The organism is Paenibacillus sp. 102 (assembly GCF_039549175.1).
In the GTDB taxonomy this organism is placed as follows: domain Bacteria; phylum Bacillota; class Bacilli; order Bacillales; family Bacillaceae_G; genus Bacillus_A.
Window position 1 is genome coordinate 1 of sequence record NZ_JBCGHT010000027.1, and the last position, 47009, is coordinate 47009.

Genomic DNA, 47009 nt, shown 5'->3' on the forward strand with positions numbered 1-47009 from the left:
CTTTAAAGGATTCTACACTGTTAAGATAATCGGCAACGGCAGATAACTTGGTTTCTAAAGAGTATTTCGTCATAAAAAACTACACCTCCAATTGTTAGACTGTGTCTAACAATTGGGGTGCAGTTCACTGGCACAGGATGCTCTTTTTTTTGAATAAAATGGATATTTTAACGGTAGTGGCTTAATCGTTAAGAATGATACCCTGCAGGATGTTGTAAGGTTAATTTATCATTTTCCGACAGAAAACTCCCACCTCAAGGAATGGGTAGGACATGGTCCAATGAGTAGATGGGAGATGAATGGTGGTTAGGCAAAAGTCTAACGGTTCTTCTTGTTGAAGAGTTAGTATGAGGTATCGGAATCAGTTCGTTAGACTGTTAAGTGGGGGTAGTTCAAAGTATAATCAAATGGTGGAGGTCGAACATGAAGAAATTAAATACAAATATAGATTTGAATACAAATTTATTAGAAGCAGTGTTTATCCCGAGAAGATTTATCGTTTTATGGATAACACTGGTGTATATAGCTTCAATGCTTCTAGAATTTCGTGACAATATTTTTACCATTGATAGCTTGTTCTTTACAATTGTAATTGTTATCCATACTATTTTTCATTGGTATGCTAGTTCACTAAAGAATAGTCAGTTGCTGTACTTCTTTTTCATTCAACTTTTTATTATGTTTTTTGCTGCATTTATTGTGCCAAATGGTTCAATAGCGGTTTTTGTTGGTTTAGCTCCTATTTTAATTGCGCAAAGTTTATATGTGTATAACAAGATATTCCAAGTAATTGCAGTCTTTACTTTTATGTATGCAATATTTTGTGTTGCTATTAGTGTCAATTATGGTGTAAATAAAGTATCTATTCTTATTTCTATGTTCCTATTAGTACTAGCAATTATTGTTCCTTTTGCCTATATTAATAAGCAGCAATTTGCTGCACGTAATCGCATACAGAGGTACATTAAAGAGTTAGAATTTGCATATATGAGAGTAGAAGAATTGACATTAGCTAATGAGAGGCAGCGAATGGCAAGAGATTTACATGATACATTAGCCCAAGGTCTAGCAGGTTTAATTATGCAATTGGAAGCAATAGATGCCCATATGCAAAGAGGGAATATAGAGCGATCTCAAGAAATTATTCAACAAACGATGGTAAGAGCGAGGAAAACTTTACATGATGCAAGGTTGGTTATTGATGATTTGCGTTATACCATAAATCCATTTCATAAAGCAGTAGAGGAAGAAATAAAGCGTTTTTCTGAGGCCACATCTATACATGTGAGATTTCATATTCAAAGTCCCCCTCATATTTCAAACTTAGTAAAGGAACACTGTTTATATTTAATAAGTGAATGTTTAACAAACATTGCGAAGCATTCACAGGCAACGGATGTAAATATAAAAGTCGATTATATGGATGATTTTGAAATGTTAATAATCGAAATTGAAGATAATGGAATTGGTTTTGATACTGGGTATATCGGGAAGAATCCTGGACACTATGGTTTAATTGGCTTAAATGAACGTGTTCGCCTAATTGAGGGGAGAATACAGATAGTAAGTGAAAAGATGAAAGGGACGAAAATCTACATTCAAGTACCGATAAATAAAGAAGGAGATGTCTTTTAGTTAATTAAAATGTATAAAAACATAGTCATAAGTGATATAACATAATCACAAGGAGCTGATTATGTGGGAAAACATTATGAACCGAAAGAATTCTCTGAATTATTAAATGTCTCCGTGTTGACTTTACAACGTTAGGATAATCAAGGGAAATGAAAAGCTTTTCGTTCTCCTAGTAACAGAAGATATTATACACATGAACAATATTTGGAATATATAGGAGTTCACAAAACAAACGAACAAAGAAAAATTGTTATTTATGCACGAGTTTCCACTTCCAATCAAAAAGGTGATTTAAAGAATCAAGTTGAATTTCTTAGGGATTTTGTAAATGCAAAAGGAATGATCGAGGATGAAGTCATAGAAGATTACGGTAGCGATCTGAAGTATAACCGTAAAAACTGGAACGATTTAATCAATACATACATGACAAATGAGATAGATACAATTGTGATTGCGCATAAAGATAGATTGATCCCTTTTGGTTATGATTGGTTCGAAAGACTCTTACATTCATTCAACGTAAATATAATTGTTGTAAATAATGAAAGCCTTTCTCCGCAAGAAGAACTTGTTCAAGATATGATTTCTATTCTTCATATTTTTAGTTGTAGAATTTACGGTTTAAGAAAATATAAAAAGAAAATCAAAGAGGATGAGGATGTTGAAAAAAGCATACAAAACAGAAATCAAACTCACTGATATTCAAAAAAATAAAGTTATTCAAACGATTGGAGTAAGTCGATATATTTACAACTTCTATATCGCCTATAATAAAGAAATATACGAAAAAGAAAAGAAATTCATCAGTGGAATGGACTTTTCTAAGTGGTTGAATAACGAATATATTCCGAATCATAGAGATAAAATGTGGATCAAAGAAGTGTCTTCTAAAGCAACGAAACAAGCTATTATGAATGGAGAAAAAGCATTTCAAAATTTTTTCAAAGGAAAAACAAAATTTCCCCGTTTCAAAAAGAAGCGCGACCAAGCTGTGAAATGCTATTTTCCGAAAAATAACAAAACAGATTGGATCGTCGAACGACATCGCATTAAAATCCCTACCATTGGATGGGTACGATTAAAAGAATTTGGTTACATCCCCACGAATGCTAAAGTAAGTAGTGGAACTGTTTCTCAAAAAGCAGGTAAATTCTTTGTATCTGTACTTTGTGAAGTGGATACAAAGAATACGCAAATAAACACACAAGATGGTATAGGTGTAGATATTGGAATTAAAGATTTTGCAATTTGTAGTCATGACGTTACTTTTCAAAATATCAATAAAACACAGAAAATAAAAAGATTAGAAAAGTCTTTAAAACGACAACAAAAATCTTTAAGTCGTAAATATAAACATTTAAAAAAGAGAGGTGAAAAATCTGCCACTAAAAAGAATATCAATAGACAAATCTTATTGATACAAAAACTTCATAATCACCTTGCGAACATCCGCGAGGAATATATTAGATATGTTGTAAATACTTTAGTGAAAGCCAAACCGAAGTATATAACAATTGAAGATTTGCATGTTAAAGGGATGATGAAAAATCGTCATTTGTCTCGTGAAGTATTTGTGCAGAAATTCTATCGCTTTAGAGAATGGTTGACGTATAAATGCAATGAATATGGTATCGAATTAAGAATGGTACATCGTTTTTATCCTAGTTCGAAAACATGTTCTTGTTGTGGATATAAAAAAGTTGACTTACGTTTATCTGATAGAATTTTTAAATGTGACAACTGCGATGTTGAAATGGATAGAGACGTTAACGCAAGTCTAAATTTGAAATATGCAACAGAATATACGATCATCACATCTCGATAACGTATATATGTAGGGTGGGCTACATCCGAATTTACGCTTGTGGAGTGCTATATCAAATTGTGGTAGCGAGTAAGTGGCGAAGCGAGGCACATAGAAGCAAGAATGATCTAACGTAGATGATTATGTTTGTCTATGTTTTTAGTAGCAGGTAGACATGAGGTATAATGTATTAATTGTTGATGATCATTTCGTTGTAAGAGAAGGTCTAAAATTAATAATAGAAACGAGTGATTCATTTCAAATCATAGGTGAGGCTGAAAATGGGGAAGAAGCTCTTTGTTTGATAGAGGAAAAGAAACCAGATGTCATTTTAATGGACTTAAATATGCCTAAAATGAATGGTTTAGATACAATTGAACATTTAAATAAAAAACAGGATAAAACTCCAATTATTATATTAACGACCTATAATGAAGACGAATTAATGATAAAGGGAATTGAATTAGGAGCAAAAGGATACTTATTAAAAGATACTGGTCGTGACAATTTATTTCGGACATTGGAGGCGGCTATTAGGGGCGAGACTTTACTACAACAAGATGTTATGGAAAAAATCGTTAATTATAAAAGGAAACAGGTACATACAAATCCTTTTGAAAAGCCTAATTTGACAGAAAAAGAACTTTTTGTTCTAAAAGCCATCGCACGTGGATATAAGAACAAAGAAATTGCATTTGATATGGGAATAGCAGAACGAACAGTAAAAGCGTATTTAACCAATATTTATAATAAACTAGGTGTGAATTCACGATCAGAAGCGGTAGCTATATCTATTGAAAAGAAATTAATTCATCTTTAAAACATGAAATATTATAAATGCCCAATCGTACATGGAAGGCTTGCCCTTTTGTACGATTTTTTTATTTCTTCTTCATGCTATGCTCAGAAAGTATCGAAAAGTTACATGTTTGATAATGTTAATTTCACAAGTGAGCTTCAAAAAAGATTGAAATAATACAATCTCATTAGAAATACAAAAGCTTCTAATAGAGAAAGGAAATAGAATCATTAAATGATAACTTTGTTTTTGATTTTTACAGTCATTTTCTTCGTTTGGATTCAAATTAAGCCTCGAAAAGTAAAATGGATAGATATTTTCATTTTACTAATAATTGCAGGGATAATCATATACATGAGGCCGCATCCTATGACCTGGGATTTACAAGCTGAGCTGTTGGCTATTTCACTCTTTGCCTTTTGTATTGGCGTTTGGCAAGGGAGTTTAATGGAAGTCTATTATGAGGACGGGATTTTATATATCAAATGTGGAAGACAGTATGTAATCTCTTGGATCTTCTTAATAATTGGTCAGATGATTATTATGAATGTATTTGAGGGTGGGCTTTCATCATTAGCGAATGTAGCATGGTTGCTTTTGGTTAGCATTGTTATTGCATCTGGAATAAAAAGCTGCATTATATATATGTTCTATAAGGTATCTAGTAAACAGTAATATATGAGAAAAATTAATGCCGTTTCCTTTTTGTTTAATAATAAAATTTACGGATGTAAATTCATTTCATTATATCGATTTAAGGCATGTAGGGACACGTTGGAATATGATTGTATACAATGGTTTAAATGAATTAAATATGCTTGAAGAAGTGGAGGGAAAGTTAGCGCAAATGCTTCCATATGGTTTCATTGACATATTGTATAGGTTTAGTTGGCAGAAAAATTTGAGTTTCAGCCCCCAAAAAGCTGATATGAACCGAGAATTTCTGGGAATGGAAGATGTAACAGAAAAGAAGAGTATTCATTCTGTTAATTATATTGATACAAAAGTAATTGTAGATTCTGTGACACATAATGATAAATATGTAACAGGCTATGCGAAACCGTATTCAACAATAGTATTAATGAATGGTGATGTACTTATTGGAAGTGGCCGAGTTGATAGATATGGGAAGTTTCGTATACATACGTATCATCACTTGAAAGAGCATTCTATCATAAAAGCCCAAGTGATATTCGATGGTTTTTATCAAGAGAGTGTAACGATTCATGTTAATTAACGATGATGTAAGTTGTAAAATAGCAAACAGATATCTGAAACGATTAGAACAGAGTCCATAAAAGTGATTCTGTTTTTTTTATTTATCAATCTTACAAAGATGTTATCTTTGTAAGATTGATAGTCATGTAGTGTCCAGAATGTAGTTGGAAATCCAAAATATGGTTGACAATCAGAGATTACATTTGTAATATTTAATTGTAGATTACAAATGTAATACAAGGGGTGGAGTGTTGAATCATGAAAGAATTACCTAAAATATCGGAAGCTGAATTAGAAGTGATGAAAGTTCTTTGGGGAAACTCGCCTCAAACGGCGAATGAAGTGATTGAGGAGTTAGAGAAAACGATGGATTGGAAACCAAAAACGATTCGAACGCTTATTAATCGATTGGTTCAAAAAGAAGCTGTTTCTTACCGTCAAGAAAAAGGACGTATGTATGCGTATTATCCGTTAGTGTCACAAGATAGCTATCTACAAGTAGAAACAAAATCTTTCCTTAAGCGTTTCTATGGGGCAGCGTTTAAACCTTTACTTGTGAATTTCTTAAAAGAAGAGAAATTATCTTCAGAAGACATTGATGAGCTGAAACGTATTCTGGATGAGAAGACAGAAGAAAATCAAAGGAAGAGTAGATCATGAGGGTAGATCTGTTTGTAAACAGCTATCTGCCCCGCATTTTTGATTGGGTGATAGAGACCTCCATTATGGCAAGTATATTAGTTGGCCTTATATTATGCGTCAAAACTTTGCTGAGAAACAAGTTAACCCCAAGGTGGCAGTATTTATTATGGATGGTATTAATGATAAGACTTCTATTGCCATGGTCACCGGATAGTTCCTACAGTATTTACTCTATCCTTTCGTACAACAATGAAACTTTGACTATCTTTCCTCAAAAAGAACCTATGCATAAGAAGGTAGATATAGATGATACAAAGATGGTCACAAATGAAAATACTTATACGCCTAGTTCAACACAAATAGCTGAGGAGAGTGAAAAACAAACGCATCGTAATGAAAATAAAAGTGATGCGACATTTTCACTGTATGCAATCTTTTTATATGTATGGTTAGCTGGGGTTATCATTTTAGGGTTTGCGACGATGATTATGAATCGGCACTTACATCTTTATATAAAAAACCAACCTGTTATTACAGATGAACGGATTGTTGCAATTTTTGAAAACTGTAAAAAAACGATGTCTGTTCAGCAGAGTATTCCACTACTTTTAGCTGGGAAAATTCCAAGTCCAACGGTGTTCGGCTTTTTTCATCCAAGGGTGTTACTGTCGAGTGTTCATATGAAAATATTAGATGAGCGACAACTGCGATATATTTTCCATCATGAATTGGCTCATATAAAACGAAGAGATGTTGGGATAAATTGGCTGATGCATGGTTTGCTCATTCTAAATTGGTTTAACCCTATTCTTTGGTACGCCTACTCGTGCATGAGGGAAGATCAGGAACTGGCATGTGATGCATTCGCTCTGACATTTATAGATGCAGAGGAACAAATTGCATATGGACATACGATTATTACCCTTCTAGAACACTACTCAAATTATTATCAAGTACCAAGTTTAGCAAACTTAAGTCGAAATAAAAGAACATTAAAAAGGAGGATCCGTATGATTAAAAAGTTTCAAAAGAAATCATATCGCCTGTCTGTACTTGGAGTTGTTGTAGTGATTGCTGTATCATCCTTATCTTTATTAAATGCACGTGCAGATATGCCGGCTAATCGGCAGAAGGAACAGACTGTAGTAAAAGATGAAAGAAAAGAAACGAAAAACCAGCCTGATGTTTCCATTGAGAAAAGTGTAGAAACAACGATTGGAACAAAAGAACAGGCATTGGCAGAATTGAAGATTCCAGAAAACCAATACAAAAAAATGATGGATGATATAGCAGCGGCTAAAAAGTATTTAACAAAAGAAGAATTTGATACATATATCAAGTTGCAAGAAGAGTGGTATGCTCTTCAAAAGAAAGCAATTGCTTTAGGAGAGAATCCAGAACTGCTAAGTGCAGAAGAGCAAAAGAAACTAGAAAAAACGGCAGAGGAAATAGGACCACTTTGGGAAAAGGTGAGGAAACATTTTCTATTTACAATAGAAGAAGCGCAAAAAATAGTGGATTTTCCAATTAAAAAACCAACTTATATAGCAGAAGGCTATCAACTAAAAAAAGAAAGAGTTGATACCGAGGCTACAGTGGGAAAACTGAATCCTATTATCAATTCAGAATATAGAGGTGAAGAGTTTGGTTATACAATTTATCAATCAGCCGTTTTAGAAAAAGGAAAGGATCCATTTTACTTTTGGATTAATGATAACGACAAACTCGAAAATTATGAGCTAGAAGGAGCAAAGGTCACTTTTGCGAAAATGACAGGAAGTAATGTAAAGGGAATGAAGATGATTGTTCCTGCTAAAGAAAAACATAGTGCCTATCAAATTGTCATTGTTGATGATGTTTTAAATAAGGCTGAGTTAGAGAAGATTATGCTTTCTATGTTGAAGTAATTAGGAGAATTGTATTCTTTCCTTTTAATATATATAGGTATACAAAAAGAAGCACCGCCAAAAAGCGTTGCTTCTTTCAACTTAAGCAGATTGTCTTTTTACTCTCTCAAGTAAACTTGCCAAGATGTGCGTACGATATGATTCTAGTTTTTTACCTTCGTAAGTACGGATACCTAATTTTTTTAGTTCTTTTACATACCAACCTTTGCTACCGAAATACATATAATCGCTCCCCTTCAAATTTGTTGTAGTTGTTTGTCCTGATTTTTGGAGGTACGGGAAATAGATGAAGGAAATGAATTTCGTGTGAAAATGGTTAACTTTGATGCAAAAGACATATATACTAAAGGTAGTATATAACGAGGTGGGCACGACGTGATTATAGAGAAGCACGAAATTCAAATTGACCAAATTACAAGCGGAAAGGTGAATATATTTACTTTCTACCGAAGTGGAAAGCAAATTGATGATCCGTTTTTAAAATTGCAAGAGCCATCGCTTACGGCGAACTACTATTTCCATTTTCATTTGGATATAGAAAGCCTGAGTCTTCTGCAGGAAGAGTTTCCGAGCGTATATCCGTACGACGGGAATGGAACGATTCACGACTGGACGGAAAAGATGAAAGATGAGCTAACGCGCCAAATTCAAACTGGAAAGTGGAATAGACGCGTGCGCATTGGTAACCGGATTCTAGATGTGGTATTTACGTGGTGTGATGAAGATATAGAATGAAAAAGAAGCGGATGACGCTTCTTTTTTTAGCGCTGGAATAAAACGAGCTTTCCTGCTGAAGATGTGCAGCGATGTGTGTGCTTATGCAATCCCTTTTCTTGTAAAATGGATTCTCCTTTTGATTTCGCTTCTGCTTCTGTTGCCGCCTCAAATGATTCGTCTAGCATTTTTGAACCATCTTTTTCAAAGACTGTTAGAACGTATACTCCCATGAAAATTCCCCTCCAAAGATTAAAATCAGAATCTTATAACTATTTTGTCATAAAACGCTAGAATATGCAAAGAAATATGTGACATTGCGTGGTAAAATAAAGTGAAACTTTGATAGGAAAGAAAGGATCGTTTATTTGTGAAACAAGTGAAGTTTATACATGCGGCAGATTTACATTTGGATAGTCCGTTTAAAGGGATGGAAATGAATGTGCCGTCATCTGTTTGGGAAAGAATGAAGCAAAGTACGTTTCAGTCGTTTGAGCGTATTATCGATAAAGCAATTCAAGAGCGCGTTGATTTCATGCTACTTGCGGGAGATTTATATGATGCAGAAACGAGAAGTTTGCGTGCACAGGTGTTTGTAAGGGAGCAAATGAAGCGTCTTTCGCAGTATGAGATTCCTGTATATATTATTCATGGTAACCATGATCATTTAGGCGGAAGCTGGGCGGCAATTGAGTTTCCTAAGAATGTTCATGTGTTTACAGAGCCATATGTAGAAGCGAAGCCATTTTATAAAGATGGTGAACTGCTAGCATCTATTTATGGGTTTAGTTACCTTCAGCAAGCTGTAACGGATAATATGACGGCGCAGTATGAAAAAATGAGCGATGCGCCGTTTCATATTGGAATGCTTCACGGGAGTGTAGAAGGCGATGCGGAACATAATCGTTATGCGCCGTTTCAAATTCGTGAGCTGAAGGAAAAAGGATTTGATTATTGGGCTCTTGGTCATATACATAAGCGCGAGATTTTGGCAGAGGAGCCGTATATTATTTATCCAGGCAATATACAAGGGCGTCATCGGAAGGAAACAGGAGAGAAAGGGGCATACCTCGTTACGATTACAGAGCGAGGAACGAATTGTTCGTTTTTTGGTACGGCGGATGTAGTTTGGGGAGAAATAGAAATTCCTATCGATGGACTAGAAACAGTTGATGACCTTATGACAGTTTGTACAGAAGCGTTGAATGAGTGGCGCAAGGAAGAGGAAGGAATTCTTTTGACAGTCGTGTTTACTGGACAAGGACCACTAGCTTCTTATTTACGTGATGAGAAACGTGTGGAAGAGATTTTTCATATTTTAGCAACGGGAGAAGAGCGTAGAGATTTCGTGTATGTGATGAAGTGGAAGAATGAGACGATATCATTTGCGGAAACGGAGCGGTTAAAAGAGGAGAATCATTTTGTCGGTAGTGTACTGCAAGAATTAGAATCCTTTACGAATATGGATGCGGTGCTGAGAACGATTTGGACATCTCCTGTCGCGCGTAATGTCATCGAGTCTTTTTCAGAAGAGGAAAAAGCAGAGATTCAAAAGGAAGCAGAAAATATTATATTAGAGCAATTATTCCAGCAAGAGAGGGATAAAAAATGAGAATTGAAAAACTCCATATTTATGGCTACGGAAAATTAGAAAATGTGGAAATGGATCTTTCATTGCTGACGGTGTTGTACGGTGAAAATGAAGCAGGAAAATCAACAATCCGCTCGTTTATGAAGAGTATTTTATTCGGGTTCCCCACGAGGGGACAGCGGCGTTATGAGCCGAAAGAAGGCGGGAAGTATGGAGGCGCTATGACTGTTATGACGGAGCAGCATGGGATACTCAAAATCGAGCGCCTTCCGAAAACGGCTGCTGGGGAAGTAACGGTTTACTTTGAAGATGGAAAAACAGCTGGCGAAGAAGTACTGCAGATTGTGCTGAGCGGGATGAATGAGAGCCTGTTTGATTCTGTCTTTTCGTTTGATATGCACGGTCTGCAAAATATTCATCATATCGGAGAAGCTGAAATCGGAAATTATTTATTTTCAGCGAGTGCAGTTGGAAGTGATGCGCTGCTGCAGTTAGATAAGAAGTTAGAAAAGGAAATGGAGCAGCGTTTTAAGCCGAATGGTCGTAAGCCGGAGATTAATGCGCTGCTTCAAGAAATAAAAAAGCTGCAGGAAAAGCTCGGGGCGTGGCAAGGGAAGATTAGTACGTATGAAAAGGTAATGGGACAGTTAAAAGAAAGTGAAGGGCGCCTTACTCATATTCGGAATGAAAAAGAGATGGCAGAAAGGCGAAAGCAAGACTATGAAGTATTGGCCACGCTGCAACCTCTTGTCATTGAAAAGCGTGCATATGAAACGGCGCTAGGGGAGCAGAAGAATCCGTTTCCGGTTCGAGGTGTAGAGCGCTATGAAACGATAAAAGCAAAGCTTGAGCCACTTTTGGTGCAACTCGATTCAATCCAGAAAAGGATGGGAATGGTGCAATCGGAAGTGGATTCTATAGAAGTAGAAGAAGAGCTCCTGCAAAAAGATAGCTATGTAGAAGAACTTCTTATGCAGCATATGTCATATGAAAATGCACGCCAAGAAATGCGCGATATTACAGTAAGCATCGGGAATATGAAAGAAGAGATAGAAGAGCTTGAGCAACAAATTGGTACTACTTTTGAAAAGGAAAGTGTACTGTCATTTGATACAAGCCTTGCCGCAAAAGAAATGATAACGCAAACGGTGCAAAAGGCGCGAGAATTAGATAAGCGGAAAGAGCAGCTTGATGAGCGTTTTAAAATGGCGCAAGAGCAATTAGAAGAACAGGAAGAGAATGTAGGGCACATTCGAAAGCAAATGTTAGCGGATGAAGAGCGGGAGAAACTTGTAGAACAGGAAAAGTCGTTTCACGGTGCAGGTTTTATAGGTACTGGTAGTAAATATGAAGAAAAAATGAAATATGCGCAGGAAAAGAAAAAGCGCTGGCAGAAAGTTTGTCTGCTTGTATTACTCATTAATACAGGAATTTTGCTGACAAGTGTATTTCTCGATAACCGTGCGTTGTTATTTACGAGTGTTATCTTTTTTGTACTCATTGTACTTGCGCTTGTTTTATATAAAGATACTTCTTCTAATGGTTTACAAGAGGAACTTCTTTCGCTAAAGCAAAGTGCAGGCGGTAGGAAAAATGAAGAGGCACTATCTATTCGTTATCAATTAGAAAAAGATGAAGAAATGCGCAAATTATTTGAGCGTGAGTCTTATAAGTTACAACAAATAGAACGGGTCTATGATAAAGTGGTTTCTGCATATGAAGAATGGGAGCAGGGTACGTTTCATGTGGGAGAGCAAGTAGATACATATAAAGAGCGTTATTCTTTCCCGAGTTTTTATACATATGCACATGTACTGCCAGCATTTGAACGCATGGAAAAGATGCAACAGTTATATCGCGAAGTAGGAAAGCTGGCGGAGCGAAAAGGAATATTATATGAAATGATTTCACAGTTTGAACATAAACTAAAGAACGTTATGAAAAATACAGAGTTTGATCATCTTCATATGATTCGTGATCGTATTCAAAAGGAAAAGGAAAAAAGACAAAAGAAGGAACAACTTTTAGGAAAGCTTGCTGATTGGAAAGAAGAACGAGAAGTACTGCAGCATCAAGTAAAGCAAATCACACAAGAAAGAGATGCGCTCTTAGAAATGGCAGCGGCTACTGATGAAGAAATGTTTTTAGAAGCGGGCAAAAGGGCAGAAAAGCGTGAAGAGGCAGAAAAGCAAGTAGAGCGGCTATCACCTCAAGTTGATATGTTAGAAAAGCGTTTAACAAGCTTGTCATTAGTGGAACACTATCAAGTGGAAGGGTATGAAGAAAACTTAAATCAAGAAGTGCTTCATATACGAGACTTTCTTTCAGAAGAGAAGAAATTGACCGAGCGCATTGCGGAGTACCGCGTAGAGATTGCGAATTTAGAAGAGGGTAGTACGTACGGTGATTTATTACATGAATGGGAAATGAAAAAATCGCATGTACGTGAGCAAGTGAAGAAGTGGGCGGCGTATGCTACAGCAAAAATGGTGTTAACAAAAACGAAGCAATACTATCATGAAGTACAGCTGCCGCGCATTTTACAAAAGGCTGAAGAGTATTTTGTATACTTAACAGGCGAGAAGTATAGTAAAATATTTTCACCGTCTGAAGCAGAGACGTTTATTGTAGAACGAAGTGATGGTATTCGTTTTTACAGTCATGAACTCAGTCAGGCGACAGCGGAGCAGCTCTATTTATCACTAAGGTTTGCGTTAGCACGGACATTTGAACATGATTACCCATTTATTATTGATGATAGCTTTGTGCATTTTGATGCGATAAGAACAGAACGAACAATCCAGTTAATAAAAGAAATTACGAAGGATAGACAAGTGATTTTCTTTACATGCCATGCCCATCTATTATCATTCTTTACGGAAAAACAGACTATAAAATTATCGCGTGAGCGTAAAGAAAATAAGGTGTAGTGTGCTATACTAAAAGTACTTAAGTTGGTGGAGGAATCAGAATGAAAAAGAAAATTGCAGAGTATGAAGTTGGTGAACAAGTCGATATCTTCTTGTTAATTAAGACAGCGACAAAAGGTATCGCAAGTAATGGGAAGCCATTTTTAACAGTAATCTTACAAGACCAAAGTGGCGATATTGAAGCGAAGCTATGGGATGTATCACCTGAAGTTGAGAAACAATATGTTGCAGAAACGATTGTGAAAGTAGCTGGGGATGTTCAAAATTATAAAGGGCGCATTCAACTACGTGTGAAACAAATTCGCGTTGCAAATGAGAATGAAGTGACAGATATCTCAGACTTTGTAGAAAAAGCACCAGTGAAAAAAGAAGATATGGTAGAAAAGATTACTCAGTACATATTTGAAATGAGAAATCCAAACATTCAGCGTCTCACAAGACACTTATTAAATAAACATCAAAATGAATTTTTAGACTATCCAGCAGCAACGAAAAATCATCACGAGTTCGTATCAGGACTTGCGTATCACGTTGTATCGATGCTTGATTTAGCGAAAGCAATTGCTACGCTATATCCATCTTTAGATAAAGACTTACTGTATGCAGGCGTTATTTTACATGACCTTGGAAAAGTAATTGAATTATCTGGTCCAATTTCAACGACATATACACTAGAAGGAAATCTACTAGGTCACATTTCCATCATGGTAAACGAAATTGGAAAAGCAGCAGATGAGCTGAAAATTGAAGGGGAAGAAGTATTAATTCTTCAGCATATCGTCCTATCTCATCACGGAAAAGCAGAATGGGGTAGTCCAAAACCACCATTAGTAAAAGAAGCAGAAATTCTGCATTACATCGATAATTTAGATGCGAAGATGAACATGATGGATCGTGCGCTTGGACGCACGAAACCAGGTGAATATACAGAGCGTGTCTTTGCACTTGATAATCGTTCGTTTTATAAACCTACTTTTCATAACTAAATAATACTTATCAGGCAAGTGATTTTAGCGTATAGCTGGGGTCACTTGCTTTTTTATTTGTAAAAGTAAGGGGGATATGAAACCGTCTTTTATAGGGTGGTTTTTAATTGTGTGCTAATCAGAAAGTATTCTGATAATTATTTTTCAATTAACGTAAGGTAGGGAGTTGATATACAATTTGTGTAATTGTATTAATATTCAGATTATTTTTAGGCGAAAAATAAGAAGGAGGAATTATTATGAGTGCACATGTAGTAACGAAAGAACAGATTAAGCATTCATTAGACGCTTGGTATCAGTCGATGTTGCAGCAGCAAGTGGGGGAAGCGACACGATTGAAAGAAGAAATTGATGGGAAGATTGCTAATATCGGAGAAGATCAAAATTTATTGTTATATTATGCCTTATTAGATTTTAGATATAAAGTGTTGGCTGATAGTTTAAGTATTACAAAAAATAGTTTTGATGTAATTGAATCGTATAACACATCGTCTGATGGGGTTCTTTCGTATTATTACTATTTTTTTAAGGCAATACATGCTACCTTAACAACGAATTATAATGACGCTAGTGAATATTATGAGAAAGCCGAAAAACTGTTAAAGCATGTGCCTGATGAGTTAGAATGTGCAGAATTCTATTATCGTATTTCTGCATTTTTTTACTATACAACGCAACCAATGAATACTATAAAATATGTAAACAAAGCTAAAGAAATTTTCTTAAAGCACACAGGGTATGAAATGAGTATTGCCTTATCGGAAAACCTTTTAGGATTAACTGCTATCCAAATAGGACAATACGAACAAGCTGAGGAATGTTTGAGTTCCGCAATAGATATTTTACAAAAACAAGATAATGAAACTTTGCTTTTGAGGGTGCGTCATAACTTGGGGTGGTTATATGCAAGTCAAAATCTTTCAGCATTGGCAATTCGTCATCTATCCGAGGTTACAACAAAAATGTCGACACACTTTAAAGCTATTTTTCTACAAGCTAGGGAACATCATAAACTAGGTGAAATAAATATTGCTGAGGAATTACTTATAAAAGGCTTAAATATTTGTGCTGAATTGAATAATGAAGAATATATACATCACTTCACTATTTTAAAAGCACTAAATAATAATGTTTCAACAGAAGAATTAGAAAAGATTATTCTTGAAGGAATTACCTATTTCGACAAAGAATCACTATATAATTACACTCAAGAATATACAGAAAAGCTAGCAGTTAAGTTTTACGGTGAAAACAATCATATAAAAGCAAGTGAGTATTTCCACACAGCATTACAGGCAAAAGAAAAAACGTTTGAGAAAGGGGCATTAAAATAATGTTTAAAAAAATTCGTGTTGTGGTAACAGGAGTAGCGTTAGTTAGTATCATATCTGTTGGTTTAAATAGTTCATTTTCACAACAAGCTAATCACGGGGATGTGCCAGCACCAGCAAGACCTGATTTAGCGCCAGCTTACTACGGTGATTATCCTGTACCAGATTACAATAGAGGAGACGGCGGGGCACCTTCTAATGCAGATGGGAATACAGGTGGAATTGTAAAAGCAGATAGTTAAGCTGATTTACCAGCACCAAAAGAAATGTAAGCAAATTTACAATAAAAACAGAAGAACGTTTACCCTCACTAAAAGGCGTTCTTCTTTTATTTTGCGTCTTTATTCTTCGTCTTCATAAACAAACAGGCCGTTAATTAGTGTTTCAAAATCAGGTGCTAATTCTAAAATGAAAGTATCTTCTCCCCATTCTAAATCGATGTATATGATTGGTGGGTTTTCTTTTGTGTGTCTATAATCCATCGCAATCCACCAATGTCCGTCGCCACATAAAAGCACAATATCTTTTGGTAATTCCCACTCTTCAATGTAATAAGCGCTTGATAGAATTCCTTCTTCTCCAATCCCATTTATCCCGCATTAACGGGCAGTAAGACCCCTACCTCAAGATCCAGAGGGAAACGAGGAAGATAGGTGGGGGGATCAACTGCCCGTAAAAGCCCGATTGGTGAGGGCTAATAATCAGCAGGGGATGAAGAAAACCCCCACTGATTAAAGTTTCACTTTATGTAGTTAACGCTAACATGGTCTTCTGCCCAACCTGTTGGAACAGAAGTAGGATAAGCATCATAAATTAAATAACCTCCATTTTGTATTTTACATAAATCAATATATAATCTCGGTAACTTTACGCCTAGCTTATTTTCAGTGGAAACAACCATTTCATCTGTTAAATCTTCTAGTTTTTTACTAGATGTATCCCAAATATTTCTCACTTGAATTTCCCCTTTTATTATTAATGTTAAAAGTCTAAATCCTTTTCATTACCATCATAATCTACTAGTAATGATCCTTCGTCTAAGGTATTCATTAACCATTCCGCCAAACCACTCCATGATCTAGAGACGCTGTGAGCCTTCTTATCCCATTGTATTACTGTTGCATCGTTGATTCTAAGTCTATACAAATAGTGTCACCATAGTTTAAATCTGCAACTAAAGAAATTTTTTCTGGCAGTTCAATCATAAGGGTATTTAAGGGGCCTTCATAAATTCTATACGTATATTTCATAAGCAAATATTGTCTCCTTTATAAATTAATAGAGTGGAAATGCTGAGATGATTCTGCCGTTTGAACATTACTTTGAAATTGTTCCATCCCTTAAATCCCTTTTATTTACAGTGTTTAACATGGGAATTATATCATATTCTTATATGATTACTGAATTTTGCTAAAATCATTTCGAACTTTTATTACGTATAATTTTTAATAGGATAAAATCCTTCCTTTCTATAAGAATAGAAATTTCCGAAAAGAATTGACTTACTTTTTGTTTGTAACTATAATGATTACAAGTGAGTTAAATAGTATGAAAGTAGTCAAATAAAAGAAATATTCCAAGTGCATTCTCATTTAGAGAGAAAGCGTGTTTTTTTATTATAGTTGTAACTTATATAGTTACAACTATATAGCTATAAAATCCTAACAAAAAGTAAAAGCTTATGTTAAGTGTATTTTTTCATAGTTCAAAGTAGCGGAAAGGAGACGATAAATTTGAAACAATTGAAGTTCTACATAGTTAGTTGTCTTATTCTTGTTGTATTAGTGATTTGTAATATCGTTGAGAAGCCGACAGCGAAAGTAGAAGAAGTAAAAAATACTGTTGCAACCAAATTGAACACAACAGAAAAAATGACGGAAATCGATGGACAAACAATATATTTTAAACAGATTGGTGAAGGAAAACCACCGCTGCTTATGCTTCATGGGTTTGGTGGTTCTTCGGATGGATTTCGTGATATTTATCCGGAACTCGCGAAAGATCATACGATTATTGCGGTTGATATTTTAGGATTTGGGCGTTCTTCTAAGCCGGTGGATTTTCAGTATTCATTTCCAGCACAAGCAAATTTATATTATAAGTTAATGAAAAAACTAGGCTATGATGAGTTTTCGGTGCTCGGTCATTCGATGGGGGGAGAGATTTCTCTTAATTTAACGTACTTATATCCTGAGGCGGTTACGCACCTTATTTTAGCAGATTCGACAGGAATCGAATCTTTTCAGCAAAAAGGAGATACTCAAAAGCCAAAGTTGTCGGTTGATATAAATACGGTATCTACCATTACGGATTATGATAAAAATGCAGTGAAAAATAGAAGAGATGATAAAGAGCATTATCGTGAACTGACAAAAATGAGAGAGCACCGCATTGCGATGGATGCAAATGAGATTAAGGTGCCGACGTTAATCATTTGGGGCAGAAACGATAAAAGTGTTTCATGGAAAAATGGTGAGACCTATCACCAATTATTCAAAAATAGTACATTCCATATCATTGAAAAAGGATACCATGCGCCGTTTCGTCAAGAGCCAGAAGAGTTTATGGGGTATGTCCAAGATTTCTTTGAAAAGTATGCTGTATCATAAAGTGAAACTTTAATCAGTAGGAGTCTTACTGTCCGCGAACAGCGGGATAAATCTGTTCTTATTAATAATTAACTGATGTTCACAATGAAAGGTTCTGCTAAAAATAGCAGAGCCTTTTTTGTATGTGGAATTGTCAGAAAAATATTTCTCAACATTTAATTGAGTTACAATATTTAAAATATATTGAAAATTAAATAATCTAACAATATTATTTATATATCGACAAAAAAGTTGATTGTTCGCAAACATGGGGAGGGAATGGATTGAAAAAGAATAAGAAGTTAAAACCTTTATCAGTACTAGCAACAGCGGCAGTATTAAGTAGTACGTTTGCATTTGGGGGGCAATCTGCATATGCAGAAACGCCATCATCATCCTTGCCGATTGATGAGCATGTAATACCGGAGGAACGTTTGGCGAAAGCGTTGAAAGAGCGCGGAGTTATTGATCAATCAGCATCACAAGCTGAGACGTCAAAGGCTGTTGAAAAGTATGTTGAGAAAAAGAAAGGGGAAAACCCTGGAAAAGAGATTGTTACAGGAGATAGTTTGACGCAAGAAGCTTCTGATTTTATGAAAAAAGTAAAAGATGCGAAGATGCAGGAGAATGAAAAAGCGCAGCAACCAGCAGTAGGACCAGTAGCTGGTCAAGATGCAGGAATGAATACTAAGAAGTTAAACGGAAAAGTTCCGACTACACCAGCGAAACAAGAAGAATATAATGGGGCAGTTCGCACAGATAAAGTGCTTGTTTTACTTGTAGAATTTAGCGATTTCAAACATAACAATATTGATCAAGAACCAGGATATATGTATTCGAAAGACTTTAATCGTGAGCACTATCAAAAAATGTTATTTGGTGATGAACCGTTTACGTTATTTGATGGATCGAAAATTAATACATTTAAGCAATATTATGAAGAACAATCAGGTGGGAGCTATACAGTTGATGGAACTGTAACGGAATGGTTGACTGTTCCAGGAAAAGCTTCGGATTACGGTTCAGATGCTGGTACTGGTCATGATAATAAAGGACCTTTAGGACCACGTGATTTTGTGAAAGAAGCATTAAAAGCAGCGGTAGCAAAAGGGATTAACTTAGCTGACTTTGACCAATTTGATCAGTACGATCAAGATGGTGACGGAAATAAAAACGAGCCAGACGGCATTATTGATCATTTAATGGTTGTTCATGCGGGTGTAGGACAAGAAGCTGGCGGCGGTAAATTGAAAGATGATGCGATTTGGTCTCATCGTTCAAAACTTGGATCAAAACCATATGCCATTGATGGCACAAAATCTTCTGTTTCGAATTGGGGCGGAAAGATGGCGGCATACGATTATACAATCGAGCCTGAAGATGGAGCAGTTGGTGTGTTTGCACATGAATACGGTCATGATTTAGGTTTACCAGATGAGTATGATACAAAGTATACAGGACAAGGTGAACCTGTTGAATCTTGGTCTCTTATGAGCGGCGGCAGTTGGTCTGGAAAAATTGCAGGAACAGAGCCAACAAGTTTCTCACCACAAAATAAAGAGTTTTTCCAAAAGAATATGGGTGGAAACTGGGCGAATATTTTAGAAGTAGATTATGATAAACTTCGCAAAGGTATTGGGGCAGCAACATATATCGACCAAAGTGTTACGAAGTCAAAACGACCAGGAATCGTTCGCGTTAACTTGCCTGACAAAGATATAAAAAATATCGAAGCGGCATTTGGTAAGAAATTTTATTACAGTACAAAAGGGAATGACATGCATACATCACTAGAAACACCAGTATTTGATTTAACAAATGCGGCAAATGCAAAATTTGATTATAAAGCATTCTATGAACTGGAAGCGAATTATGATTTCCTTGAAGTAAATGCAATTACAGAAGATGGAACAAAGACACGCATTGATCGAATTGGTGAAAAAGATGTAAAAGGCGGTATGGATACAACTGATGGTAAGTGGGTTGATAAGTCATACGATTTAAGCCAATTCAAAGGAAAGAAAGTAAAACTCCAGTTTGAATATGTAACAGATATTGCAGTAGCTTACAAAGGATTTGCGCTAGACAATGCAAGCTTAACTGTAGATGGTAAAGTTGCTTTTTCTGATGATGCAGAAGGACAATCAGCAATGACATTAAAAGGATTTACTGTATCGAATGGATTTGAACAGAAAAAACATAACTATTACTTAGAGTGGAGAAATTATGCTGGTTCTGATTCGGCATTAAAACATGCGCGTGGCCCAGTATTTAATACAGGAATGGTTGTATGGTATGCGGATCAAAGCTTTACAGATAACTGGGTAGGCGTTCATCCAGGTGAAGGATTCTTAGGTGTAGTAGATTCTCATCCAGAGGCAATCGTAGGGACATTAAACGGAAAACCGACTGTGAAGAGCAGTACGCGTTATCAAATTGCGGATGCTGCATTCTCATTTGATCAAACACCAGCATGGAAAGTAGATTCACCAACTCGCGGAATCTTTGATTATAAAGGATTACCAGGAGTTGCGAAATTTGATGATTCTAAGCAGTATATCAACAGCATCATTCCAGATGCAGGACGTAAGTTACCAAAACTAGGATTGAAGTTTGAGGTAGTAGGTCAAGCTGAAGACAATTCTGCAGGTGCAGTTTGGATTCATCGCTAAAAAGTGAAATGCGGAGCAGTACTCTTATAGGGTACTGCTTTTATGGCTGAGAAAGAATGTATGGAAAAGAGTCATAATCTTGTCCTTCCTTTCATACAGTGAAACTAACAAGGCTTGTCTTAGGAAAGGAAGGAAATCAAGTGGAAACTTTACCATGGTGGATTTATCTTATTATTATTGGGATTGTCGTAAGTGGCTACATGGTTTTATATACTTCGAAAAAAGAACAAGAGATGGATAATGAGTTTATCGAAAAAGAAGGGGAAGTATATATGAAGCGTTTAGAAGAAGAGCGCGAGCGACGTAATCAAGAAAGTGATAAGGATTCTGTTTTACTTTAATAGAAACCCTTTGAGAAGAGAAATGTATGTATTTCTCTTCTTTTTATTTTACAGGAAATATTCATTATGGAATATTTGTATAAAAGGAAAGTATACGTTGCGTTTCAAAACGACATGATATATGGTACGAAATGACGCTGTTCTTTGTGTAACGTATAAGTTGCACAGGCTATGCAACGACAACTATCTTTACTCTTCATCATTCATTTACTCATACTAGGGCATAGAGAGAGGTGATGAACTCATTATGATTTTTAGCGAACGTTTAAAAGAAGAAAGAGAAAAAAGAAATTGGTCACAAAATGATTTGGCTGAAAAAATTCATGTAAGTCGTCAGTCTGTTTCTAAATGGGAGACGGGAAAGAACTATCCGAGTATTGAAATCATTATTCATTTAAGTGACCTGTTTGATATTACGATTGATGAGTTATTGAGGAGTGATGAGGAATTGAAGCAGAAAGTAATTCAAGATAGTAAACAGTTAGCGCATCCAAAATGGAAGATGGTTTTTGATAGTGTATTTATGCTTGGTTTCCTTTTGTTCCTATTAAAAATTAGTGTATTGTTGTTAAATAAGTTTGCAGGAGCAAGTATAACAATTTTAGCAGGCGCACCGTATGTCATGAATTTTGCACCTTTACTATTAATGGTAATAGGTGGCATAGGATCGGATAAGTTGAAAAAGATATATCAATAAAAACTGTCCCTGAGTTGGGGCAGTTTTTTATATCGGCGATTTGACATAGGATATCGATCATTCGACGTAGCCCGACAGTGAAGGGAGCTAAAAATTTCTCCTACTAGCTTTTCTTTTCGCCTAAATTGTGTACTTTGAACTACCCATCACTTAACGACCTTGCGGTCTGTTTGAAGTGGAGGATTCCTAAGTACAGGATTCTATTGAACCCTAATTGATTAGGCTAGCCCCGTAGTCCCTACGGTTAGAAGTCTTATCGCTTCATTTTTAAGATTGATACTTGCGTTAATATCTCTGTCGTGATGTGTGCCGCAAGAAGGGCAGTCCCATTCACGAAGATTTAGATTCTTAACGTCTTTGTTTTTGTATCCACAACAAGAGCAGAGTTGAGAACTTGCGAATGTCTTTAACATAACAACGACTTGCTTGCCATACCATTTCGCTTTGTATTCAAGCATTGTTCTGAATCGTGACCAAGATACTTCACTAATCGCTTTTGCTAACTTGTGATTCTTTAACATATTTGACACTTGCAAATCTTCGACACCAATTACATCGTGGTTTTTGATGATGTCAGTAGAGATTTTTTGCAAGTAGTCTGTCCTTGTATTGGTGATTTTTTCATGTATTCTTGCAACTTTACGTCTTTGCTTTTGATAGTTCTTCGCTTCATCAAGCTTGTATTTTCGTCTTAATGCTAATTCCTGTCGTCTGGATAGAATTCGCTGTGCATCGACTAACTTCTTTTCCAATGTACGAAACCATTTAAGGTTGCTAAATACTTGACCTGTGGAAAGGATAGCAAATTCTTTCAATCCAACATCTACACCAACAGATGAGCCAGTTTTAGGAAGTTCTTGTACTTCTGTTTCAATCAGAACGGATACAAAGTATGTACCACTTGGATTTCGTCTAATTGTCGCATTCAGAATACGACCTTCTACTTCACGACTTTTTGCGAATCGAACAAGACCCAGTTTAGGTAACTTGATTTTGTTTCCTACAATCGCAATATTTCCGTTGGTATGCTTTGTTTTATACGATTGGACTTTATTCTTTTTCGATTTGAATCTCGGTGCTTTATTCTGTTTGTTGAAGAAACGGTCAAACGAATCAGCAAGATTTTTTACCGAAGATTGAATCGCAATACTATCAACCTCTTTCAACCAAACTAATTTTTTCTTTAGTTGCGGTAGTTGAGAAGAACATGAAGTGTAAGTCAATCCTTTTCCTGTTTCGTTGTATGCATCATTCCATTTTGCTAAAAAGTGATTGAATACAAAACGAGAACAACCGATTGTTTTAGCAATTAATATTTCTTGTTCTTTGTTTGGATAGATGCGAAACTTATACGCTTTTTTAACTAACATTGATTTCACCTCCTTTTTTGTATATACTAAGTATATACAAAATGTAAGCATAAGTATATATTAAGTGTATACCGAAGGGGTAGTAGAATAATATGGAACGCATTTCAAAATTAATTAAGTTTCCTGCTGATTTAGTGGCAGAAATCGAAAAATACCAAAAAGAAAATTACATTACGAGTTTTGCGGGTGCGGTTTATGAACTTATCCGCAAAGGTTTAACTATGCCGGACAATCGAGATGGCAAGTAAGTCATCCCTTGTCCGAAGGCTAGAATACCTACTCATTGGGCTACGCCCTTCACATTCCTTGAAGTGGAGTATTCTAGCCTCTGTTGATAAAAGGTAGAATGACGTAAAAAAGGGGATTTTTTGAATGGAATTTCATGAACAAAAGATTTTTCCAGCAGTTCGGCAAATTAAAGATTTAGAAAAATTAATACATAGCTCGTATGAGTACATTGTTATTTTAGATATTCATATCGGTCAATTGAAGAGTGTTGTAGCACTTGCGAAGCAGCATAATAAAAAGGTGTTTTTACATGTTGATTTAATTCATGGCTTGCAGAGCGATGGTCATGCGACGGAGTTCTTATGCCAGGAATATAAGCCGTACGGGTTATTGTCGACAAAGGCAAGTGTTATTATGAAGGCGAAGCAAAAGGGTGTTGTCGCGATTCAGCGTATTTTTTTAATTGATTCAAGTGCGATGGAGAAAAGTTGTAATCTCTTAGAGAAAACAAAACCGAATTATATTGAGGTGCTTCCGGGCGCTTTAACATGTGTGATTGCTGAAGTGAAAGAACGTACGGGTGTACCGATTTTAGCAGGTGGATTTATTCGCACAGTGGAGGATGTAGAAAGAGCGCTCGAGGCCGGTGCAACAGCGATTACAACGTCGAAGAAAGAACTATGGAAACATTTCCAAAAATAGTGTCGAAAATGTGAAAAAATTCCGTTGACACCGCTTTCATTTAGGGTTAATATTATAGACAAGTTAATAAACGTGACGGAGAAAAGAAGAGATCCACATTTCATTGTTTCTATATTGTTATATAGAAACGTGTTAGCTGTGGGTCTTTTTCTTTCGAAAAAAACGAATGGCCATTCATTTTCTCTCTATCACATTGGAATCATTTAAATTGATTGTGGAGGGATTTTATGTCAGCATTTTTAGGGGAATTAATAGGGACAGCGTTGTTAATCGTTCTTGGTGGCGGCGTTTGTGCTGGTGTAAGTTTAAAGAAGTCGTTTGCTAAGGATTCTGGTTGGATTGTTATTACGATGGGGTGGGGCTTAGCAGTTGCCATCGCAGCATATGCAGTTGGATCAATTAGTGGGGCACATTTAAATCCAGCATTAACAATTGGACTCGCATTTAAGGGAGCGTTCCCATGGAGCGATGTACCAGGCTATATCGTAGCGCAAATGATTGGGGCAATCATCGGTGCAATTATCGTATATTTACATTACTTACCGCATTGGAAAGAAACAGAAGATCCAGGTACAAAATTAGGTGTTTTTGCAACAGGACCAGCAATCCCGAATACATTTGCAAACCTTTTAAGTGAAATGATTGGAACATTCGTTTTAGTATTTGGTATATTAGCAATTGGTGCAAATAAATTTGCGGATGGTTTAAACCCATTCGTTGTAGGTTTCTTAATTGTAAGTATTGGTTTATCATTAGGTGGAACAACAGGGTATGCAATCAACCCAGCTCGTGACTTAGGTCCGCGTATTGCACACTTCTTCCTTCCGATTGCAGGAAAGGGCGGATCAAACTGGAAGTATGCATGGATTCCAGTTGTGGGACCGATTTTAGGTGGATCACTTGCAGGTTTATTCCATCAAGTTGTATTTGACGGGAAACAAAATGCAGCACTGATTTATGTGATAATTGCAACTGTGATTGTACTAGCAATCTCTTATATGACAAGTAAAAAGAGCGAAAACAATACAAATAGTAGAAAAGTAGCATAAGGGGGAACCGATTATGAAAAAATATATTCTTTCATTAGACCAAGGAACTACAAGTTCACGTGCAATCCTTTTTAATAAGGAAGGAAAAATTGTTCATTCAGCTCAAAAAGAGTTTACACAACATTTTCCAAAGCCAGGTTGGGTAGAGCATAATGCACAAGAAATTTGGGGATCTATCCTAGCGGTTATTGCAACTTGTTTAAGTGAAGCGGATGTAAAACCAGAGCAAATCGCTGGTATCGGAATTACAAACCAACGTGAGACAGCGGTTGTTTGGGATAAAGAAACTGGTAAGCCAGTATATAACGCAATCGTATGGCAATCACGCCAAACAGCTGAAATTTGTGATGAGTTAAAAGAAAAAGGCTATAGCGATATGGTTCGCGAAAAAACAGGTCTTTTAATTGATGCATATTTCTCAGGTACGAAAGTGAAATGGATTTTAGATAACGTTGAAGGTGCAAGAGAAAGAGCAGAACGCGGCGAATTATTATTCGGTACAATTGATACATGGCTTGTATGGAAATTGTCTGGTGGTAAAGCGCACGTAACAGATTATTCAAACGCATCACGTACATTAATGTTTAATATTCATAATCTAGAGTGGGATAATGAGCTTTTAGATATGTTAACAGTGCCAAAAAGCATGCTTCCAGAAGTACGTCCATCATCTGAAGTATATGGCAATACAATCGATTATCATTTCTTCGGTCAAAATGTACCGATTGCAGGTGTGGCTGGTGACCAACAAGCAGCGTTATTTGGACAAGCTTGCTTCGGTGAAGGTATGGCGAAAAACACATACGGAACTGGTTGCTTCATGTTAATGAACACAGGTGAAAAAGCAGTTGCGTCTGAGCATGGTCTATTAACAACAATTGCATGGGGTTTAAATGGAAAAGTTGAATATGCATTAGAAGGAAGTATTTTCGTAGCAGGTTCAGCAATCCAGTGGTTACGTGACGGCATGCGCATGTTTAAAGATGCAAGTGAGAGTGAAGAGTATGCGTCTCGCGTTGCATCAACAGATGGTGTTTACGTTGTTCCAGCATTCGTAGGACTTGGAACACCGTACTGGGATAGTGAAGTACGCGGAGCGGTATTTGGTGTAACGCGTGGCACAACGAAAGAACACTTTATCCGTGCAACGCTAGAGTCATTAGCATACCAAACGAAAGATGTATTATGCGCAATGGAAGCTGATTCAGGTATTAAGCTGAAAACATTACGCGTAGATGGGGGCGCAGTTAAGAATAACTTCTTAATGCAGTTCCAAAGTGATATGTTAGATGTTCCAGTAGAGCGTCCAGAAGTAAATGAAACAACGGCTTTAGGGGCAGCATATTTAGCAGGTCTTGCAGTTGGATATTGGGAAAACCAAGAAGAAATTAAGACGCAGTGGAATATGGACAGAAGCTTTGCACCAGCAATGGAAGCGGAAACAAGTGAAGAACTATATGCTGGCTGGAAAAAAGCGATTGAAGCAACAAAAGCTTTTAAATAATCATAAACAGTGTTATAATGATGATAAGTTAATAATTCGGTAGGAGATTTGGAGAGACCACAACACGCTATAGAAGCGAATTCTATAGCGGAGTTTGTGGTCTCTTTTTTCGTTATCAAAGGGAGGAATTACCATGAAATTTTCAAGTAAACAACGTAAAGACGTATTAAACGGAGTAAATAAACAAGAGTTAGATGTGATCGTAATTGGTGGAGGTATTACTGGTTCTGGTATTGCATTAGATGGAGCAACACGCGGTTTATCAACAATTGTGTTTGAAATGCAAGACTTTGCAGCAGGTACATCAAGTCGTTCAACGAAACTTGTACACGGTGGCTTACGTTATTTAAAACAACTTGAAGTGAAAATGGTAGCAGAGGTTGGGAAAGAGCGTGCGATCGTATATGAGAACGGTCCCCATGTAACAACACCAGAGTGGATGTTATTACCGTTCCATAAAGGTGGTACATTTGGTTCATTTAGTACATCAATCGGTCTTCGTGTATATGACTTCCTAGCAGGAGTAAAACGAAGCGAACGTAGAAAAATGTTCAGCCGCGAAGAAACATTGAAGAAAGAACCGCTTGTGAAACAAGAAGGATTACAGGGCGGTGGTTACTACGTAGAGTATCGTACAGATGATGCACGCTTAACAATTGAAGTAATGAAAGAAGCGATTGAACACGGTGCAAAAGCAGTCAACTATGCAAAAGTAGACAGTTTCTTATATAAAGATGGAAAAGTATGTGGTGTACGCGTTATCGACTTATTAGACGGTGAAGTATATGAAGTGTACGGTAAGAAAATTGTAAACGCAGCTGGTCCTTGGGTAGATACATTACGTGAAAAAGATAATTCGAAAAAAGGAAAAGTACTGCAATTGTCTAAAGGAGTTCACTTAGTTATCGATCAAAAACGTTTCCCTCTTGGGCAAGCTATCTACTTTGATACACCAGACAAACGTATGGTCTTCGCGATTCCGCGCGGCGGGAAAACGTATGTAGGTACAACAGATACGTTCTATGATAAAGACGCAGCAGTACCGCAAATGACAACAGAAGATCGCACATACATCATTAATGCGATCAACTATATGTTCCCGAGTGTGAAAATTACTGAAAAAGATATTGAATCAAGCTGGGCTGGTGTACGTCCGTTAATTTATGAAGAAGGTAAGAATGCATCTGAAATTTCTCGTAAAGATGAAATTTGGACTTCTGAATCTGGCTTAATTACAATTGCAGGTGGTAAATTAACAGGATATCGTAAAATGGCAGAAATGGTAGTAGATTATGTAACGTCTCTACTACAAAAAGAAGGACATAGCGCATATCCGAAAAGTGAAACGAAACATATGCCAATTTCAGGCGGTCATGTAGGTGGCTCTAAACAATTACCAACATTTATTGCGAAGAAAGCACAAGAGGGAACAAAATACGGTTTAACGGCAAAGCAAGCAGAAGAGTTTGCGAAATTCTATGGTTCTAACGTTGATATTCTCTTTAACTTAGCAAAAGAGCTAAAAGCAGATGCAAAAGAGTATAATATGCCGCTAGACGTACTTGTACCGCTTGTGTACGCAATGGACTATGAAATGACAGCAAAACCTGTTGACTTCTTCGTACGCCGCAGAGGAGCTGTATTCTTCAACATTCACTGGGTATACGATTGGAAAGAAAACGTAATTGCGTATATGGCAGCAAAATTAGGCTGGAGTAAAGAAGAGCAAATGAAATACACAGCTGAACTAGAGAAAGCATTAAGAGACGCTGTAGTGCCTGTAGATCAGCAAGAACAAGCTGCTGCATTAGCGTAAGAAAAGTAGCAATAAAGAAGCGCTTAGAGGGAGAAAATACCCGTTAGGCGCTTCTTTATGTTGTAAAAGAGGCTTATATCTAATTGCTTAGCCTTTGTTTTTCTCAAACTTGTTAAAGAAGTATAATAGTAAAAACATGCCAAATGCAATTGTTGGATAAACTGTAATTGCATTTGGCATGTTTTTGTATCCCGTGTAATTCAGCATAGGTATCCGCCCCATACAGAGCGAAAATAAGCCAAATGACTACAACTAGTAATTTCATTAAAATCCACCTTTTATGTGTATAGCTGAAAGCAGTATAATCATAGAAAAATTATATTTGGAATGAAACTAATTTTTTATATTGTTTCACAGATTTTTTTGTTATAATAGCATACGGGTTAAGGGAAGACTTTTATCTTCCCTTGTGTTTTTATCTGCATCTAGCTTTTTGCTAGATGCTTTTTTTATATAAAGGCTCTGTTAATGTTTGTTGTTGATAATTTGACTTATAGGAATTTATGTTCTGTAATGGGTTTAACTATATAAAAGTTGGTGATGACCGTGAGAGCAACTGATATTCTTAAAGCCATTCAAAAACTAAATCCAGCAGAGAAACATCGACTACGAGAGTATTTAATAGATGCTCTTACTGCATCGTCCTCGACAGGAACTGTTCTACAAGAAATATCTGAGCGTAAAAACAAGAGTGGCTATCATTGTCCTGATTGCGAGTCGGAGTATATTGTTCGGTTTGGTAAATATTCAACTATTGTTGATGGTGAAGAAATTAAAAAACAACGTTATCGCTGTAAAGCGTGTAAAATGACATTTACTGACCTCACAAATACCGCACTGTAGCGAACTCGTCGTCTTAACCAATGGGGAAAATTTGTAGAATGTATGATAGAAGGATACTCACTACGTAAGTCTGCTGAATTAGTTGGCAATGTATCTCACGTCACATTATTCTACTGGAGACACAAACTTTTATCATCACTAAAAAAAAATGGATATATCGAATTTCGAGGGTATCGTCGAAATGGACGAGACCTATTTCCTATACTCAGAAAAAGGACAAAGAAAGATTAAAGATAGAAGGCCCCGAAAATGTGGTGGTTCCGCAAAGAAACGTGGAATAAGCAACGAACAAGTATGTGTTTTAGTTGCAAGGGACCGTGATAAGTTGACTTTTTCGCAGACACTGGGAATGGGTAGATTAACAAAAGAGCAATTGGACAAAGCTATCGGACATAAACTTTCAAGTGAAAATGTTTTATGCACCGACTCTTGGCGTGCCTTTAAAACATACGCTACTGAAAAAGGTATGAATATTTATCAGTTCAAGTCTGATGGTAAGGTTCGCACAAAGGGGCTTTATCACATCCAGAACGTCAATAATTACCACCGTAGACTTAAAGGGTGGATACAACGATTTAATGGGGTTGCAACAAATATTTGGACAATTATTTTACTTGGTTTCAAGTATTAGAAAGTATTCAGCACCAGAGAAATGAAGTCACTATGAAAGACTTGATTATTAAAGGAAATCTAATACAAAATACAGAAACATATGATACACTTAGGTTATCTCAGTTTACGATATAAATTTTGTTTCTTGTTCAACTAACTCGCAGGTTAATTGAATACATAATTTTAAAAAATGATAAGATTATTATCAGTCGATAATATTTTGTAAAGTGGTGGATTTATGAATATTTTAGAAAAGTTTGCTGATGTACCTAAAATAGAAACGGAACGTCTCATCCTTAGAAAAATCACATTAGATGATGCAGAAGATATGTATTTATATGCTTCGAATGAAGAAGTAACGAGATATGTAACTTGGGATACTCATTCTTCATTATCAGATACAATTGAATTTATAAATACGTTTTTACCTCAATATGATGCTCTATGGGGGATTGAGCTTAAAGAAAATGGTAAATTTATTGGAACAGTTCACTTTGTTTGGTGGCAGCCAGAACACAATAGTGCTGAAATTGGATATGTTCTATCTAAAGAATACTGGGGCAAAGGGTTAATTACCGAAGCAGCAAGGGCAATCACCTCTTTTGGTTTCGACAGTATGAACATAGTTCGTATACAGGCGAGATGCTTTTTAGAAAACAAGGGTTCAGAGCGTGTTATGAAAAAGTTAGGTATGTCTTTCGAAGGTATAAGTAGAAAGGTAATGTATGTTAAAGGGGAACATAAGGACTTAAAGGTGTACTCCATATTAAAGTTTTAGATGTATTTTTTCTGCTTTATTACAGTGATATCGTTATTTAACAACAGTTATATATTGCGATGAGTAAGTTTGTGAAGATTTACACTTAAAGTAACGGGGGCGTTAGTTTAATAAGCAAATAATTCGAAATAGAACTTCCATTAAATTGGAAGTTCTATTTTTACACCTAATATCAACATTGAACTTTAATAGAGTCTATATAAAAAATCCTAAAATACCTAAAAATAAAATAAGCTGTCAGGAAATTCCTGACAGCTTATTTCATAATAATTATTTTTTCTCTTTGTCCTCTTTTGGAGTTTCAAAGATATCTTTTAAGTCTTTATCATTAACTTTCACGTCAGCTTTTTTCAGTTCTTTCTCTTGAAGTTTAGCCATGAATTCGCCATCTTGCATCTTTTTCGCAACAAGTTCTTTTTTAATGTCTGCTTTTGCTTGATCAAATGGTTTTTCTTGCTCTTTAATATCAGTTACTTTAATGATGTGGTAACCGTATTGTGATTTAACAGGTTCGCTTACTTCATCTTTTTTCAATTTATATGCAGCATCTGTGAATTCTTGTACCATTTTACCAGGTCCGAAGAAACCAACGTCGCCGCCTTTTTCAGCAGAGCCTTTATCTTCTGAGTATTGTTTTGCAAGTTCTTCAAAAGATTTACCTTGTGCAAGTTCTTCTTTTACTTTTTTCGCAGTTGCTTCATCTTTTACAAGGATGTGGCTTGCCTTAATTTCAGGTTTATAATTTTCTTTTAGTTCTTTGTCAGTGATACTGCCTTCAATCGCTTTTGTCATCGCTAATTCAGCACGAACGCTTTCTTTAAATGATTTATCCGTAAATCCTTGTTGTTTTAGAGCGGCATCAAATTGATCACCAAGTTGCTTCTTATACTCGTCGTATTTCTTGTCAACTTCTTTATCATCGATTTTATAGTTTGTAACAAGTACTTTTTCTAATACCATACCATTTAAAATTTGTTTACCAGCTCTGTCTTTCATCTTTTCATAAAATTCGTCTTTTGAAATGTCACCAGCTTTAGAGGTAACGATTTTATCAGCTGATCCACATGCTGATAAGGCAATCAAACTTGTTGCTGCTAAGGCAAGCATAGCTTTCTTCATTCAATAAACACTCCTACTATTATGTATTTTTAATTCATCCTGCACAAATGAACAATTGCCTCATATGAGGTGATATTTGCTCATAAGAGCCCGATTAAGTCTCACTGGTTTTGCTTTCTAAAAGCCTGCTTAACAGGGCTTACCGAGGCTAAGGATGAAATCTAGCTGAAGGTAATTTTATTCTATATTATAAGCAATATGTACAAAAATTAATATATCATATTTCGACGTCTTTTCCTATTGATAAAGAAAAATTACCCATTTGTTTATGATGATTGTCAGATTGAGGGGAGAGTACCATATTAGGCGAATGTGCATATAAAGGAAAGAGGAGGGATGGGCGAATGAATTCATCACTTATTATTTTATTGCTTGTACTGTTTATTTTATTGATTATAGTAGGTATAATTTGCTTATAGAGGAAAAAAGTGAGGAAGGGGCTTTCCTTCCTCACTTTCCATGAAATATAATTTCTATATAACTAGAAATTAATAGAATCGTAATACATACATTAATCACTCGAAAAGCGCTCGTTTGGCGTCTCTCGGATAGTTGTTTTCGTACGCAAAGTGTATGCGTTAGGAAATTCGTGTAGAATAGAACAATAAGTGCAAATGTGACAAAAACAATTTCTATAAGAGTCACGAGGAGATACCCCCTTTTGGCCAAAATACATATACTTTCATATATTGTATCATACGATATTTTGTTCGTGTTATAAAATTCAGAAATAGAAGACATTGTGTTAGAAAGTGAGGGAGAGAATGGACGTTGTAAAGAGACTAGAACAAGCTGAATATTATGTAGAACTTCTTTTTAAAATGATCGACGAAGATAAGTGTCCATTTTATTCTTTAATTATAAAGAAAAAAGCTCGTAAAAAGGATATTGAACGTATACTAAATCTTTGTGAACAATTGAACGAACAATACATAGCAGAGAAACGAGAAGGTTTACTTTTATTCGATGCTCTTTTGGAGCAATTTGAAAAAGCGCTTCCACATCAGCTCGAAGTAAACGAGACTGCAGAAGCGCTAGTAAAACAAGGTTTATTTCAACCACTTATGCAAGAATTTTTACGCATGACAGCGAAAAAATAATTGGTATTATTTTTTAACTAATTTTTGATCGTGTTCCGTAAAATTTTCTTCAATATCTTCTAGTGATTTCTCAAAAATATCGATAAAATCTTGTCCATAAATATTTCTTAAAATCGCGATTAATTCGATATTTTCTGGGAACTTACCGTAGAAGTTGCGAAGAGCAAGAGCGCCATTAAAGACCGAATTATTTTCAGGGTCATACTCCTCCATTAATTGCAAGAGCAATTCTTCCCCTTTTGGTGTAATTTCAATATACGTATTTCGCTTATCATCTTCTTTCTTTGAGAATACAAGATAGCCGCGCTCTTCAAGTTTTTTAGAAAAGTTAAATGCCGTCGATACGTGCATCACGCCAAACTTTGCAATCTCAGAAATAGAAGCCCCTTTTAAATGATAAGCAATGGTTAAAATATGGTGCTCATTAATGTTTAAATCGTATGGTTTAATCCACTGTTGCCAATCTTTTTCTACACATTTCCATAATGCTTTTGATAATTGAGCAATGCGTTGGCTAAAAATCATTGCTTCTTTGACCGAATAATCTTTTTCTCCACTTTTCATGTACTCACCCTCACCCACTTTTACATTCTTATTCATTAGTATCTATTATGCCAGTAAAATAAAAATTAATAAAGTCTTTTTGTGAGAATTGTGAAAATTTTTCGGAAAAATTATAATCTTGTACAAATCATGCATAACTGTGGAAGCGTTTTAGATGTCATAACTATAAGTGTTATCTTCACGTAGTAGAGGATAACATATATTGTAAATGCATAAAAACACGACATATCTATGTGATATGTCGCGTTAGGAGAAATATTTATAAAAAATATTTGTTATATGCAAAAACTAAGAATGGAACATCATTTACGCTTTTTCTGGAACTGCTTGTTGCAATTTTTCAATGGATTTTTGAATGTCTAAAATCTCTTGTTCAATATGACGTTTGTTTTGAGAAATATCTTGTTTCCATGTGGAAAGCGTATCTTGCATATCATCTTTCAATTCTTGAAACACTTCTTTACCTTCTGAAGCTGTTTCAACAATTTGACGTTTTAATAATTTTGTATCAGCTGCAATATCTGATAAAGTCTTTTTCACATCATTTCCTTTTTCTTTTAGTTTACTTCGCATATCTTTACCAGAAGAAGGAGTGGAAAAAAGAACAGCTAGTCCAGCGACAGCTCCGCCGCAAATTAAACCTGTTACAAAGGATTTAGCTTTTGACATAAAAGGAAACCTCCTTATTTTTTGTTCGTACTCATGATGTATAAAACGATGCATATGCTTAAGACAAGGGGGGAGAAAAGTGAAACTCGTGACAACTATTTGCTTTATCGTAAGTCTTTTCTTTCTTGTACGTGCTATGCATTTACTGTTATTTGTAAAACAAAAAAGATCGTATCCTCCAGCATTTTGGGTGAAGAAACAAGCCATGCAGTATATGTCTTTTGGAGGAATAGGCTTGTTATGCACAATTTTATTTTATATGCTTCTATAGTCTATTTTACACTATTTGCAATGGTACTTGCGATGTTTTGTAAATTTTCCGTCGTATATTCATTTTGGTGTGATTTCCAAACGGCGCCAAAACCATCGTGTTCACCGTAGCGTGGAATTAAATGAAGGTGGAAGTGGAATACAGTTTGTCCAGCTTTTTCACCGTTGTTATTTAACAAGTTAAAGCCGACTGGATTAAATTCAGATTTTATCGCATTTGCGATTTTTGGAACGACAGAAAAAATGTGTGATGCAATTTCTGGCGTTAAAGCAAAAATATCTTGCTTATGTACTTTTGGAATAACAAGTGTATGTCCTTTTGTTACTTGGCTGATATCTAGAAATGCAAATACATGTTCATCTTCATATACTTTTGAGCAAGGGATTTGTCCTTCAATAATTTTACAAAAAATACAATTATCCGCTGTATGATTCATTGTTCTCATCCTTTCAAGTAGGTCTTAGCCGTATTTTACCATACTTACATAGGAGAACAAACACGAAAAACAGGAAGCTGACTCAGCTTCCTGTTTTCTGAAGAGGGATTGAAAAAGCATTTAATATAATCTACCGTTCGCAGACACCTCATTTATTTAGGAAATATGTGACAATTCGGCTTGTGCTCTGCCTTAGACACCCCATTTACAATGAAATGATAATCCTTTATAAAATGAACTTGTTTATTTTATAAAACAGTATATACTCTCCTCGAGACACCCCGTTTCTAAAATGAAACAAATTATCTGGTTTCGTGTAAATTTTCTTTGTCCATTATGGACACCCCATTTCATGATGATTTCGCTAGGCTATGTTCATCAATTAAGTGGTTGCTTTTTCAATGTGTTCCTTCTTCACTAATTATGATGTCCCGTTTTGCAGAAGGTATGCAAAGAAATTAAATTTTTTTGAAGAAATTAGGTACTATATATCCAACTTGATTTTCAAGCATCTAGGTCGCAGCTATGAAAACAAAAGAAGATCTCCACTCGCTTTCTCCTTTTGTTCTCACTTGGCATGGTGCTAAAAAAGGCACTGACCGCTTCTATGCATGGCCGGATGCTCTCTCCCATCTAAAAAGAATGGTTTGATGTTCGTTTTTAATTTGGGTTTATATATGTAGTATCTTTTATTTTTTGGTAAGATGGATATATAGAAACGACTAGAAGTCCCGCTGTAATAGGCGGATGAATATAACGAAGAAAGTGGTGTCATATGGGACAGTTATTACGTGTGGAAAATGTCACAGGAGGATATACGAAGCGGCCAGTGCTACAAGATGTTTCATTTTCTGTGAACAAAGGTGAACTTGTTGGCTTAATCGGTTTAAATGGTGCTGGTAAAAGTACGACGATTAAACATATTATCGGTTTAATGGAACCGAAAAAAGGAACTGTAACAATTAACGGAAAAAGTATTCGAGAAGATATGACAGCGTATCGTTCTAGTTTTTCATTTATTCCAGAAACACCTGTATTATATGATGAGTTAACGTTAGAAGAACATTTGAAGTTAACAGCAATGGCATATGGTGTTGAGGAACAGCAATATGAAGAACGTGTTCAGCAATTATTAAAAGAATTTCGAATGACGAATCGTTTAAAGTGGTTCCCGGCTCATTTTTCAAAAGGGATGAAGCAGAAAGTAATGATTATGAGTGCTTTTCTTGTTGAACCATCACTTTATATTGTTGATGAACCTTTCGTTGGACTCGATCCGCTAGCGATTCAATCACTGCTGCAAATGATGGACAAAATGAAAAAGAGCGGTGCTGGCATTTTAATGAGCACTCATATTTTAGCGACAGCAGAACGTTACTGTGATTCCTTTATTATTTTACATCAAGGTGAAATCCGTGCGAAAGGAACACTATCTGAGTTGCAATCAGAGTTTAACATGCCGGGTGCGACGCTAGATGATATTTATATTGCGTTAACAAAGGAAGAAGATTATGAATAGCAAAGCATTATGGAAAGAACGGTTCAAATATTTCTTAAAAGAAGTTCGTACATATAGTAAGTATGTTTTTAACGATCATTTAAAATTTATTTTCGTATTTATCATTGGAGCAGGTGCGTATTACTATCAGCAATGGCTGCAAACACTGACTCCATCATTTCCGACTGCGCTTGTTATGTCGGTGCTACTCGGGCTTGTATTAACGGCAGGATCGATTCAAACGTTATTAAAAGAAGCAGATCTTGTGTATTTGCTTCCGGTTGAAGAAAAATTAAAGCCGTATTTTACAAAAGCATTTCTCTTTACATTTATGATTCAGCTATATGTCATTGCAATTGTAGCGGCCGCACTTGCTCCGCTATATTTCCAGCAGATGAAGCAAACGGGAGGGGCTTACATATGGATTGTGGCCGCGCTTGTTATTGTGAAAGCATGGAATTTATTTGTAGCGTGGGAAAAGTCATTTTTAACAGATCAGGGCATGCAGCGCGCGGATTGGTTCATTCGCTTTTTATGTAATGGATTATTTGTGTACTTTCTTGTCGAGCGTACTTCAGTGATTTACATAGGAGTAATCCTCTTTGTAATGGTTATCTATCTTGCCTTCATGTATCAAAAGGTAAAAGGAAAACCGCTAAACTGGGAATACTTAATTGCAGAAGAAGGCAAGAAAATGATGTTTTTATACCGCATTGCTAACATGTTTGTCGATGTACCAGCTTTAAAAGAACGAGTAGCGCGCCGAAAATGGCTTGATTTTGTGCTTTCAATAATTGGTGAAAAACGTACATATTTATATTTGTATACACGTACATTTTTAAGATCTGGGAATTACTTTGGTCTATATATTCGCTTACTTGCGATTGGCGGTGTCATTCTTTATTTCATCCCGTTTTTATACGGACGTTTCATTGTAAGTATCGTGTTTTTATACTTAATTGGATATCAACTATTAAGCCTTTGGAAACACCATCGCTTAAAACTTTGGCTTGATTTATATCCGGTGACCCATGAAGAAAAGAAAAAGGATTTTCTGAAACTGCTCAGTGCAATTTTATGTGTTGGCGGTATTGTATTTACAATCATATTTGCTTTCGCAACAAAAGATATCATCATGACGTGTATTTTATTCGCCGCTAGCATCGTATTTAGTATCGCTTTCGTATATCAATACGGGGCAAAACGTATCGAACGTTTAAATTGAAAGGAATGAACTTATGACTGAATACGAAGAGAAGGTCATAAAAGAATTGCAGCAGTGGAAACATACAATCATGAAAGATTCTTCTATGATGACTCGTTTTTCTAAAAAGGTACAAACGAAAGTGCAACAGCTAATTCCAGAAAAAGTGCAAAACGTGCTAACGGAAACAATAAAAAAGATGGTGCAAGGTATTAGTGCCGGATCTCATTTTATAAAACCAAAGTTAAAAGAAACAGATTGGTCCTTACAAAGAAGAGATGAAGAAGTCCTGAAGAAAATGGACGAGTACAAAAAGATCGCTGCAGCAGAAGGCGCGGGAACAGGAGCTGGTGGTTTTCTATTTGGACTTGCAGATTTTCCGCTCCTGCTCAGTATTAAAATTAAATTTTTATTTGATGCAGCGACTATGTATGGATTTGATACGAGCAAAGAAGAAGAGCGATTCTTTATTCTTCACGTGTTCCAACTCGCTTTCTCAAGTGATGACCATCGCAAGGAAGTATGGAAAGCAATCGAAACGTGGAGCGCAGGGAAAGAAACTCAAATTGACTGGGAGAAGTTCCAGAAAGAGTATCGCGATTATATCGATTTAGCGAAGATGCTGCAACTTGTGCCGGTAATTGGTGCCCCGGTTGGAGCATATGCGAATTATCAATTGTTGCAACGCCTTGGCGAAGTGACGATGAATTGTTATCGTTTGCGGTTGCTTCAGAGACAGGGAAGTATGTAAAAGGTATCAAACCTTTCTTTTAGGCGGGAGCGAGCGTCTGCTCTGCCCTCGTGCCGAGTGAAAACAAAAGAAGAGGAAGACTGTTTTCGGTTTTATAGTAGTTACTTATACACTGAAAATGAAATAGACGTGTATATTTGAAGAGGAGCTTTCACGTTTTGTGGAAGCTTTTTTATAGTGCAGGGAAACGAAAGAAAATAGACTCTTGTTTTTGTGTCGCTATTTGCCGAATGGTCGATATATTTGAAAAATCGCCCATAAAGTAAATTTTCTTCGTCATTGCACAATATATATTTATCGATTATAATTTACTTACCGACCGTTAAGTAAAAAGGAGTAACTATGGCAAAAAATATACAAACATCACAAAATATAGTAGAAGCAGCTTTTAAACTGATGGCAGAGCATGGCATTGAAAAGATGAGCCTGTCTATGATTGCAAAAGAAGTGGGAATATCAAAGCCGGCTATTTATTATCATTTCCCATCTAAAGAAGCGCTTATTGATTTTTTGTTTGAAGCAATTTTTGCAGATTATTATTTTTCAGCGTACTTTGCAAAAGAAGAGTACACAAAGGAGAATTTTGAAGAGCGATTAATAGAAGATGGTCTGTACATGTTATCAGAATATGAAGAAGATCCAGGGACACTCCGCGTGCTAAATGAATTTATTTTAACAGCAGTACGAAATGAAAAGTATCAGAAGAGATTATTTGAAGTGCAGGAAGATTTCTTAACCGGTTTTGCAGATTTATTAAAGAAAGGCGCAGAGTTGGGCGTTGTTTCAAAAGAAAAAACAGAAGAGAAGGCCCATATGTTAGCGCTCGTAATTGATAATATGAGCAATTCGATGTTGATGGGATTCAAATTAAATTATAAAGATATTTGGACTGAGAGTGTGAAAAGTGTGCGAGTAAGTAGTAAGTAGATAAGCACAAATTGAAGAAACGACAAAAGACAAAAGACAAAAGACAAAAGACAAAAGACAAAAGACATTTTTTTAGGTGGGAGAGAGCGTCCGCCCAGGGGTAGAAGCGGTCAGAGCCCTTTTTCGCCCCATGCCGTGCGAGGACAAAAGGAGGAAGTAAGAGGAAGTCAGCTTTTGTTTAGGAGGCCGTGATGAGGAGATGGGAAATCGAAAATAGATAGATGGAAAACCATCCTTTTTAGGTGGAAGAGAGCGTCCGCCCAGGAATAGAAGCGGTCAGAGCCCTTTTTTGCCCCGTGTCGAGTGAAAACAAAAGGAGGTCTCTTTTGTTTTCGGAGCCGTGATGTGGATGCTGGAAATCAATGAATCGGTAGAGAGGAGCGGGAAATATGAAATTTCGAAAAGACTGGTGGCTTGGTTTTCTTGGACTAATTGGCGTTTATAAATTTCCAAATATAATCGATGCGTTTCAAGGTGAAAAGGAATGGACAGCATTGATTAGCCTCATTTGGTTGATTTGGTTCGGTTATTTCATCCCGGAGAAGAAAGATGATGAAAAGAAAGAATTATAATAAAAACATTTCTATTCCTATGTAATTTTCTGTAAAATAGTAGAATGAGAGAATTCATATATTAGATTACTAGATTTGGAGTGATTAGATGCAGCCATTGGAAAATGAAATTCATCCTGATATGGTCAAAGTTTGGAAAACTCGTGTTTTAATTGAGCTGGGCATAAGTGTGTTAGTCATCCTTGCGTATCTCTTTTTCATGATTAAGTTTAATTGGTGGGAATGGATTTTTTATACACTGATTGGAATTACGATTGTGTATACACCGTTTGAGTATTTTCTTTTCCAAAAAATACGTCAGCGTTATCATAGTTATCAATTAAATGAAGAAGAATTAGAGATTCAGCACGGTATGTTTACAGTTAAACGTGTATTAGTTCCAATGATTCGTGTACAGCACGTTACAATTGAGCAAGGCCCAATTATGAGAAAATACGATTTAGCAGAATTACAAATTTCAACAGCGGCTACTTCTCATAGTATTCCAGGATTGAAGATGAGAGAAGCAGAACAATTGAAGCGTCAAATTGGAGAACTTGCGAAGGTGAGTGATGAGGATGTATAAGAGGCAGCATCCAATCACGATATTATTGGAATTAAAAATAAAAGACTTTATACCATTTATTATTTTTCTGTTTAGTTTAAAAGGGAAATTCCCATTTTGGTATTTAGTGCCGTTAGGTTTTTTAGGGATTTCCATTATCTCAGTTATTGTGAATTGGTACTATAAAGTATATTGGATTGAAAATAATGTACTGCACATTAAACAAGGATTATTTGTAAAAAAAGAAAGTTATTTAAATAAAGAACGTGTCCAGACGATTAATACAAGTTCAAGTATGTTATATCAAATATTAGGTTTAACGAAGCTCAAAATTGAAACAGCTGGCGGTGGTGATGAGCCTGAAGTTAGCTTAGCTGGTATTAAGAATGATGAAGCAAAAACATTAATTACGATGTTAAATGAATCTACAGAGGAGCCTGTGGAAATACAAGAGGATGCTGTAAATGCTAGTTTGGAAGAAGAGCATAAAACGGAATATAAGTTGACTTGGAAAGAGATTTTATTAGCTTCTGTGACATCCGGTCAATTTGGTTTGTTGTTCTCTCTATTATTCTTTGTTTACTCCCAAGTAGATGAATATATCCCAAAATGGATTGAAAAAAGGGTGGAAACATATGTAATGGATAATGATGTGTATGGCTGGATTTATATGGTCGCGATCTTGCTTGTTGTTTCGTGGATTGTATCCACGTTTGGCTACGCTTTAAAGCATGCGAACTTTACCGTACATCGTAAAAATGATGAAATTCGCATTTCACAAGGGCTTCTTGAGAGAAAAGAGCTTGTGCTGAAGCTGCATCGCATTCAAGGTATTACGATAAAAGAAGGGATATTCCGTCAACCATTTGGCTACTGCTCTATACATGTAGAGGTGATTCAAAACAATGAAAAAGGTGAGGAGAATGTTACGCTTCACCCGGTTATTCGGAAAGACCGCGTCGCAGAATTACTCGCTCATCTGCAGTTGCCATATGAACTAAACACGAATGTTACAGCACTGCCAAAGACGGCACTACGTCGCTATTTGTTAGAGAGTTTTATTTTCTTTTGTATATTAGCAGTCCCGATTACAGGCGCAAGTATATATTTTGAAAAATACTTTATGATTTGGACACTGTTACCTTTGTTTGGATTACTTATGTCACTTGGTTACGCAACGTTTTGTGCAGGTGCTTACAGAGTAGATGGGGAACAATTGACGATGGTGTATCGTAATATTGCTAAATATACGGGACTCGTGAGAAGAAGGCATGTACAGTCAATCGAGAAAACACAGTCTTACTTTCAGCGCGGAGCTCAGTTATGTTCACAGACTTTTTCTAGTGCATCCACAAATTATAAATTAGAGCATACGCGTTTAGAAGATGCAGAACGTATGCAGAATTGGTATAAGAATAAGTAGAATATATGAAAAAAGTAGCACAGACGATATTTTTCGTTTGTGCTACTTTTCTTTTTCCTGAAAATTTTTTGTTTTTTTAGTAACAACTCAAATACATTATAAATATATTGATTAATTTTTAGGAGATGAAGTTGTAAAAACTTCATAATGAAGGTCGAATAATTATTGTTGTAATTCAGGATATGGATTTACAAACTTTATTTTCTAGAGTAATTGAATAGCTTTTAAAAGATATTTTTTCGTTTTCGGGAACAATCGATTTTTTAACTTGATGGCTATGTGACAGTACCCATAGCCATCAAGTTAAAATTTCAAAGTACTCCCATAACGAAAATTTTATATTTTTGTAGATAGATTTGAGAATTAAGCTCATTTTTCCATTTTGGAAAACAATATACTTAACTCGCTAGCGATGTATACACATAATCAGATTATTACCTGTCGTTAGTCGAAGAATTATCAGTATACTAACCATTTCGACATTCCTCAAAAAACTGCCTATATCACAATGTAGTCCCTTAGTTAAATCCTGTTAATTTTTCGAGAAGCTTTTTTGAAAAGTTTGGTTTTAACATTATCATACATAGAGTATGTATGATAATGTTTAGAAAATGGAGAACTTACTATTAAAAGGAGGGGCTTTAAATGAAGGTTAATAGCTTTTATCCTGTAATAACGACGGATCAAGTTACGAAAAGTGTAAGTTTTTACAAACGTCACTTTGGATTTGAATCGGTGTTTGAATCGGATTGGTATGTCAGTCTGCGAAAATCGGAAAATGAGATTCCATTTGAGCTTGCGGTACTGAACGCTTTCCACGAAACAATTCCCTCACATTCTCGCAAGCTTGTAAATGGTCTGATTCTCAACTTTGAAGTTGACGATGTCGATAAATGGTACGAGAGATTAATCATCCAGGAAAAACTCCCCCTGCACCTTCCATTGCGAAATGAAGAGTTCGGTCAACGCCACTTTATCACAAGTGACCCAAATGGAGTGTTGCTAGATATTATAACGATTATTCCTCCTTCAGAAATTCACCAGGAGCAATATACAGAGAAGGTTTGGGATATAGATGACAGTGAGGAAAAAAGGTAAGAAAAAACAATCCAGTTAACTAGTTTAGATAGTTAATTCATTGACACACAAGGGAATGATAAAAGCTATTTTCTTTCCAATCATTTTTTATGCAATATCGCATAAAAAATGATTGGAATTTTTGTTATAATAGCATAATTGTAGACTTCAAATCTCGTTTTTAGTCGCTAATATTGTCTATGATAATTAAGTGAATTTGAATTTTGAATATTTATTTTAGTTTTGCAACGCCCCTAGTGTTAAGGCTTGATAGATAAATAGGTCAAGAGAAGGGGAATATTGGATTTATGAAACAGAATATAAAAGTTTTAGCTATGGCAGTTGGTCTAACAGTTATGGGATCAACAGTAGCCACTTATACAAGCGCTGATACAGGTTGGAAACAAACTGGATCAGTATGGAATTACTATAATGGAAACGGTGTGAAGCAAACAGGTTGGCAGCAGGTAAACGGAGCATGGTACTACTTTGGCGGAAGTGGTGCAATGCAAACAAATTGGCAGTCGGTAAACGGAGCATGGTATTACTTCAATGGAAGTGGAGCGATGCAAACAGGTTGGCAGCAAGTAAACGGAGCATGGTATTACTTCAATGGAAGCGGAGCAATGCAAACGGGCTGGCAGTCGGTAAACGGAGCATGGTATTACTTCAATGGAAGCGGAGCAATGCAAACGGGCTGGCAGTCGGTAAACGGAGCATGGTATTACTTCAATGGAAGCGGAGCAATGCAAACGGGCTGGCAGCAGGTAAATGGAGTATGGTACTACTTTAATGGAAGCGGAGCAATGCAAACGGGCTGGATCCAAGATAATGGTAAAAAGTACTACCTTGAAAGTAATGGTGTTTGGAATCCAAATGCTATATCCGCCAATAATAGTTCACGACCTGACGGGCGACTATTGGACGCATTTCAAAATGAAATAAAAACTCATATTAATAATCAAGAAGAAAATATAACGATGACATACAAATCCAAAAACTCTAATATTGATGAGGTTATGGATGCACTTGTTAAAGAATATGACAAGGCAGTCGAATCTAACGAATACTTGAATTATAATATTGCACGTGCGCAATATTCTGTTCGTGGTATCCCAGGGAATTATACGTTTACAGTACAGATTACATACCGTGAATCTAAAGAACAAACGAACTATGTAAAGACACAAGCGAAATCAATCGTTAAGTCCATTATCAAAGCTGGTATGGATGAACACGAAAAAGTAAAAGTAATTCATGATTATGTCGTAAAGCATGTTTCTTATGATACTTCTTTCCAAGCTTATACAGCATATGAAGCTTTAGCAAACCGTTCTGCTGTTTGTCAAGGATATGCATTATTAACGTATCAATTGTTAAAAGAGGCTGGAATAGAAAATCATATTGTAACAGGAACTGGAAATGGACAACCACATGCTTGGAATCAAGTGAAAATTGAAGGGAAATGGTACCATCTTGATACAACTTTTGACGATCCAATTCCAGATGTGCAAGGACGAGTAATGTATTCATACTATAATTTATCTGATGAACAGATCGCTAGAAACCATCAGTGGGATCGTAATAAATTTGCGCCAGCAACAACAACCTATGCTAATGAATTAGCGAAAAAAATCCAGTCGGGTAGCTCAAAATCAGGGAAATACCAAGAGATTTTAAAAGTCATTAAACATTAAAATTTATGTTTTGATGTAAACGCTTTAAGACACTTACTTAGGCATACGGATATTATGGACCTACAAAGGTGAGTAATATCCACATGAAAAAGTACATGTATTCACGTAGAGGGTGTTGCAAAACCAAAATGAATATTCTTATCAATAAAACTAGTTAAACATAAAATATATAGTGATTCAGTTTTTGTGATAGTAGCGGCTGTTGGAGCTGTAATTGAGAAGTCAAATCATTACTCCAAAAACGAAATAATACCATTCTTTCTGTATCAAGATAGAAAGTGTTGACTGATAACCATATTGTTTCATTTGTTATGAGAATAACAAAGCTAAATATAAAGGAATATTGAAATGGGTAACGAAATGTTCAATGAATGACGATGGTGTTGACTCTTCAATAATATTTTCAGGAGATGATTGATTTGAAGTTGCTGCAAATAAGACTTTTGGTCAAAGATTTTAAGAAAAGTGCCATGTTTTACAGAGATTTATTGGAATTTCCAGTGAGTTGGTACGAGGAAAACATGGAATATGCTCTTTTCAATAATGGGGAAACGAAAATTGAGCTTGTATCTCGAAAAGTGATGGCTGAATTGGTTGGAGAAGAAAATAAGCCTTTAGAAGCTGAGTCTCAATCAAAATTTTTGCTGCAATTTGAAGTTGAAGATGTCGATCAGACTTATAACCGTTTTAGAGAAAAAGGAATTGAATTTGTTAATGAACCGCATGACCGTAAGGAATGGGGAGCGCGTGTTGCACATTTTCGTGACCCCGACGATAATTTAATTGAAATATATAAAATGCTGTAATTTGATTGGTCAAAATAGGCTTAGGTTAAACAACACAAGTAACACAGTTCAATTTATTTGAACTGTGTTACTTGTGTTTATAAGAGTAGAACTCTTATAGGAAACAAACAGAAAAGACAGTGTTTTTTATGTCATGAGGTATTAGATGAACGTACTTCTTTATTTCCACAAACTCTCCAACAGCTGGCTAAAAGGGTAGGGAGTAAGTATCAAGCTGAAAGTTTCATAGCGCTAAAAAGGTATATGTGAGAGTTATTCCTTTACATTTCTACGACTGTACTAAAGATGGGCATAACAAATAAACTTATTAAATAGGTATTTCAAAAAATGTTATGCAACTTTGAAACGAATGTATAAAAGATTTTATATTAAAAAAGAAACAGAAAATCTCAATCCCTCTAGAATCCTTGTTCAATCACTCTTTTTTATATAATTCATAAATTAATGTGAAAGGGGGTAATCATATAGTAACTTTACTACAATTAATTAGACCATCCGCATTTAGAGCTGTAAAAGCATGTAACCAGAAGATACTTACATCACAATTTCAACAGATTACGTATGAAACTAAACAATTTGATTTGAAAAGTGAGTATAATATATCCGATTCAACCTTTGTTCCTACAAGAAAGGGAGTATATGTTATTACTGCAGGTGCAGCATTTCTTGCTAAATTTCCTTTTGATACTTCTCGTACTATAACAATGTTAATACGTGTAAATGATATCGATATTGTTAAAGAAGATCACTATTTTGTGCCAAAATTAGTTGGACGCCCTCATGCCGTAAGAGTAAGTACGATTCTACAATTAAATAAAAGGGATAAAGTTCAAGTATGGACAATTATTAGCGGAGGAAATATGACCATTTTGAATAACGCAGGAACAAGTTTTGAAGCAGCTAGATTTTCATCTCCATAAAATTGCATCAGTACAATCACAATTAACTAAAAATAAAAAAAGAGCTTTTTTCAAAGCTCTTTTTTCTATCTAATTATTGAATTCGAAGTGCTAAAATATCTCCACAATCTAAAACAATTATAGTTCCTGGTTCTGTTGTATTATCTACAAAAGTTGCACAAAAATTTTCCATATTGAAATTAACAAAAATAACGTCTTCGATTGTATTTCCACTTAAAAAAATATCTACTTCTGTACCTAATGGTAAAGTTACTAACTGTTCGCATACGCATTTATCATGATTATTACCCATTTAAAAACACCTCCTTCTACAAATATTGAATTCATTCTATTCTATGCTTAAATACAAGAATTGCTTGTTTACTAGTCTATATTCCAAAGAAGTAGTATTTCACTATCATATACAGGCTTTTATACAAAAAAGAGAACAGGGAAAAACTGATTTTTGCTTAAAGAAAGGAGCTTAATTCCTATAATTTAAATATGGAGAAATAAAAATTTCGTTTAGGGGGTACTCTAAGATATTAGATTGATAGGTAGGGGTACCGCCACACATCCATCAACTTAAGGTATATTTTCATACAAAATGCGGTCTTTTCATATAGTTTATTATTATCTTTTATAGATTTTATAAAAGTGGGCATATCAAATAAACCCTGACGGGTTTCAATTTT

48 protein-coding genes and 2 pseudogenes are annotated in these 47009 nt (G+C 35.7%); 39 read left to right on the forward strand and 11 right to left on the reverse strand.

Annotation, left to right across the window (positions count from 1 at the left end; translation table 11 throughout):
* Positions 1-423 precede the first annotated feature (423 nt).
* The 8 genes and pseudogenes from AAIE21_RS27090 (at position 424) to AAIE21_RS27125 (ending at position 8005) form a co-directional block, all read left to right on the forward strand.
* On the forward strand, positions 424-1635 hold the full coding sequence (locus AAIE21_RS27090; protein WP_343269549.1) for a sensor histidine kinase: 1212 nt from the start codon (positions 424-426) through the stop codon (positions 1633-1635).
* Positions 1636-1698: 63 nt separating this feature from the next.
* Positions 1699-2334: pseudogene (locus AAIE21_RS27095) on the forward strand (IS607 family transposase).
* Positions 2297-3460: an RNA-guided endonuclease InsQ/TnpB family protein gene (locus AAIE21_RS27100; RefSeq protein WP_343269590.1), complete on the forward strand. Its 1164-nt coding sequence runs from the start codon at positions 2297-2299 to the stop codon at positions 3458-3460. The pseudogene AAIE21_RS27095 and the gene AAIE21_RS27100 overlap by 38 nt, the downstream one beginning before the upstream one ends.
* Positions 3461-3614: 154 nt before the next feature.
* Complete coding sequence (locus AAIE21_RS27105; RefSeq protein WP_343269550.1) at positions 3615-4259, forward strand: response regulator; 645 nt, start codon at positions 3615-3617, stop codon at positions 4257-4259.
* A 348-nt stretch (positions 4260-4607) separates the two neighbouring features.
* The gene (locus AAIE21_RS27110) at positions 4608-4913 is read left to right on the forward strand and encodes a hypothetical protein (RefSeq protein ID WP_343269551.1); all 306 of its coding nucleotides are present in this window, start codon (positions 4608-4610) and stop codon (positions 4911-4913) included.
* Between the two features lie 16 nt (positions 4914-4929).
* On the forward strand, positions 4930-5475 hold the full coding sequence (locus AAIE21_RS27115; RefSeq protein WP_343269552.1) for an Ig-like domain-containing protein: 546 nt from the start codon (positions 4930-4932) through the stop codon (positions 5473-5475).
* Between the two features lie 236 nt (positions 5476-5711).
* The gene (locus AAIE21_RS27120) at positions 5712-6116 is read left to right on the forward strand and encodes a BlaI/MecI/CopY family transcriptional regulator (RefSeq protein WP_481858721.1); all 405 of its coding nucleotides are present in this window, start codon (positions 5712-5714) and stop codon (positions 6114-6116) included.
* Positions 6113-8005 (forward strand): M56 family metallopeptidase, encoded by a 1893-nt coding sequence (locus tag AAIE21_RS27125; protein ID WP_343269554.1) that lies wholly within the window; start codon positions 6113-6115, stop codon positions 8003-8005. The genes AAIE21_RS27120 and AAIE21_RS27125 overlap by 4 nt, the downstream gene beginning before the upstream one ends.
* An 81-nt stretch (positions 8006-8086) precedes the next feature.
* Here AAIE21_RS27125 and AAIE21_RS27130 read toward each other — a convergent pair whose 3' ends face one another.
* The gene (locus AAIE21_RS27130) at positions 8087-8227 is read right to left on the reverse strand and encodes a YflJ family protein (protein WP_343269555.1); all 141 of its coding nucleotides are present in this window, start codon (positions 8225-8227) and stop codon (positions 8087-8089) included.
* 153 nt (positions 8228-8380) lie between these two features.
* Between AAIE21_RS27130 and AAIE21_RS27135 the strand changes: the two genes are divergently transcribed.
* Positions 8381-8740 carry a hypothetical protein gene (locus tag AAIE21_RS27135; RefSeq protein WP_343269556.1) on the forward strand — a complete coding sequence of 120 codons (360 nt, stop codon included), beginning with the start codon at positions 8381-8383 and terminating at the stop codon, positions 8738-8740.
* Positions 8741-8766: 26 nt separating this feature from the next.
* Here AAIE21_RS27135 and AAIE21_RS27140 read toward each other — a convergent pair whose 3' ends face one another.
* On the reverse strand, positions 8767-8952 hold the full coding sequence (locus AAIE21_RS27140) for a YhzD family protein (RefSeq protein ID WP_343269557.1): 186 nt from the start codon (positions 8950-8952) through the stop codon (positions 8767-8769).
* Positions 8953-9089: 137 nt separating this feature from the next.
* Here AAIE21_RS27140 and AAIE21_RS27145 point away from each other — a divergent pair, with 137 nt between their 5' ends.
* From AAIE21_RS27145 to AAIE21_RS27165, 5 genes are all read left to right on the forward strand, one after another.
* The gene (locus AAIE21_RS27145) at positions 9090-10331 is read left to right on the forward strand and encodes a metallophosphoesterase family protein (RefSeq protein WP_343269558.1); all 1242 of its coding nucleotides are present in this window, start codon (positions 9090-9092) and stop codon (positions 10329-10331) included.
* Positions 10328-13240 (forward strand): ATP-binding protein, encoded by a 2913-nt coding sequence (locus AAIE21_RS27150; RefSeq protein ID WP_343269559.1) that lies wholly within the window; start codon positions 10328-10330, stop codon positions 13238-13240. Before AAIE21_RS27145 ends, AAIE21_RS27150 begins: the two co-directional genes overlap by 4 nt.
* A gap of 41 nt (positions 13241-13281) precedes the next feature.
* On the forward strand, positions 13282-14226 hold the full coding sequence (gene yhaM, locus AAIE21_RS27155; RefSeq protein ID WP_343269560.1) for a 3'-5' exoribonuclease YhaM: 945 nt from the start codon (positions 13282-13284) through the stop codon (positions 14224-14226).
* 239 nt (positions 14227-14465) lie between these two features.
* Positions 14466-15560: a response regulator aspartate phosphatase gene (locus AAIE21_RS27160; protein ID WP_343269561.1), complete on the forward strand. Its 1095-nt coding sequence runs from the start codon at positions 14466-14468 to the stop codon at positions 15558-15560.
* The gene (locus tag AAIE21_RS27165) at positions 15560-15799 is read left to right on the forward strand and encodes a Phr family secreted Rap phosphatase inhibitor (RefSeq protein ID WP_343269562.1); all 240 of its coding nucleotides are present in this window, start codon (positions 15560-15562) and stop codon (positions 15797-15799) included. Before AAIE21_RS27160 ends, AAIE21_RS27165 begins: the two co-directional genes overlap by 1 nt.
* A 99-nt stretch (positions 15800-15898) precedes the next feature.
* On the opposite strand, the gene AAIE21_RS27170 is transcribed toward AAIE21_RS27165, so the two are convergent.
* A complete protein-coding gene (locus AAIE21_RS27170) occupies positions 15899-16150 on the reverse strand; it encodes an SMI1/KNR4 family protein (protein ID WP_343269591.1) in 252 nt (83 codons plus the stop codon).
* Between the two features lie 146 nt (positions 16151-16296).
* On the reverse strand, positions 16297-16512 hold the full coding sequence (locus tag AAIE21_RS27175; RefSeq protein ID WP_343269563.1) for an SMI1/KNR4 family protein: 216 nt from the start codon (positions 16510-16512) through the stop codon (positions 16297-16299).
* 778 nt (positions 16513-17290) lie between these two features.
* Here AAIE21_RS27175 and AAIE21_RS27180 point away from each other — a divergent pair.
* From AAIE21_RS27180 to AAIE21_RS27195, 4 genes are all read left to right on the forward strand, one after another.
* Positions 17291-18166 (forward strand): alpha/beta fold hydrolase, encoded by an 876-nt coding sequence (locus AAIE21_RS27180; RefSeq protein ID WP_343269564.1) that lies wholly within the window; start codon positions 17291-17293, stop codon positions 18164-18166.
* A gap of 263 nt (positions 18167-18429) precedes the next feature.
* On the forward strand, positions 18430-20817 hold the full coding sequence (locus tag AAIE21_RS27185; protein WP_343269565.1) for an immune inhibitor A domain-containing protein: 2388 nt from the start codon (positions 18430-18432) through the stop codon (positions 20815-20817).
* A 140-nt stretch (positions 20818-20957) separates the two neighbouring features.
* The gene (locus AAIE21_RS27190) at positions 20958-21158 is read left to right on the forward strand and encodes a sporulation YhaL family protein (protein WP_098338981.1); all 201 of its coding nucleotides are present in this window, start codon (positions 20958-20960) and stop codon (positions 21156-21158) included.
* Positions 21159-21405: 247 nt separating this feature from the next.
* The gene (locus AAIE21_RS27195; RefSeq protein WP_343269566.1) at positions 21406-21855 is read left to right on the forward strand and encodes a helix-turn-helix domain-containing protein; all 450 of its coding nucleotides are present in this window, start codon (positions 21406-21408) and stop codon (positions 21853-21855) included.
* A gap of 218 nt (positions 21856-22073) precedes the next feature.
* On the opposite strand, the gene tnpB is transcribed toward AAIE21_RS27195, so the two are convergent.
* Positions 22074-23225, reverse strand: a complete 1152-nt coding sequence (tnpB, locus tag AAIE21_RS27200; protein ID WP_343269567.1) for an IS200/IS605 family element RNA-guided endonuclease TnpB — start codon at positions 23223-23225, stop codon at positions 22074-22076.
* A 92-nt stretch (positions 23226-23317) separates the two neighbouring features.
* Between tnpB and AAIE21_RS27205 the strand changes: the two genes are divergently transcribed.
* The 7 genes and pseudogenes from AAIE21_RS27205 (at position 23318) to AAIE21_RS27235 (ending at position 30757) form a co-directional block, all read left to right on the forward strand.
* Positions 23318-23473 (forward strand): hypothetical protein, encoded by a 156-nt coding sequence (locus AAIE21_RS27205; protein WP_343269568.1) that lies wholly within the window; start codon positions 23318-23320, stop codon positions 23471-23473.
* A gap of 124 nt (positions 23474-23597) precedes the next feature.
* Positions 23598-24155, forward strand: a complete 558-nt coding sequence (locus AAIE21_RS27210) for a glycerol-3-phosphate responsive antiterminator (protein WP_343269569.1) — start codon at positions 23598-23600, stop codon at positions 24153-24155.
* A gap of 227 nt (positions 24156-24382) precedes the next feature.
* Positions 24383-25204: a glycerol uptake facilitator protein GlpF gene (gene glpF / locus AAIE21_RS27215; protein ID WP_343269570.1), complete on the forward strand. Its 822-nt coding sequence runs from the start codon at positions 24383-24385 to the stop codon at positions 25202-25204.
* A gap of 13 nt (positions 25205-25217) precedes the next feature.
* On the forward strand, positions 25218-26708 hold the full coding sequence (gene glpK, locus AAIE21_RS27220; RefSeq protein ID WP_343269571.1) for a glycerol kinase GlpK: 1491 nt from the start codon (positions 25218-25220) through the stop codon (positions 26706-26708).
* Between the two features lie 133 nt (positions 26709-26841).
* A complete protein-coding gene (glpD, locus tag AAIE21_RS27225) occupies positions 26842-28524 on the forward strand; it encodes an aerobic glycerol-3-phosphate dehydrogenase (protein WP_343269572.1) in 1683 nt (560 codons plus the stop codon).
* Positions 28525-29064: 540 nt separating this feature from the next.
* A pseudogene (locus AAIE21_RS27230) lies at positions 29065-30114 on the forward strand (IS1595 family transposase).
* A gap of 103 nt (positions 30115-30217) precedes the next feature.
* The gene (locus AAIE21_RS27235) at positions 30218-30757 is read left to right on the forward strand and encodes a GNAT family N-acetyltransferase (protein ID WP_343269573.1); all 540 of its coding nucleotides are present in this window, start codon (positions 30218-30220) and stop codon (positions 30755-30757) included.
* A gap of 270 nt (positions 30758-31027) precedes the next feature.
* Here AAIE21_RS27235 and prsA read toward each other — a convergent pair whose 3' ends face one another.
* Complete coding sequence (prsA, locus tag AAIE21_RS27240; RefSeq protein ID WP_343269574.1) at positions 31028-31876, reverse strand: peptidylprolyl isomerase PrsA; 849 nt, start codon at positions 31874-31876, stop codon at positions 31028-31030.
* A gap of 299 nt (positions 31877-32175) precedes the next feature.
* Between prsA and AAIE21_RS27245 the strand changes: the two genes are divergently transcribed.
* Positions 32176-32295: a YjcZ family sporulation protein gene (locus AAIE21_RS27245; protein WP_343269592.1), complete on the forward strand. Its 120-nt coding sequence runs from the start codon at positions 32176-32178 to the stop codon at positions 32293-32295.
* 31 nt (positions 32296-32326) lie between these two features.
* Here AAIE21_RS27245 and AAIE21_RS27250 read toward each other — a convergent pair whose 3' ends face one another.
* Positions 32327-32521: a hypothetical protein gene (locus tag AAIE21_RS27250; RefSeq protein ID WP_098338972.1), complete on the reverse strand. Its 195-nt coding sequence runs from the start codon at positions 32519-32521 to the stop codon at positions 32327-32329.
* Between the two features lie 119 nt (positions 32522-32640).
* Between AAIE21_RS27250 and AAIE21_RS27255 the strand changes: the two genes are divergently transcribed.
* The gene (locus tag AAIE21_RS27255) at positions 32641-32976 is read left to right on the forward strand and encodes a DUF1878 family protein (protein WP_343269575.1); all 336 of its coding nucleotides are present in this window, start codon (positions 32641-32643) and stop codon (positions 32974-32976) included.
* 6 nt (positions 32977-32982) lie between these two features.
* Here the strand turns inward: AAIE21_RS27255 and AAIE21_RS27260 are convergent, their stop codons facing one another.
* Both AAIE21_RS27260 and AAIE21_RS27265 read right to left on the reverse strand, forming a co-directional pair.
* Entirely contained in the window at positions 32983-33540 is a 558-nt protein-coding gene (locus AAIE21_RS27260; protein ID WP_336450862.1) for an HTH-type transcriptional regulator Hpr, read from the reverse strand.
* A 306-nt stretch (positions 33541-33846) separates the two neighbouring features.
* Complete coding sequence (locus AAIE21_RS27265; RefSeq protein ID WP_343269576.1) at positions 33847-34209, reverse strand: YtxH domain-containing protein; 363 nt, start codon at positions 34207-34209, stop codon at positions 33847-33849.
* 79 nt (positions 34210-34288) lie between these two features.
* On the opposite strand from AAIE21_RS27265, the gene yhzF reads away from it, so the two are divergent.
* Positions 34289-34480, forward strand: coding sequence for a membrane protein YhzF (gene yhzF, locus AAIE21_RS27270; protein WP_336450864.1), 192 nt, complete (start codon positions 34289-34291; stop codon positions 34478-34480).
* 1 nt (position 34481) lies between these two features.
* Here the strand turns inward: yhzF and AAIE21_RS27275 are convergent, their stop codons facing one another.
* Positions 34482-34916 (reverse strand): HIT family protein, encoded by a 435-nt coding sequence (locus tag AAIE21_RS27275; protein WP_343269577.1) that lies wholly within the window; start codon positions 34914-34916, stop codon positions 34482-34484.
* A gap of 775 nt (positions 34917-35691) precedes the next feature.
* On the opposite strand from AAIE21_RS27275, the gene AAIE21_RS27280 reads away from it, so the two are divergent.
* The 11 genes from AAIE21_RS27280 to AAIE21_RS27330 all read left to right on the forward strand — a co-directional run bounded on the left by AAIE21_RS27280 (position 35692) and on the right by AAIE21_RS27330 (position 46335).
* Positions 35692-36435: an ABC transporter ATP-binding protein gene (locus tag AAIE21_RS27280; RefSeq protein ID WP_343269578.1), complete on the forward strand. Its 744-nt coding sequence runs from the start codon at positions 35692-35694 to the stop codon at positions 36433-36435.
* Positions 36428-37639: an ABC transporter permease gene (locus AAIE21_RS27285; RefSeq protein ID WP_343269579.1), complete on the forward strand. Its 1212-nt coding sequence runs from the start codon at positions 36428-36430 to the stop codon at positions 37637-37639. Before AAIE21_RS27280 ends, AAIE21_RS27285 begins: the two co-directional genes overlap by 8 nt.
* A 13-nt stretch (positions 37640-37652) precedes the next feature.
* The gene (locus AAIE21_RS27290) at positions 37653-38369 is read left to right on the forward strand and encodes an EcsC family protein (RefSeq protein ID WP_343269580.1); all 717 of its coding nucleotides are present in this window, start codon (positions 37653-37655) and stop codon (positions 38367-38369) included.
* Positions 38370-38711: 342 nt separating this feature from the next.
* Entirely contained in the window at positions 38712-39296 is a 585-nt protein-coding gene (locus tag AAIE21_RS27295; RefSeq protein ID WP_343269581.1) for a TetR/AcrR family transcriptional regulator, read from the forward strand.
* 389 nt (positions 39297-39685) lie between these two features.
* Positions 39686-39868 carry a hypothetical protein gene (locus tag AAIE21_RS27300; protein ID WP_343269582.1) on the forward strand — a complete coding sequence of 61 codons (183 nt, stop codon included), beginning with the start codon at positions 39686-39688 and terminating at the stop codon, positions 39866-39868.
* 88 nt (positions 39869-39956) lie between these two features.
* Positions 39957-40433 carry a PH domain-containing protein gene (locus AAIE21_RS27305; RefSeq protein ID WP_343269583.1) on the forward strand — a complete coding sequence of 159 codons (477 nt, stop codon included), beginning with the start codon at positions 39957-39959 and terminating at the stop codon, positions 40431-40433.
* On the forward strand, positions 40426-41835 hold the full coding sequence (locus AAIE21_RS27310; RefSeq protein ID WP_343269584.1) for a PH domain-containing protein: 1410 nt from the start codon (positions 40426-40428) through the stop codon (positions 41833-41835). The genes AAIE21_RS27305 and AAIE21_RS27310 overlap by 8 nt, the downstream gene beginning before the upstream one ends.
* 645 nt (positions 41836-42480) lie before the next feature.
* Positions 42481-42933 carry a VOC family protein gene (locus tag AAIE21_RS27315; RefSeq protein WP_343269585.1) on the forward strand — a complete coding sequence of 151 codons (453 nt, stop codon included), beginning with the start codon at positions 42481-42483 and terminating at the stop codon, positions 42931-42933.
* 287 nt (positions 42934-43220) lie between these two features.
* Positions 43221-44609 carry a transglutaminase domain-containing protein gene (locus AAIE21_RS27320; RefSeq protein WP_343269586.1) on the forward strand — a complete coding sequence of 463 codons (1389 nt, stop codon included), beginning with the start codon at positions 43221-43223 and terminating at the stop codon, positions 44607-44609.
* Positions 44610-45028: 419 nt separating this feature from the next.
* A complete protein-coding gene (locus tag AAIE21_RS27325) occupies positions 45029-45415 on the forward strand; it encodes a VOC family protein (RefSeq protein WP_343269587.1) in 387 nt (128 codons plus the stop codon).
* 581 nt (positions 45416-45996) lie between these two features.
* On the forward strand, positions 45997-46335 hold the full coding sequence (locus AAIE21_RS27330) for a hypothetical protein (RefSeq protein WP_343269588.1): 339 nt from the start codon (positions 45997-45999) through the stop codon (positions 46333-46335).
* A gap of 73 nt (positions 46336-46408) precedes the next feature.
* On the opposite strand, the gene AAIE21_RS27335 is transcribed toward AAIE21_RS27330, so the two are convergent.
* The gene (locus AAIE21_RS27335) at positions 46409-46627 is read right to left on the reverse strand and encodes a penicillin-binding protein (RefSeq protein ID WP_343269589.1); all 219 of its coding nucleotides are present in this window, start codon (positions 46625-46627) and stop codon (positions 46409-46411) included.
* Positions 46628-47009: the final 382 nt, after the last annotated feature.

What these genes read in the sequence shown, in the direction of transcription:
- AAIE21_RS27090 (WP_343269549.1), top strand. Translation starts at nt 424, where the DNA reads ATGAAGAAATTAAATACAAATATAGATTTGAATACAAATTTATTAGAA.
- AAIE21_RS27105 (WP_343269550.1), top strand. Translation starts at nt 3,615, where the DNA reads ATGAGGTATAATGTATTAATTGTTGATGATCATTTCGTTGTAAGAGAA.
- AAIE21_RS27110 (WP_343269551.1), top strand. Translation starts at nt 4,608, where the DNA reads ATGACCTGGGATTTACAAGCTGAGCTGTTGGCTATTTCACTCTTTGCC.
- AAIE21_RS27115 (WP_343269552.1), top strand. Translation starts at nt 4,930, where the DNA reads ATGCCGTTTCCTTTTTGTTTAATAATAAAATTTACGGATGTAAATTCA.
- AAIE21_RS27125 (WP_343269554.1), top strand. Translation starts at nt 6,113, where the DNA reads ATGAGGGTAGATCTGTTTGTAAACAGCTATCTGCCCCGCATTTTTGAT.
- AAIE21_RS27130 (WP_343269555.1), bottom strand. Translation starts at nt 8,227, where the DNA reads ATGTATTTCGGTAGCAAAGGTTGGTATGTAAAAGAACTAAAAAAATTA.
- AAIE21_RS27140 (WP_343269557.1), bottom strand. Translation starts at nt 8,952, where the DNA reads ATGGGAGTATACGTTCTAACAGTCTTTGAAAAAGATGGTTCAAAAATG.
- AAIE21_RS27150 (WP_343269559.1), top strand. Translation starts at nt 10,328, where the DNA reads ATGAGAATTGAAAAACTCCATATTTATGGCTACGGAAAATTAGAAAAT.
- yhaM (WP_343269560.1), top strand. Translation starts at nt 13,282, where the DNA reads ATGAAAAAGAAAATTGCAGAGTATGAAGTTGGTGAACAAGTCGATATC.
- AAIE21_RS27160 (WP_343269561.1), top strand. Translation starts at nt 14,466, where the DNA reads ATGAGTGCACATGTAGTAACGAAAGAACAGATTAAGCATTCATTAGAC.
- AAIE21_RS27165 (WP_343269562.1), top strand. Translation starts at nt 15,560, where the DNA reads ATGTTTAAAAAAATTCGTGTTGTGGTAACAGGAGTAGCGTTAGTTAGT.
- AAIE21_RS27195 (WP_343269566.1), top strand. Translation starts at nt 21,406, where the DNA reads ATGATTTTTAGCGAACGTTTAAAAGAAGAAAGAGAAAAAAGAAATTGG.
- tnpB (WP_343269567.1), bottom strand. Translation starts at nt 23,225, where the DNA reads ATGTTAGTTAAAAAAGCGTATAAGTTTCGCATCTATCCAAACAAAGAA.
- AAIE21_RS27205 (WP_343269568.1), top strand. Translation starts at nt 23,318, where the DNA reads ATGGAACGCATTTCAAAATTAATTAAGTTTCCTGCTGATTTAGTGGCA.
- AAIE21_RS27210 (WP_343269569.1), top strand. Translation starts at nt 23,598, where the DNA reads ATGGAATTTCATGAACAAAAGATTTTTCCAGCAGTTCGGCAAATTAAA.
- glpF (WP_343269570.1), top strand. Translation starts at nt 24,383, where the DNA reads ATGTCAGCATTTTTAGGGGAATTAATAGGGACAGCGTTGTTAATCGTT.
- glpK (WP_343269571.1), top strand. Translation starts at nt 25,218, where the DNA reads ATGAAAAAATATATTCTTTCATTAGACCAAGGAACTACAAGTTCACGT.
- glpD (WP_343269572.1), top strand. Translation starts at nt 26,842, where the DNA reads ATGAAATTTTCAAGTAAACAACGTAAAGACGTATTAAACGGAGTAAAT.
- AAIE21_RS27235 (WP_343269573.1), top strand. Translation starts at nt 30,218, where the DNA reads ATGAATATTTTAGAAAAGTTTGCTGATGTACCTAAAATAGAAACGGAA.
- prsA (WP_343269574.1), bottom strand. Translation starts at nt 31,876, where the DNA reads ATGAAGAAAGCTATGCTTGCCTTAGCAGCAACAAGTTTGATTGCCTTA.
- AAIE21_RS27255 (WP_343269575.1), top strand. Translation starts at nt 32,641, where the DNA reads ATGGACGTTGTAAAGAGACTAGAACAAGCTGAATATTATGTAGAACTT.
- AAIE21_RS27260 (WP_336450862.1), bottom strand. Translation starts at nt 33,540, where the DNA reads ATGAAAAGTGGAGAAAAAGATTATTCGGTCAAAGAAGCAATGATTTTT.
- AAIE21_RS27265 (WP_343269576.1), bottom strand. Translation starts at nt 34,209, where the DNA reads ATGTCAAAAGCTAAATCCTTTGTAACAGGTTTAATTTGCGGCGGAGCT.
- AAIE21_RS27275 (WP_343269577.1), bottom strand. Translation starts at nt 34,916, where the DNA reads ATGAATCATACAGCGGATAATTGTATTTTTTGTAAAATTATTGAAGGA.
- AAIE21_RS27280 (WP_343269578.1), top strand. Translation starts at nt 35,692, where the DNA reads ATGGGACAGTTATTACGTGTGGAAAATGTCACAGGAGGATATACGAAG.
- AAIE21_RS27285 (WP_343269579.1), top strand. Translation starts at nt 36,428, where the DNA reads ATGAATAGCAAAGCATTATGGAAAGAACGGTTCAAATATTTCTTAAAA.
- AAIE21_RS27290 (WP_343269580.1), top strand. Translation starts at nt 37,653, where the DNA reads ATGACTGAATACGAAGAGAAGGTCATAAAAGAATTGCAGCAGTGGAAA.
- AAIE21_RS27295 (WP_343269581.1), top strand. Translation starts at nt 38,712, where the DNA reads ATGGCAAAAAATATACAAACATCACAAAATATAGTAGAAGCAGCTTTT.
- AAIE21_RS27300 (WP_343269582.1), top strand. Translation starts at nt 39,686, where the DNA reads ATGAAATTTCGAAAAGACTGGTGGCTTGGTTTTCTTGGACTAATTGGC.
- AAIE21_RS27305 (WP_343269583.1), top strand. Translation starts at nt 39,957, where the DNA reads ATGCAGCCATTGGAAAATGAAATTCATCCTGATATGGTCAAAGTTTGG.
- AAIE21_RS27310 (WP_343269584.1), top strand. Translation starts at nt 40,426, where the DNA reads ATGTATAAGAGGCAGCATCCAATCACGATATTATTGGAATTAAAAATA.
- AAIE21_RS27315 (WP_343269585.1), top strand. Translation starts at nt 42,481, where the DNA reads ATGAAGGTTAATAGCTTTTATCCTGTAATAACGACGGATCAAGTTACG.
- AAIE21_RS27320 (WP_343269586.1), top strand. Translation starts at nt 43,221, where the DNA reads ATGAAACAGAATATAAAAGTTTTAGCTATGGCAGTTGGTCTAACAGTT.
- AAIE21_RS27335 (WP_343269589.1), bottom strand. Translation starts at nt 46,627, where the DNA reads ATGGGTAATAATCATGATAAATGCGTATGCGAACAGTTAGTAACTTTA.